Origin of the sequence: Embleya sp. NPDC059237 (genome assembly GCF_042754105.1) — a bacterium.
Classification (GTDB): Bacteria; Actinomycetota; Actinomycetes; order Streptomycetales; family Streptomycetaceae; genus Embleya.
This window is the reverse complement of record NZ_JBHZAE010000003.1, coordinates 115,343-173,013: the sequence shown is the minus strand read 5'-3', so window position 1 is coordinate 173,013 and position 57,671 is coordinate 115,343. Positions and strand designations below refer to the sequence as shown.

The following is a 57,671-nucleotide window of genomic DNA, read 5'->3' as shown; positions in this document are numbered from 1 at the left end:
CTGCACCTGCGCCGGCGTCGGCGCCTCCCCCGCGCCGTCCGCGCAGCCGATCGCGACGAACGCGTCGGCGCTGTTGTCGTAGTGCCCCTGCTCGTCCCGACCGTTGTAGTTGTCGGCGTAGAACAGCAGGGCGTCCGGCGATCCGCGCACGATCGCGTCGGCGAGCGCGTCGCGCAGGTACTTCCACTCGGTGTCCTTGTCGCCGTACAGCAGGCTGACCACGCCCGTCCAGCCCAGGCTGGAGGTCAACGTCCGGCCGCCCCGGGAGGCGGCCAGCGGGTGCTGCTGCAGGCCGTCCAGGAAGTCGGCGGCCTTGCGCGGCGCGGTCTTCGGGTCGGTGCCGAGCGCGCAGCCCGGGCGCCCCGCGCAGTCCTCGGCGAACCGGCGCAACGAACGGTCGAAGCCGACCTGCTGTTCGACCGCCCGGCTCAGGTTGTCCGCGGCCGGGTCGACCGCGCCGTCCAGGACCAGCCGGCCGGTGCGGGTCGGGAAACGTTCGGCGTAGGTGGCACCGAGGTAGGTGCCGTAGGAGAAGCCGATGTAGTTGAGCTTCTCGTCGCCCAGCGCCGCGCGCAGGACGTCCATGTCGCGAGCCGCGTTGTCGGTGCCCACGAAGGGCAGCAGTTCGCCGGATCGGCTCTGGCACTCGGCCGCGTAGGCCCGCTCCCGCTCCTTGGCCCGGGCCTCGGCGCGGACCGGGTCCTCGGGCAGGTCCTCGGCCACGTACGCGTCGCGCTCGGCGTCGGTCATGCACTTCACCGGCGCGCTGCGATCGACCCCGCGCGGATCGAAGCCGATCAGGTCGTAGACGTCCTGAACCGGCTTGCCGATGGTGCTCTCGGACATCCACCACGCCGCCGTCACCCCGGAACCGCCCGGGCCGCCCGGGTTGATCAGCAACGAGCCGAGCCGCTGCCCGGGCTTGGCCGCGCTCTTGCGGGTGACCGCGATGTCGATCGTGCGGCCGGTCGGCCGGCTGTAGTCCAGCGGCACGGTGAAGTTCGCGCAGCGAAACGCCTTGGCCTGGCTGCGCTCGTCGTCGTCCTCGCTCTCGCAGGACTTCCAGGTGGGCCGCTGGGTGTAGAAGCGGGCCAGCGCCGGGTTGGGGTCGCCGGGCGTGGCCGGTGCCTTGCCGGCGCCCGAGGCGGGGCTCGACGCACTGGTGCGACCACCGCCCGCGGCGTCGCCGAGGTCGGACGCGACGGAACAGCTCGCGACGGTCGCGACGGCGAGCACGACCGGGATCGCACGGCCGAGGAGCCCCACTCGGGGTATTCGTTTCACCCGTACTGCCTACCATCCGCCGCACCCCGACGCACGAACGGGACCCGCTGCACCGGGGCCGCGACTCTTTCGCCGCGCCCCGCGTACCGAGCCCCGCCGCGCGCCGTCACGCGGCCGGGTTCCGGGTGTTGCGGCCGAGGAAGGTGAGCGCGTCGGGCAACTGACGCGTGATGTCGGTGGAGGTGCCGCCCGCGCCCGCGACCGCCTTGACCGTGGTCGGGGCCTTCGCCTTCGCGGCGAACTCGCTGCCGGTGGTGCCCGAGTGGCCGGACAGCATGATCGTCACGTCGGGTCGCGCGTCGAGCAGGCGAACCGGGTCGTTCGCCGTCTTGGCCGCCGAATCACCGCCCCACAGCGCGGACTTGAGCGTGGTCCGGCCGGACAGGCTGACCGCGCTCGCGTAGTACTGCGGGTATTGCAGGGCGTACTTGACCGCGCACAGCCCACCCGAGCCGTCCCCGATCAGCGCCCAGGACGCGCGGTCGGCGCTCGCGCGGTAGGTCGTCAGCACCGCCTCGCGCACGTCCTCGTTGTGGAAGGTGGCCATCTTCGGCCCCTTCGGGATGTCGCTGCACTCGGTGTCCTTGGCCGTGGTCAGGCCGGCTTCCACGTCCTGCTTCGAGTAGGGCATCAGTTCGGGCGCGACGACGATGTACGGCGGGACGGTGCCGGATTCGATGCCCGCGGCGAGCTTGCTCAGGAACGCCGACGAGTCGTCCGTGAAGCTGTTCGACTCGACGCCCGGCAGCGACGACTGGGCGACCAGGACGGGGTAGTTGCGGCCCTGGTTGGTGGGCGTGTCGTAGCCCGGCGGCAGCCAGACCCACACGTCGGCGGTGACCGCGGACTGCCGGCCCGTGACGGTCATCCGGTTGAGCGTGCCACCGGACTTGGTGCCGACCTTGGTGAACTTCTGCGGCGCGGCCTTGGGTTGGCCCGCGGTCGCCACTGGTTCCGCCGACGGGTCGACCCCGGTGGCGGCGACGTTCTGCGCGTCGTCGTGGGACATGTTGCGGTAGGCGAAGGTACCGCCGACCCCGGCGGCGATCACCGCGAAGGCGAGCAGGCCCACACCCGCCGGCGAGCGCACCCCGCGCCGACGGCGCCGCGGCGCCGGGTCGGGTGGGGCGGCTTCGGTTTCGGCCGGTCGTACCGGCTCGTGCCGGGCCAACGCGGCGGGCGCCGAGGAGGCGAGCCCGACCGGCGCGAACGGCAGTGGCACATCGGCCCGTTGCGGCGTCGCCCCGGCCGCGCCGGCGTCCCGCCCGACAGAGGTCGAAGCGACCGCCGCCCCCGGAGCGATCGCCGACCCCGAGGCAACCGTCGCCCCCGACGGCGCCGAGCCGACTTCCCGAACAGAGTCCCGAACGGGCTCGATCTCGCGCGCCGGCGCCATCGCCCGCTCCCGCACCGACACGTGTGGCACGACCGGCGGCAACTCGGCGGGCCGGGGCCCGGGTTCGCCCTCCGGACCGGCGATCGAAACGGCATCACGGCTCTTGCGCGCCCTCAGCACGAGAACGACAACCGCCCCGAGGGTCACCGCGATCAGCAGACCTTTGAGCGTCCTGGTCACGGAACGCAACCCCGCACCGTCCTTCCGAGCCTCACCCGTCACAATGTTCCCGCAGTTCCCGCAGTTCCCGCATGTTCCCGGGAACTCTCCCACGATGACGTCCGGGTGGGGGTTTCGGGTTCCGTCCGGCGAACACCTCCGCTCCAAGGAGTGAAGCGGCGTTCATCCCGGGTCGGTACGGCCTCAGCCGGTCCGCAGCGTCAACACCATCGCCTCGACCGCGAGCAGCGGCGCGACGTTGGCGTCGATCGCCCGCCGGCAGGCCAGGATCGCCTCGATCCGCCGCAGCGTCGCCTCCGGCGTGGACGTTCGGGCCACCGTGTCCAGGTCCGCCCGCAACACGTCGTTGGCCAACGGGACCGCGGCCCGCAACTGCAGCGCCAGCACATCCCGATAGAAGCCGGTCAGGTCCACCAACGCGCGGTCCAGGCAGTCGCGTTGGGTACGGGTGGCGCGCTTCTTCTGCTTGTTCTCCAACTCCTTCATCACGCCCGCCGTACCGCTGGGCATACGACCGCCGCCGACCGCGCCGAGCGCGGCCCGCAGATCCTCGGTCTCGCGCCCGTCCAGATCCGCCGCGACCTGCTTCGCGTCCTCCGCCGCCGCGTCCACCAGACGTTGTGCGGCGGCCATCGCCAAGCCGATGTCGCCGACCACCATCGGGATCCGCAGCACATCGGCGCGCCGCCCCCGGGCCTGCTCGTCGAGCGCCAGCCGGCGAGCGCTCTTGATGTCGCCGGCGGACGCCGCCGCGGCGAACGCGGCCATCGCCGGGTCGATCCCGTCCCGGCGCATCAGCAGATCGGCCACCGCCCCGGCGGGCGGAGTACGCAGCGCCACATGGCGACACCGCGAGCGGATCGTGGGCAGCGCGTCCTCCAGGGACGGCGCGCACAGCAGCCACACGGTGCGGTCGGCGGGCTCCTCGATCGCCTTGAGCAGGACGTTGCCCGCGCCCTCGGTGAGCCGCCCCGCGTCCTCCAGGACAATCACCTGCCAGCGCCCGCCCGCCGGCGTCATCGCCGCGCGGCGCACCAGGTCGCGGGTCTCCTTGACGCCGATCGAGAGCAGTTCGGTGGCGACCACGTCGACGTCGGCGTGTGTGCCGGTGAGCGCGGTGTGGCAGCCGTCGCAGTGTCCGCAGCCCGGTTCGGCGCCGAGCGCCAGATCGGGACTGACGCACTGCAACGCCGCCGCGAACGCGCGCGCGGCGGTCGCCGTACCCACCCCGGGCGGGCCGGTGAACAACCACGCGTGGGTCATCCCGCCGACGCCCTCGCCCGCGAGCACCGCCCGGGCCGCGCCGGCCGCGGTGCGCAGCTGCTCGGCGACCCGATCCTGCCCGACGAGGTCGTCCCAGACGGTCACGCGCTCTTGTCTCCTCGTTCCGGTGTGCCCGATACGACCGTACCGGGGCGCCGTGACAATCGACGCCACGTCACCCCGGTACCGCTCGTCCGCGACACCCCGGCGGGACCCGGGGTCAGGACTTGTAGGTCGAACCTCTAGGTCGGACTTGTAGATCGAACCTGTAGGTCGGACCTACAGGTCCGACGCGTGGGTCGGGTCACCCGACCCACGCGTCGGACCGTGCGTCAGGACTTGTTCCGACGCCAACGTCGCTTGCGCCCCGCCTCCTGCGCCGAGTCCGCGGCGGACGAGCCCTCCGCGTCGCCACCCTCGGCCGCGTCCGCGTCCGCGTCGTCCTCGGCCTTCCAGGGCCCCAGCAGATCGTCCGCCAGCGACTGACTCCCGGCGGCCGGCGGCGTCAGCACCGGCAGCGCGTGCGTCTCGTCCAGGCTCACCTGCGGGATCTCCCGGGTGTCCTCGGCCGCCTCGCGCAACCGGATCTGCCGCAATTCGGTGGTGTCGGCGTCGTCCGGCGACACCTTCGGGATGCCGTGCACGGGGGTGTCCGCGAGGGCGGGGTCGGGGCGCCTGATGCCGTGCACCGGCGTCTCGACCATGTCCGTGTCCGGCACCGGGCCCGCCTCCGCCGCGAGCGCGGCGGCCTCCTGCGCGGCCCGCGCCCGCGCCGACGCGGCGGCCTCGGCGGCCCGGGACGCCTCCCGTTCGGCCCGCCGACGATCCGCCTCGGCGCGGCGCAGGGCGTCCTCCGCCCGGCGGCGCTCCTCGGCGTGCCGCCGCTCGTCGGCCACCCGCACGGCCTCCTCGGCGCGCATGCGCTCGACCTCGCGGGCCGCCTCGGCCTCCAGCCGCTCGCGCTCCTCCTCGGCCGACCGCTGCCGCTCCAGGGCGGCCTCGCGCTCCTCCTCGGCACTGGCCCGCGCCTGCTCGGCCTGCAGCGCCGACGCCTCCTCCAGCCGGCGGCGCTGCTCGTCCCGGCGCTCGGCCTCCTCCTCGGCGCGCACCCTGGCCTCCTCGGCCCGGGCCTTGGCCTCCTCGGCCAGCCGCTGCTGCTCCTCGGCCCGTCGTTCGGCCTCCAGCGCCAGCCGGCGTCGCTCCGACTCGGCGTGCAGCCGGGCCTCCTCCGCCGCCTCGGCCGCGGCGCGGGCCCGCTCGTCGGCCTCGGCCGCGATCCGACGGGCCTGCTCCTCGGCGTACCGCTGCTCCTCCTCGGCGAGCCGGGCCGACTCCTCGTCCAGCCGGGCCTGTTCGGCCTGCCGCTGGCGCTCCTCGCTCTCCGCCCGCAACCGGGCGATCAGCGCGGCCTTCTCCGCGTCCCGGGCGGCCTGCTCGGCCTTGCGCCGGGCGTCCTCCTCGCGCATCCGCTTGGCCAGCTCCAGCGCCTGGCGCTTCTCCTGCTCGGAGAGCGGGAGTTCGCGGTCGAGCCGGTGCCGGATCGGCGTGGTGACCGCGTCCGGCTCCTGGTCGGCGTCCACCACCAGGTAGCGGTCCGGGTCGTGCGCGGCCAAGTCCAGGAACGCGTGCCGCACCCGCAGGTGGAACTCGCTCGACTCGGACTCGATCCGGTCGGGCGCCTCGGTGAAGCGCGCGTGTCCGACCGCCGGGTCCAGGTCGAGCAGGATGGTCAGGTCGGGCAGCAGACCGTCGGTGGCCCAGCGCGAGACCCGGCCGATCTCGCGCGCGCCCAACGAACGCCCGGCGCCCTGGTAGGCGATCGAGGAGTCGATGTAGCGGTCGCTGATCACGATCGCGCCGCGCCGCAGGGCGGGCAGGATCACGGTCTGCACATGCTCGGCCCGGTCCGCCGCGTACAGCAGCGCCTCGGTGCGCGGGTCGACCGGCTCGCCGTCCAGGTCGAGCAACATCGCCCGCAGCCGCTTGCCGACCTCGGTCGCGCCGGGCTCGCGGGTGACCACCACCTCGTGGCCCTTGGCCCGTATCCAGGCCGCGATCGCGTTGGCCTGGGTCGACTTGCCCGCTCCCTCGCCGCCCTCCAGGGCGATGAAGAAGCCGGTGGCGCCGGCCGGTCGGCCGGTGATGTGGTCCTCGTTGCGGGTCGCCGCGGCCAGGTCGCGCAGGATCGGCACGCCGCGCCGATCGTCCACGCTCAGCAGCGCGATCCAGCCCAGGATCACCACGAGCACGCCGGTGCCGCCCAGGACCAACGCGGCGCCGCTGTAGTCGAAGGTGAACCGGTCCGCGACCACCCACGAACGCACGCCCACGTAGCCCGCGGCAATCGGCCCGGCCACCAGCGCCACGAACAGCACGACGCGCACGATGAGTTGGGCGAACGCGAAGGCCCGGGCCCGCATGTCCTCGCCGAAGTCGAGGCCGTACATGGTGTATCCGGTGACCCAGGCGACGCCCGCGAACACCCCGAGCACGGCGGCGAGCACCGCTGCCATGACCACGTTGGCGACCGCGCCCAGGATCAGCAGGGTCAGCCCGGCGCACATCACGGCCATGCCGTACAGCCGCCGCCGGCTGAACGCCGGCACCACCCTCGGGCCCCACAACATGCCCGCGCTGACACCCGCGATGAGCATCAGGAACACGGTGCCGTACGCCGCGTTGCCCGCGTGCAGCCCGACCACGAGCAGCGGCGCGGTGGACACCAGCGCGCCACCCGCCAGGAACAGCGCGACCATCCCGACGATCAGACCGCGCGCGGTCCGGCCGTGGCCGAACACCCGGCGTCCGTCGGCGAGCACCTTGAACGGATTGGGCCGCCGAGTGCTGACCGAGCGCCCGCGCGTGGGCATCCGGATCAGGAACGCGAAGACCGCGGCGAGCAGGAACACCGCGCCTGCGAGGTAGAACGCCAGGTTCGAGGGGTGCTCGACGAACATCGACACGTCGTGCGAGAACGCGGTGCCGACCAGCGCGCCGAGGATGAACAACAGCGCCGCCGCCGGGGCCGCGCCGTAGGAGGTCACGAGGTTGAACTGATTGGCGGTGCCCAGCCGTTGCCGGGGCACCAGGTTGGGCACGGTGGCGTCCCGCGCGGGCCCGGCGAGCGCGCCGATCACGGCGACCACCGCGGTCGCGCCCCAGATCCACCACATCCGGTCCACGAACGGCACGGACACGAGCACCAGGGCCCGGACCACGTCGCACGTGACCAGCGTCCAGCGCCGATCGAGATGGTCCACGATCGCGCCCGCCACCGAGGCGGTCAGCGCGGCCGGCACCATCCGCAGCGCGAACACCACTGCGACCGCCGTGGCGTGCTTGCGGTAGTCGCCCTCGACCGTCCACAGCGCGGCCGAGGTCAGCGCGAGGAGCGCGAGCCAGTCACCGAGCGCGGAGGCCGCGACCGCGAACCAAAAGCGCCGGAACGGGCGGATGCTCAGCACGCCCCCGACGCTCTCCGTCGGTTCGACCTGACGGGGCGGTATCGCCGAATCCGGCGCTTGCTGCTCCGCGTTCGTCATACGGAGAACCCTAACGTCGTCATCTGACGGGAAACGGCAACCTGGACCGGATCCCCGTGTTCCGGCGGCGGGACCGTAGCACAGGGCCCGCGGTCGTCGCCGCAACCGACCGGGGCGACGCCGGATCCCGCCGGCGCCGCCCGATCGATGCGTACCAGGAACGTCCCCACCGGGACATCCCTACCTCGGTCCTACCGCGTCACGCCTTGTCGGCGGCGTTGTTCGCGCCGGCGTTCGCGGTCGCCTTCGCGGCGGCGGCCTTGGTGGTCTTGCCGTCGGCCGCGGACTTCTTCGCGGCCGTCTTCTTCGCGGCGGTCTTCGTCGCCGTCGCCTTCTTCGCGGGCGCCTTCTTGGCCGCCGCCTTCTTCGCCGTCTTCTTCGCCGGACCCTTGGCCCGCTTCTCCGCGAGCAGCTCGTAGCCGCGCTCGGGGGTGATCGTGTCGACCGCGTCGCCCGCGCGCAGCGTGGCATTGGTCTCGCCGTCGGTCACGTACGGGCCGAACCGGCCGTCCTTGACCGTGACCGCCTTGCCGCTGACCGGGTCGGAGCCCAGTTCCTTGAGCGGCGGCTTGGCCGCGGCCCGACCACGCGCCTTGGGCTGGGCGTAGATCGCCAGCGCCTCCTCCAGGGTCACCGTGAACAACTGGTCCTCGGTCTCCAGGGAGCGCGAGTCGGTGTCCATCTTGAGGTACGGGCCGTAGCGGCCGTTCTGCGCGGTGATCTCGGTCCCGGTCTCCGGGTGCTTGCCGACCACCCGCGGCAGCGTGAACAGCCGCAGCGCGTCGTCGAGGGTCACCGTGTCCAACGACATCGACTTGAACAACGACGCGGTGCGCGGCTTGGGACCGTTCTTCGCGGCGGTCTTCTTGGCGGTCTTCTTCGCCGGCTTGGCGCCGTCCGCGGCCGGGGCGGGCGCGGCGGGGGCCTCGGGCTCGGGCAGCACCTCGGTCACGTACGGGCCGTAGCGCCCGTCCTTGGCCACGATCATGTGGCCGCTGACCGGGTCGATGCCCAGCTCGTGGTCGCCGCTGGGCTTGTCGAGCAGCTCCTCGGCCTTGGCCACGGTCAACTCGTCCGGCGGCAGGTCGTCGGGTACGTCGGCACGCCGGTCGCCGCGCTCGACGTAGGGGCCGTAGCGGCCCACCCGCAGCACGATGCCCTCGCCGACCGGGAACGAGTTGACCTCGCGGGCGTCGATCGAGCTGAGGTCGGTGACCAGGGCCTTGAGGCCGCCGAGGTGGTCCTCGTCGGGCCGGCTCTCGTCGCCGAAGTAGAACCTGCGCAGCCACGGCACGGCCTCGGTCTCGCCGCGCGCGATCCGGTCGAGGTCGTCCTCCATCTTCGCGGTGAAGTCGTAGTCGACCAGCGTGGCGAAGTGGCCCTCGAGCAGCCCGACCACCGCGAACGCCAGGAAGGACGGCACCAGCGCGGTGCCCTTCTTGAACGTGTAGCCGCGGTCGAGGATGGTGCCGACGATCGAGGCGAAGGTCGACGGGCGACCGATCTCCCGGTCCTCCAGCTCCTTGATCAGCGACGCCTCGGTGTAGCGGGCCGGCGGCTTGGTCGCGTGGCCCTCCGGGGTGAGCTGATCGGCGCTGAGCGCGTCGCCCTCGGTGACCATCGGCAACCGGCGCTCGCGGTCGTCCAGCTCCGCGTCCGGGTCGTCGGAGCCCTCGACGTAGGCCTTGAGGAAGCCGTGGAAGGTGATGATCTTGCCGCTCGCGGTGAACTCCGCGTCCCGCCCGGGCAGGTCCGCGCCCTGGGCGACGCCGCCGATGCGCACGGTGACCGACTGGCCGATCGCGTCCTTCATCTGCGACGCGACGGTGCGCATCCAGATCAGCTCGTACAGCCGGAACTCGTCGCCGGACAGACCGGTCTCGGCCGGGGTGCGGAAGCTCTCGCCCGAGGGACGGATCGCCTCGTGCGCCTCCTGCGCGTTCTTGACCTTGCCGGCGTACACCCGGGGCGCGTCCGGCAGGTATTCGGCGCCGTACAGGTCCCGCACCTGCGCCCGGGCGGCCGTGACGGCCGTGTCGGAGAGCGTGGTGGAGTCGGTACGCATGTACGTGATGTGGCCGTTCTCGTACAACTTCTGCGCGACCTGCATGGTCCGCTTCGCGCCGTAGCCGAGCTTGCGCGAGGCCTCCTGCTGGAGCGTGGTGGTGCGGAACGGCGCGTACGGGGAGCGGCGGTAAGGCTTGCGCTCGACGGCGCGCACCGAGAACGCGGCGGATTCGAGCGCGGCGCTCAGCGCCCGGGCGCCGGCCTCCTCCAGCTGGAGCACGCCGGCGTTCTTGAGCTTGCCGTCGGGGCCGAAGTCGCGGCCCGAGGCGACCCGCTTGCCGTCGAGCGAGACCAGGCGCGCGTTCATCGTGCTCGGGTCGGTCGGGTCGCCGGGGCGGCCGGTGCCGAACACACCGAGCAGGTCCCAGTAGGACGCCGAGGTGAACGCGCGGCGCTCCCGCTCGCGCTCGACCACCAGGCGGGTGGCCACCGACTGCACGCGGCCGGCCGACAGGCGCGGGCCGACCTTCTTCCACAGGACCGGCGAGACCTCGTAGCCGTAGAGGCGGTCCAGGATGCGCCGGGTCTCCTGCGCGTCGACCAGGCGCTGGTTGAGCTCGCGCGGGTTGCTCACCGCGGTGCGGATCGCGTCCTTGGTGATCTCGTGGAACACCATGCGGTGCACCGGCACCTTGGGCCGCAGGACCTCAAGCAGGTGCCAGGCGATGGCCTCGCCCTCGCGGTCCTCGTCGGTCGCGAGGAAGAGTTCGTCGGCGTCCTTGAGGAGCTTCTTGAGCTTGGCGACCTGAGCCTTCTTGTCCGCGTTGACCACGTAGATCGGCTCGAAGTCGGCGTCGACGTCGACACCCAGGCGGGCCCACGGCTTGCCGGCGTACTCGGCCGGCACCTCGGCGGCGCCGTTGGGCAGGTCGCGGATGTGTCCCACGCTCGCCTCGACCACGTAACCGGGGCCGAGATAGCCCTTGATCGTTTTCGCCTTGGCCGGGGACTCGACAATGACGAGTCTCAGGCCGTCGCGCGCGGTCTCGCTGCTCGGGGACACCTTCGCTTCTCTCTCCATCGTCGTCGGCTGCGGCCGAGCCCGATCGGGCACGGCCGTACTGCGGCTTCGTATTCACATTGCGGTCGACCTGTGGCGGAGCGTGACCGGTGGTCGGCCCCGCGTGTCAAACCGGTGCTGCTCGGCTTGCGTCGCAAAGTCGTCCCGGCGCGGCTGTCCGTCCGGACGGTCCCCCCGGATCCGGCGATTACTCCGACGGCCGGGTCCCACGCCCCTCGAACGGTAACGCGCGCATCGCGGTTCCCGCCTCCCGACCCCGTTGGTTCGCGGCCGAGCGTGGTTCGCGGCCGAGTCGGGAGCCGCCGCCTCCATACAACACATTTTCTTGGCAACGGCAAGGAGCATCCGGTGGGGACAACACCTGCGACTGTACAGGCGTGTCGGCCCGGATCACGGTGCACCGGGCCAAGCCGCGCTCAGTCGGCGGTGCGCGACTGCGCCGACGGAGCGTCGCCGGCCTCGGGAAAGAGCAGGAATCCGTCGGCCACCAGACCGCGCAGTTCGCCGGGCACCGCGTCGCGCAGCGCGGCCGGGTCCTCCTCCAGCAACTGGGCGATCGCGTCCACGATGACGCCGGCCGGAAGCCGCCCGTCGCTGGCCCCGGCCAGGGCCGCGCCGACCGTGTCCACCCGATCCGCCCGGCACATCCCGCGCCGCTGACGCAGCACCACGCTCTCCGGGTCCTCCGCGCCGGGCGCGCCGGTCTGCTCCTGGACCACGTGCTCCGCGAGCCGGAAGGCGACGTCGAGCAGCCCGTCGTCGTCCGTCCGGGCGAGCCGGTCCTGCCGGTCGAACCAGGCGTGCACCTCCGCGCCGAGCGGTTGTTCGATCGTGTGCGGCCAGTCCTCGATGTGCACCGTCGGCGTGTCGGCGCCCGACGCGCGCAGCGTGATCCAGCCGAATCCGATCCCCTCCACGCCGTCGCGCTCGAACGCCGCCAGCCACGCGTCGTAGCGCTGCGCGTACGCCTCGCCGCGGTGGTCGCCCGAGTCGCGCAACCACAACTCGGCGTACTGCGCCGGGTCCTGGACGTCGCGCTGGACCACCCACGCGTCGCACCCGGTCGGCGCCAGCCAGGCGGCCAGCCGATCCTGCCAGTCCTGTCCGCGCAGGTGCTGCCAGTTGGCCAGCAGCTGGCAGTAGCCGCCTTCGGCGAGGTGGCGGGGCGCCTGCGCGACCAGCAGCCGGCACACCTCGTCGCCGGGCAGACCCGCGTCGCGGTAGGTGTACCGCTCACCCACCGGGGTGATCACGAACGGTGGGTTGGACACGATCAGGTCGAACCGCTCGCCCTCGACCGGCTCGAACAGACTGCCCTCGGCGAGGCCGACGTTGCCCACCCCGGACAGCGCCATGGTCAGCCGGGTCAGGTCGAGCGCTCGCTTGTTCACGTCGGTGGCCAGCACCGATTCGGCGTGGCGCGACGCGTGCAGGGCCTGGACGCCGCACCCGGTGCCCAGGTCGAGCGCGCGGCCCACCGGCTCGCGCACGGTGATCCCGGCGAGCGTGGTGGAGGCGCCGCCGATGCCGAGCACGTGGTCGGCGCGCACCGGGCCGTTGACCCCGCCGATGCCCGCGCCGAGGTCCGACACGACCCACCAGTCGGTGTCCGCCTCGCCGTAGGGCCGGATGTCCACCAGCGGCCGCACCGCGTCGCCGTCGCGCGCCAGCAGGCCCCCGGCGAGCGCCTCCTCGAGCGGCAGGGCGCGCCGCACGTGCGCCTCGGGCGCCGAGGTCTGGAGCAGGAACATCCGGATCAGCACCGCGAGCGGGCTCGCCGCGTCGGCCCGCAGCGCGCGCAGCGCGGGCACGGTCTCACCGCGCGACAGCGCCGCGTACGCCTGCGGGCCGAGCGCGTCGAGGCAGCCGTCGACGGTGTAGTCGGCCGCGATCAGGGCCTCGCGGAGGCGGGCCACCTGTGAGGTGTCGTTCATCGTCACGCGCACCATCCTGCCCGCTACCGGTCGGCCGGAACGTCAGCCGGTCGCCGGCGGCGCGCTCGTGGTGCCGCTCGGGGGCGGCGACGAGGAGCCCGTGCCGGCGCTCGACGGCGGTGGGCTGCTCGGCGCGGTGGATCCGGACGGGGCGGTCGAACTCGGCGCCGTGGACCCCTTCGGCGTGCCGCTCGGGGACGCGCCGGTGGTGGGCGCGGAGGTCGCCGGCGCGGTCGGGATCACATCGGCCTTGCCCGCCGCACAGCCCGGCACCGACGCGAGCGCCTTGCCCGCCTCGCCGCGGTGCAGCTTGTTCAGCGCGGTGTTCGAGGACGCCCGCAGCGCGTCGATCTCCGGTCCCAGCGAGCGCAGCCCGTCGGCGAACGTGTTCTGCTGGTCGGTCGCCAAGCCCTCGATCCGGTGCTGGATCCCGGTCCAGCCCTTGGCCGCGTTGCGCAGTTCGTCGACTACGGACATCCGCAGTGTGGCGCCGTCGGGCACCGCCGGTATGGACGCCTTGTCGATCGCGTCGGCCAGCGCGTTGTCCGCGTCCGCGAGCCGGGACACGTCCACCGCGAGCCGGGTGCGCAGCGTCGTGGGCGGCTCGTTGGGGACCACCTTGTCCACGTCGGCGAGCGCCGCCCGGGCCTCGTCGATCCGCGCGGTGACCTCCGTCGCGCAGACCTTGGCGGCCCACGCCTTCAGGTCGGCCTGCTTCTTCTTGTCCTCGTCGCTCTTGCCGTCGCCGCCGCCGCACGCGGTCAGGGCCGACGCCAGGACCAGCGCGGAGACCACCAGGAACTTCCTCGACACGCTTCCACCTTCGTTCGGACTTCCCTCGGAGCCGGACGCAGACTCGCACAGCGTGAAGGTGTCCGGTCAAACCGCGGGCCCGAACGCGGCACGGGCGCGGTCCCGGTTTCTCCGGTTCCGCGCCCGTACGTACCTCGGATCGGGGGATCAGGCCGCCGCCTTGGTCGGCTGCCCCTCACGGTCGCCGTCGCTGTCGCCGACGACCACCGACTTGCGTTTGCTGTACCAGACCGCGCCCACGATCACCACGACCGAGAAGGCCGCCGCGAGGGCCCGCAGGGCGCCGTTCTCGTCCGCGCCGATGCTCAGTTTGACCACCGCCGGCGCGATCAGCAGCGACACCAGGTTCATCACCTTGAGCAGCGGGTTGATCGCCGGTCCGGCGGTGTCCTTGAACGGGTCGCCGACCGTGTCGCCGATGATCGTGGCCTCGTGCGCGGCCGAGCCCTTGCCGCCGTAGCTGCCGTCCTCGACCATCTTCTTGGCGTTGTCCCAGGCCCCGCCGGAGTTGGCCAGGAACACCGCCATCAGGGTGCCGGTGCCGATCGCCCCGGCGAGGAACGCGGCCAGCGGCCCGATGCCCAGGGTGAAGCCGACCGCGATCGGGGCCATCACCGCGAGCAGTCCGGGCGTGGCCAATTCGCGCAGCGAGTCGCGGGTGCAGATGTCGACCACCCGGCCGTACTCGGGCAACTCGCTGCCGTCCATGATCCCGGGTCGGGTGCGGAACTGGTTGCGCACCTCGAAGACCACCGCGCCCGCCGCGCGGGAGACCGCGTTGATCGCCAGGCCGCTGAACAGGAACACCACGGCCGCGCCCAGGATCAGCCCGACCAGGTTGTTCGGCTGGGTGATGTCGGTGGCGAACGAGAGCGAGGTGAGCTTGGACGCGTCCTTCAGCCCGCCCGCCTCGTCCACTGCCGTGCTCACCGCGTCCCGGTAGGACCCGTACAGCGCGGTCGCCGCGAGCACGGCGGTCGCGATGGCGATGCCCTTGGTGATCGCCTTGGTGGTGTTGCCGACCGCGTCGAGTTCGGTGAGCACCTGCGCGCCCTCGCCCTCGACGTCGCCGGACATCTCCGCGATGCCCTGGGCGTTGTCGGAGACCGGCCCGAAGGTGTCCATGGCCACGATCACCCCGACCGTGGTCAACAGACCGGTGCCCGCCAGCGCCACCGCGAACAGCGCGAGCATGACGATGCCGGCGCCGAGCAGATACGCGCCGAGCACCGCGACCGAGATCAGCACCGCCGCGTACACCGCCGACTCCAGGCCGAGCGCGATGCCGGAGAGGATCACCGTGGCCGGACCGGTCAGCGAGGTCTTGGTGACGTCGCGCACCGGTCGCCTGCTGGTCTCGGTGAAGTAGCCGGTCAACTGCTGGATGACCGCGGCGAGCACGATCCCGATCAGCACCGCCACCAGCGCGAACACGCGCGGGTCGGCGTCGTGCGCCAGGATCTCCTGGTCGGTCAGCCCGTCCAGGTCCGAGAACTTGCTCGGCAGGTACAGGAACGCGGCGCCCGCGACCAGGACCAGCGAGATGACCGCCGAGACGAAGAAGCCCCGGTTGATCGCGCTCATCCCGCTGCGGTCGCCCGCGCGGGGCGCGACCGTGTAGATGCCCACCACGGCGGTCAGCACCCCGATGGCGGGCACGATCAGCGGGAAGACCAGGCCCGCGTCGCCGAACGCCGCCTTGCCCAGGATCAGCGCGGCGACCAGGGTGACCGCGTACGACTCGAACAGGTCGGCGGCCATGCCCGCGCAGTCGCCCACGTTGTCCCCGACGTTGTCGGCGATCGTCGCGGCGTTGCGCGGGTCGTCCTCGGGAATGCCCTGTTCGACCTTGCCGACCAGGTCGGCGCCGACGTCGGCGGCCTTGGTGAAGATGCCGCCGCCGACCCGCATGAACATCGCGAGCAGCGCGGCGCCGAAGCCGAAGCCCTCCAGCACCTTGGGCGCGTTCTCCCGGTACAGGATGACCACGAGCGCGGCGCCGAACAGGCCCAGGCCGACGGTGAACATGCCGGCGACGCCGCCGGTGCGGAAGGCGATCCGCATCGCGGTGTCCCGGCCGCCGGTGCCGGCTCGGGCGGCGGCGGCCACGCGCACGTTGCTGCGCACCGCGAGCCACATGCCGACGTAGCCGGTGACCGCCGAGAAGACCGCGCCCACCAGGAAGAACAGCGAGCGGCCGATCCGCTGGTTCCAGTCGTCGGCCGGCAACAGCATGAGCAGGAAGAAGACACCCGCCGCGAACACGGCGAGGGTGCGGAACTGCCGGGTGAGGTAGGCCGCGGCGCCTTCCTGGATCGCGCCGGCGATCCGGCGCATGGAATCGGTGCCCTCGTCGGCGCCGAGCACTTGACGCACGAGTCCGGCGGCGACGCCCAGGGCACCGAGGGCGATCACCGCGACGATCACGACATAGGTGAGATTGCCGCCGGACACGGACACGTCCGAGGCGAGTTGGAGTTCGGAGGGGTGGATCCCGGACATTCGTCCTCCTTGGCTAGGAGCACTTTCAGATCGGGACTTCTCAATGCGAAAGGAGTGTATGCAAATGATCAAGATCAGACCATGGGAATCGCCATGATCGGATCAAATTACCGATGAAATCCGGGCGCGATTCCCAAAATCGGCGTATCGATCCGGAATCAGGTTTTACGACCCGGAAATCGGGATACACGGGAACGCCGAAAATCGCCCCCGGGTGTCCCGGAGGCGATGCGGTGGAGCGACGTGGCGTGGTGGAGCGGGGTGGGGCCGGACGGACCCCGGGTCAGCCCACGGTCTCGGCGGACTTGGCGCCGGAGGGCCACGACATGCGGATCACGCCGCCCTCGGCGCCGGCCCGCACGTCGAGATCGTCGACGAGGCCGAGGATGACGGCCAGGCCCATCTCGTTCTCGATCAGGTCGAGGCCGGAGCCGTTCGCGGCCAGGTCGGGCACCAGCCCGGCCCCCTCCGCGAGACCCGCCTCGGTCAACGCCGGCTGCGGTACGCCGTCGTTGACCTCGATACAGAAGCGGCCGTCGCCGTCGTCCAGGGTGACCGTGACCGGGCGGTCGTCGTCCGCCCGGCTCCGGTGCATCCCGACGGCGCGGGAACACGCCTCGCCGACGGCGAGGCGCACCTCGTCGAGCACCGTCTCAGCAACCCCCGCTCGCCGCGCCACGGCGGCGGCGACGAGCCGCGCCGTGCGGACGTGTTCGGGCAGCGCGCTGAAGCGCAGCTCGACGATGGCCATGGTTCGTTCCCCCAGCCGTGCGTGCACCCGCCCGGATCCGCGCGGGTGCGATGTGCGTCCGGTCAGGACGTACGGTCGGTCAGTCGGACGCCTCGATGGCCGTGGCCACCGACGGATGAATCGGGAAGACCTTGGTCAGGCCGGTGATGCGGAAGATCTTCAGGATGCGCTCCTGAGTGCACACCAGCTGCAGCGACCCTTCGTGGGCACGCACCCGCTTCAGGCCGCCCACCAGCACACCGAGCCCGGTCGAGTCCAGGAAGTCGACTGCTTCCATGTCGACGATCAGGTGGAACTGGCCTTCGTTGACGAGTTCCACCAGTTGCTCGCGCAGCTTGGGTGCGGTGTATACATCGATCTCGCCGCCCACCTCGACGATCGTACGACCGCCCTCGGTTCGGGTCGACAGGGACAAGTCCACGGATCCTCCAGCACCTTGCTCTTGAGCGGTCGCCCCCCATGGATCGGCAGCCGCCAAGGCATTCAACCACTTATGGGCACTAGGGGACGATGAATCCCGCGACATTGGATGTAACACTGGTGCCCGATGCAGCCCAGTACACGCCCCCCGGAAGGTCTTCTCGGCCGCCTTATGGCGGGTCGGGATCGACCCGAACGAGTGACGCACGTCCGGCGCATACCCGCTCGCGAAGGCGTCACCTCGGCCTGGCCCGACTGGGTTCGGCCGGAGGTGGGCGACGCGTTTCGCGGCGCGGGTATCGAACTGCCGTGGGAACATCAGGCCCGCGCCGCCTCTGTTGCGGCATCGGGCCGCTCGGTCGTGATCGCCACCGGCACCGCCTCGGGCAAGTCCCTCGCCTATCTGTTGCCGGTTCTCACGACCCTGGTCGAGGGCGCGGGCGCGCCCAGCGGGCGCGGTGCGACCGCACTCTACCTCTCTCCGACGAAGGCGCTGGCCTCGGATCAGGCGCGCGCCGTCGAGGAGTTGCGCGCGGCGAACCCCGCGCTCGGGTGTGTCCGCACCGCCACGTACGACGGAGACACCCCGGTGGAGATCCGCCAATGGGTGCGCGCGCACGCGTCGTACGTCCTGACGAATCCCGACATGGTGCACCGCGCGCTGTTGCCCGGGCACCGCTCGTGGGGGGCTTTCCTGCGCACGCTGCGCTACGTGGTGATCGACGAATGCCACACCTATCGCGGTGTTTTCGGCTCGCATGTGGCCCAATTGATCCGTCGTCTGCGTCGGGTGTGTCGCCGGTACGGATCGGACCCGGTGTTCATCCTGGCGTCGGCCACGGTGTCCGATCCGGCCGTCGCGGCCGAACGGTTGATCGGCGCGCCGGTGGTCGCGGTGACCGAGGACGGCTCGCCGCACGGCGAACTGGTGTTCGCCCTGTGGGAGCCGCCGCTGACCGGCCACGAGGGTGAACACGGCGCGCCCGTACGGCGTACCGCGACGGCCGAGACCGCCGATCTGCTCACCGACCTGGTGCTCGACGGGGTGCGCACGGTGGCGTTCGTGCGCTCGCGGCGCGGCGCGGAGGTGGTCCGGGTGATCGCCCGGGACCACCTGGCCCGGGTGGACGAGGGGTTGGCCGACCGGGTGGCCACCTATCGCGCGGGCTACCTGCCCCAGGAGCGGCGGGCGATCGAGCGGGCGCTGCACGACGGCAGCCTGCTGGGGGTGGCCGCGACCACCGCGCTCGAATTGGGCGTGGACATCTCCGGGCTGGACGCGGTGCTGATCGCGGGCTATCCCGGCACCCGGGCCTCCCTGTGGCAGCAGGCCGGACGCGCGGGACGGGCCGGCCAGGAGGCGCTGGCGGTGCTGGTGGCGCGGGACGATCCGCTGGACACGTTCCTGGTGCACCATCCCGAGGCGCTGTTCGATCGGCCGGTCGAGGCGACGGTGCTCGATCCGGACAACCCGTACGTGCTGGCCCCGCACCTGTGTGCCGCCGCGGCCGAGTTCGCGCTGACCGACGAGGACCTGGAGCTGTTCGGGCCGGTGGCCGCCGAGTTGTTGCCGGGTCTGGAACGGCGCGGGCTGCTGCGCAAGCGGTCGACGGGCTGGTACTGGACCAGCCGGGAGCGGGCCACCGACCTGACCGACATCCGCGGCGCGGGCGGACCGGCGGTGCGGGTGGTGGAGCAGGACACGGGCCGCATCCTGGGCACGGTCGACGCGCCCGCCGCGCACTCGGCGGTGCACCCCGGGGCGGTGCACCTGCACCAGGGCGACACGTACCTGGTCCGCGAGCTCGACCTCGGCGAGGGTGTGGCGCTGGTGCGGCCGGCGAATCCGGACTGGACCACCAGTGCGCGCGAGGTCACCGAGATCCGGATCCTGGAGACCGTACGCAGCCGGGAGTGGGGCGCGGCCCGCCTGCACTTCGGTTCGGTCGAGGTCACCGGCCGGGTGGTCTCCTTTCAGCGCAAGCGGATCGTCACCGGCGAGGTACTGGGCGAGCACAAGCTGGACCTGCCCGAACGCAGCCTGCGCACGCGCGCCGTGTGGTGGACGGTGACGCCCGAGCAGGTCGCCGAGGCGGGCATCGACCCGACCGACCTGCCCGGCGCCGCACACGCCGCCGAGCACGCCTCGATCGGCCTGCTGCCGCTGTTCGCCACCTGCGACCGCTGGGACATCGGCGGGGTCTCCACGTCGCTGCACCCGGACACCCGCCTGCCGACCGTCTTCGTCTACGACGGCCACCCGGGCGGCGCCGGCTTCGCGGAACGCGCCTACGTCACCGCCGACACCTGGCTCACCGCGACGAGGGAGGCCATCGCCTCCTGCGAATGCGACCACGGCTGCCCCAGCTGCATCCAGTCCCCCAAATGCGGCAACGGCAACCAGCCGTTGAACAAGCCGGCCTCAATCGCCCTGCTGGACGCGCTACTACGGGAGGCGGAGGGGACGAGCAACCCGAAGGGGTAGCAAAGCCCAGGCGGCAGGAGCACGCCGGCCGGGCTGCCCGCCCTGGTCGAGGGCGCGGGCGCGCCCAGCAGGCGCGGTGAAACCGCACCTCCGACGGGCCGATCAGGGCCGGGCGGACAGCACCGGCCGAACGGGCGGGCCGATCAGGGTCGGGCGGGCGCCGGGCCGGCCAGACGGGGGTGGGCGCGCCGGGCGGGACGGGCAGGTCCGGCGGGTGGGCCGGGCGGGCGGGGCGGACAGCGTCAGCCGAATGGGCAAGCCGGTCGGTCCGGACCGGGCGGGCGCCAGGCGGGGCGGGCAGAACGGGCCAACCGGGCGGTCAGGGTGGAGGGCGTCAGCCGAACAGACGGGCCAACCAGGGTCGGGCCGGCCAGACGGGTGGGCGCGCCGCGCGAGACGAGCAGGCCCCGGTGCGTGGGCCAGGCGGGCGGCCGGCCGGGCAGGGATGGGCGAACGGGTAAGCCGGTCCGGGCCGCGCGGACGCCAGGTGGGGGCGGAGCGGGGCGGGCAGACGGGTGGGCGGGGCCAGGCAGGGGCAGGCAGGTGGGGTCGGCTTGTGCCGTGTGGGGTGCGGCGGGGTGGGCCGGCCCCGTGGGGGGCGCTTGGGTTGGTGGGGGCTTCTCTGGGTGGGTGGGGTGGGTCAAGGGCTGCTTGGGGGGTCTGGTGGGGGTGTGGGGGTGGCTGGGCCGGCTCGGGCGGTGGCTTGGGCTGTGCCGATTCGGGTGGGGGCCGATACGCGGACCTCGGCGAAGCCGTTGGTGAGCCGGCAGCTCGTCAGGTCCGTGTGCTGGGCTCGGGCCACTCGGCGGGCCAGGGCGCAGGCCTCGTCGGGGCCGGACCCGGCGACGGATCGGGCCGCGGCAGCCAGCGCGGCCAGGTCGGCGGCGGCACCGGCGCGGTGTCGGGCCGCGACTGCTCCGGCGAAGGCAAAGACGAACGCCGCCGCGCACATCGGGATCAGCGCGAACGCAAGCACCCACAGGGTGGCCGAACCCTCCTGGCCCGACCGGCCTCCCCTCACGGCGGCGCCTCCGCCTCGACAGCCGCCACCGCCGTATGTTCCACGTGGAACGTGACCCCGGCCCAGGCCGCACCCGGCACACCGACCTCGGCGGTGACCCGGAAGCGCACCAGACCGTCCCCACCGGACACCCCCGTCCGCGCACCGGCCGGCCCGACGGCCGCGGCCCGCGCCACCGCGACCTCGGTCGGCTCGCCCCGCGCCAGCGCCCGAGCCCCGGCCTGCGCCGCGTCCACACAGCGGATCTGCGCGGTGGCGGCCCCGATCCCGGCCGTCAGCACGGCGGTCAACACCACCAGGACCGGCAACACCACGGCGGTCTCCGCGGTCACGAATCCGTCCGCCCCGCGAAGCCCCCACCCCGCACGAGCCTCAGAACGAGACATCGAGTGCCTTGGTGATCACCCGGGCGAGCGCCGCGGCGACCCCCGGGCTGGTCACGATCTTGAACAACACCGCGCCGAACGCCACCGCGGCGACCGTACCGACCGCGTATTCCGCGGTGGTCATCCCGGTGTCGACACGCAGCCACGACCACACCCGACGTGCGCTCGGAATCGACATGCGCATGAGTCCCCCCTCATCGATACGGACCTACATGAAACCTGCATGAAACGCCTATAAAAATGTGCACTTCGGACACACCCGCCGACTCACCCCGCCCGCAGCAGCGACGTGCCCAGCCCGATCACGATCGGGACCACCCCGACCAGCAGAAAGGCGGGCAGGAAGCACAATCCGAGTGGAACGGTGGCGCGCACCCCCACCCGGCGCGCGACCGCGGTCGCGGTCCGGCGCTGCTCGGCCCGGTGCTCGTCGGCCATCCCCGCCACCAGGACCGCCGCCGGCACACCACCGGTCGCAGCCCGGGCCAACACCCGCCCCAGCGGCGCGAGCACGGGATCGTCGGTCAGCCCCAACCAGCACCGCCCGGGGTCGCCGCCGAGCCGCAACGAGGCCACGATCGGCCGCAGTCGCCCCGCCAGCGGCCCGCCGACCGCGTGCGCAACCGCCTCGGCGGCGTCCGCCGGTGTGCTGCCCGCCACCAGGCACGCCGCGAACAGGTCGGCCGCGGGCGGCAGATCGGCCCGCAGCCGATCCCGCAGGGCCCGTCCCGACCGCGACTCCAGGCCGGTCAGTCGCCGATCCAGGACGACCGCCACCACGAGCCCGGCCACACCCCCGGGCCAGCCGCCGAACACCACGAACACCGCCACCCCGCCGAGCCCCGCCGCGGCCCGCCGACCGAGCGCCGGATCCCGCCCCCGCGCCGACGGCCGGCGGAACTCCGGACCCCGCCCGCGCACCGCGCCCGCCGCGCCACCCGCCGCCGCGACGACCGCCACCAACACCGCCACCGCGCTCATCCCGGCACCGGACCTGCTCGGGCCACCAGGCGATCGGTCCACTCCAGCCCGACCACCACGAGGGTCAGCCCCGCGCACAGGCACCCGATCCCGGCCGGCGTGCGCAACAACACCTCCACCGGCCGCGCCCCCAGGGCGCCGCCCAGGAACAGGCCGAACACCGGCAGCCCGGCCAGGACCTGCGCGGTCGAGCGGGCCCCGGCGAGTTCGGCGATCACCTCCTCGTGCGCGTCCTCCTCGGCCCGCAGACCCGCCGCAATGCGCTCCAAGGCCGGTGCGAACCCGGCGCCTCGCCCGGTCGCGATCCGCCAGCAGGCGGCGATCCGACGCAGCCCGGCCGCCCCGGGCACGGCCGCCGCGCGATCCAGCGCATCCGGCACGTCGCCACCCACCCGGGCGGTCCCGATCGCCTCGCCCACCACCGCCAGGATCGGCCCATCCACGGCATGCGCCGCGGCGGCCAACGCCTGCGCCGGCGTGCGCCCGGCCCGCGACTCCCCCGCCAGCGCCGCACACAGCCGCACCACGCCACAACGCACCGCCCCGGCATCGCGCTCGCGCCGGGCCCGATCCCGCCGCCGCCGCACCACCCAGGCCCCCGGCAAAGCCAGCAGCACAGGCACCACCGACCCCAACCCCAAAGCCGCCAAGCCCCCCGCAGCCATCACCGCCGCAACCACCCGATGGCGCCCCAGCACCCCCACCCAAGCCACCCACCGCCCACCCGACCCGCCGCCCGCGACCCCCAACACCCCAGCCAACCGCCCAGGCCCCACCCGAGCCATCGACCACCACACCAACCCACCAACCCCAACCGCCCCCACCACCACCAAAATCACCCACCCCACCCCCACCGAATCGCCACAAAACCCCGGCGCTTGAGGACACCCGCCGCAAGCCCCCGAAAACCACCACCCGAACCCGGCCCCCTCCAGCCCGTCCGGCGTTTGAGGACGCCGCAGGTGCCCGGCAACCGCAGCCCGGACCGGCGAACACAGCGCCCTCCAGCCCGTCCGGCGTTTGAGGACACCCGAGTCGGGCCGACCCTCCGTCCCCGAGGCCGCCAACCCACCGCGACCGTCGTCACCCGCGCCACCACCCGGCCAGCAGCGCGGCCAACCTGCCGTGGCCCGGTCCCGGGCGGCAGCCACCGGCGCGTTCGAAGCTCACCGCCGGGACCGGTCGCACCCAGCCCGCCGTGTCCCGTTCCAGGACATGGACCTCGGCCGCCCGCCGCAGCCCATCGCGCTCGCGCACCACATGCACGACCAGATCGAGCGCCGCCGCCACCTGGCTGTGCACCGCGTCCCGACCCAGCCCGGCCAACGCCCCCAACGCCTCCAACCGCGCAGGCACATCGGCCGCCGAGTTCGCGTGCACCGTGCCGCAGCCGCCCTCGTGCCCGGTGTTCAGGGCCGCGAGCAGCTCCACCACCTCGGCCCCCCGCACCTCGCCGACCACGAGCCGGTCCGGCCGCATCCGCAGGGCCTGGCGGACCAGATCGCGCAGGGTCACCTCGCCCGCGCCCTCGACGTTGGCCGGCCGCGACTCCAGCCGCACCACATGCGGGTGACGCGGCGTCAGTTCGGCCGAGTCCTCGGCGAGCAGCAGCCGTTCGGCCGGATGCGCACACCCAAGGAGCGCCCCGAGCAGCGTGGTCTTGCCCGAACCGGTGCCACCCGAGACCAGGAACGCGGCCCGCGCCGAGACCACCGCACACAGCAGTTCGGCCGCCGCCGGCGACAACGAACCGGCCCGCACCAGGTCGGCCACCCCGAGCGAGGTACGCCGAGGAACCCGCAACGACAGGCACGTCCCCCGCACCGCCACCGGCCGCAAAACCGCATGCAGCCGCACACCGTCGGCGAGCGTGGCGTCCACATACGGCGAGGCGTCGTCCAACCGCCGCCCGACCCCGCTCGCCAACCGCTGGGCCAACCGCCGCACCGCAGCGTCGTCGGCGAAGGTCACCGCCGTGCGCTGCGGGCCCGCGCCCCGATCGATCCACACCTCGTCGGGCGCGTTGACCAGCACATCGGTCACCTCGGGGTCGCGCAGCAGCACGTCCAACGGCCCGGCCCCGGCGATCTCCGACCGCAGCGCCCGAACCAGGTCCGGCAACGCCGCCTCGCCGAGCACCCGCCCCTCGGCCCGCAACGCCGCGGCCACCGCCGCGGGCGTCGGCTCGTGCCCACCGGCGGCCAACCGCGCCCGCACCGCCTCGACCAACTCCGGATCCGGCGCTGGAGCGATCACCGGCCCGGCCGCCGCGCCCGGCACCGCGACAGGTCGCGGCGGCGGCGCGGAGAAGACCCCGGTACCCCCGACCGGCGGCGCCGGCACCGGCCACGGCGGCGGCTGCGGCACCCGGCCCGACCGCACACCCCTCGGCGGCAGCGGCGGCGCGCCCGGCGGCGGAAACGGCGGCATCGGCGGCACCTCGCGCGCGCTCACGCCGCCTCCCGCGCCACGCCGGCCGGATTGCCCGCGAGGTAGTCCCGACAGAACCGGGCCAACGGCCCCCGCGTGCGCAACCCCGGCGGATCACCCCGCTCGGTGGCCGCCGCCAACCCCGCCTCCGGCCGCAACTCCCCCGCGAGCGGCAACCCCAGGCCCCGCGCGACCGCCTCGGAGGTCAGCCCCGACGAACTCGGCTGCCGCACCACCGCCCGCAGATCGCGCACCATCGAGCCCACCCGGCCCGCCACCTGCGCCGACGCGGCCAGCGCCCGCACCTCGGCCGGCACCACCAAAAGCCCCGTGTCGCACAACCGCAGCGCCTCCGCCGCCCCCGGGTCGGTATGCCGGGGCACGTCGAGCACCGCCACGTCGTGTCGTCTGCGCACCGCCCGCACCACCGAGCGGACCGTCTCCGGCGGGATCGCGGGCGGCCTGTCCCGGTCCCAGGACAGCACGGTCAACCCGTGCAGGTGCGGCAGCGCATCGGAAAGCGCGCCCCCGTCGATCCGCCCGCGCGCGCTCGCCAGATCGGACCAGCGCAGCCCGCTCTCGTCCTCGCCGCCGAGCAGCACGTCGAGGCCGCCGCCCAGCGGGTCCACGTCCACCAGCGCGGTGGCCAGTCCGGTCCGCACCGCCGCCACCCCGAGCGCACAGGCCAGCGTGCTGGCCCCGCTGCCGCCGCACCCACCCAGCACCGCGATGGTGTGCGCGTCGGGCCCGGTGCCCTCCGCGACATCGCCCAAGCGATCGACGATCCAGTGCTCCGCGTCGGGCAGGAACACCACATGATCCGCGCCGACGTCCACCGCCCGCCGCCACACGTCGCCGTCGTCCAGGTCGTCGCCGATCAGCACCACGTCCTCGCGGCGTGGCAGCCCGCACCGGGCCAATCCCGGCGTCACGTCGTCGCCGACGATCACCAACGGCGCCCCCGGCCAGGCGGCCCGCGCCGCGCCCGCGTCCGGTTGCACCTCCGGCTCGATCCCGGCCACCGCGCACAGCCGCAGGAGTTCGTCGAGCAGGGCCGGATCGCCGGTCACCAGGAGCGGACGAGCCGGCCGAGGTGGGGAAAGCGCTGCCACGGAACCTCCAGGGGTCGGGGAGGTCCGGCCGCACCGGCCCTCCCGGGAACTGACCCCAACCGTCGCGGCGATCGCGCGCTCCGCCGAGCGGGTGGTTCCCACCTGTGGACAAGCCCGCGACTGTGGATTACGGATTCACTCGTGTGAGGGACACCCGAGCCGTTCCGGCGCCACCCCCGACCCAGGCCCCGACCACAAGGCCCGCACCCCCACCCACCCCACGGCACGACCCAGGCCCCGGTCCCGGGCCCCAGTCCTAGGCCCCGGTCCCCGGTCCCACTCCGAAAGCCCCACCCGATTCCCCACAACGAAGCGCAACGCCAAGCAACCGCCGACAATCACGAGAGAACCGACCGGCATCGGGGATTACCACCCCGGCGACCACCCGAGCACAACCCCGCACCCACCCGCATCGGGACGCAAAAAAGCCCCCGGACAAGCGACGACCCCCGCCGGGGGGGAGAGCGGGGGTCGTCTCCGCGGCCGACTCGGGGGGGGAGGAGTCGGACCGGGTTAGCACGGTCGCGAACGATCCGTGACTTCCAGGATGTACCCGAGGGGGTTCTCTAGCAAACCCACGACGCGGAGTTTACGCCGAATGGCTGCCCTTATCCTCGTGAACTGTGGAAACCCAGGCGCCGAAGCGGACAGCAGCCTTCTTCGACCTCGACAAGACCATCATCGCCAGGTCCAGTGCGCTGGCGTTCAGTAGATCCTTCTACCACGGCGGACTCATCAATCGCCGCTCCGTCCTCAAGAGTGCCTACGCCCAGTTCGTCTTCCTCGTCGGCGGCGCGGATCACGACCAAATGGAGCGCATGCGCGAATACCTGTCCGCGCTGTGTCGCGGCTGGGACGTGCAGCAGGTGCGCGAGATCGTCGCGGAGACCCTGCACGACATGATCGACCCGATCATCTACGACGAGGCCGCGTCGCTGATCGAGGAACACCACGCGGCCGGCCGCGACGTGGTGATCGTCAGCTCCTCCGGGGCCGAAGTGGTCGAGCCGATCGGCGACATGCTCGGCGCGGACCGCGTGGTGGCCACCCGGATGGTGGTCGAGGACGGCCACTACTCCGGCGAGATCGACTTCTACGCGTACGGGCCCAACAAGGCCGCGGCGGTCAAGGAGTTGGCCCGCACCGAGGGCTACGACCTCACCTCCTGCTACGCGTACAGCGATTCGATCACCGACCTGCCGATGCTCTTGGAGGTCGGCCACCCGTACGCGGTCAACCCGGATCGCGGCCTGCGTCGCGAGGCGACCGCCCGCGGGTGGCCCGTACTGGTCTTCAGCCGCCCCGTGGCGCTGCGCCAGCGGGTGCCCGGCCTCTCGGTACCCTCGCGCCCCGTGCTCGCCGCGACCGCGATCGGCGCGGGCGCCACTGCCGCCGGCTTCGTCTGGTACCTCGCCAGGAAGCGCCGCTGACCGGAAGGTCAAGGCCGCGGCGGCGCCCGACGATCATCGACAGCGGAGCAAATCCGACAAAGGCCGAAAGTAAAGATCTTGGGTCAGGGGTTCCCCTCCTCTCGGCAACCCACTAGAAAAGGGACCAACGGCCCGTACGGCCCCCGCTCACCCGGGTGGCCGGGACGGATCGAGCACGACCGCCGGGAACCCACGTGCGACCGACCCTCGTAGGGGCCGAACGCGTCGGACAACCTGCATGTTCTTCCCCCCGTGGATGCGCATGCCGGGGCCGATCGTCATAACGGGTACACGCCTGATACCTCGGCGGGAGTGACAAAGCGGCGGCGTCCTCACGGGCGCCGCCGTCTCGTACGTCCGAACCCGAAACGCCCGCGACGAACCGCACCGAGCCGGGCCGCGCCCACCCGAGCCGCCCCGCCCCGAGCCGCCCCCGGCCGAAGCAACCCCGCCGGCCGTCAGATCCCGCGCATCACCGCTTCGCACACCGCGACGCTCTCGCGCGCACCCAACGTCATCGCCTCCGCGCAGTGCCGGATCCAGGTCGCCACACCCTCGGCCGTACCGCTCTCGTACGCCCGCAGCGCCTCGGCGTAGGCATCCACGCCCAGTTCCAGGTGGCCGACCTCCGGCACCGCCGCGCCCTTCGGGTCCAGGCCCCGGGTGATCAGCACGATCCGCTGCGCGGCGCGGGCGATCAGCCCGTTGCCCCAGCCGAACGGGGCCAGGCTCAGAATCTCCCCGTGGGTGACCGCGGCGACCACGATCGCGGGCGCGGCGGACGGCGCGAGCAGCAGTCGGGACAACCCGTCGAGGCGGGCCGCAACCTCGTCCGCCGGAAGTTGCCCGGCCGAGGACTCGTCGTCCCGGCGCGGCCGGCCCAGCGCCTCGGCGGGCACCGCATCGGCCGCGGCAACCACGTGCAGCCGGGCCAGCACCTGGAGCGGACTGTGCCCCCAAGTACCGAGGAGCGTGCCGATCTCGGCGGACAGCCGCAACGCACCCGCGACCACCGCACCGCCGTCGTCGAGCGAGGACGAGTAGTCGGTCCGGCGGCGAATCTCCTCCAGCGACCAGTCGACGCCCTCCAGGGCGGCACTGGCCCGCGCACCCCGGAGCGCGGATTCGGCGCTGATGTCCATGCTGCGGCGGCGCATCGTGCGGTGGCCGAGCAGCCGGTCCACCGCCGTGCGGGTGTCCTCGACGGACTCCGGCACGCCGGGCAGGAGCGCGAGGGCGGCGAGGGGATCGGTTGCGGTGCTCACCCGAGCGACCCTACGCCGGGCCGGGAATCACCCGCGACACGGGCCCGCACCGACCCCGGCCGCGCCCGCACGCGGTCGACGGCCCCCCGGCCGACACTTCGACTACTTTCCGACTTGACCTGATCACGGTCCGCGACGGATGATCCTATCGAAAACGATTGTCAAACTCATATATCAAGGGAGAGGCCGTGAAAATCGCCTTCGTCGGCAAGGGCGGCAGCGGCAAGACCACGCTCTCGTCGTTGTTCATCCGGCATCTGGTGGCCGCCGGCCGCCCGGTGGTCGCCGTGGACGCGGACATCAACCAGCACCTCGGCGCCGCGCTCGGCCTCGACGAGCAGGCCGCGGCGGCGATGCCCGCGATGGGCGCCCGACTGCCCACGATCAAGGACTGGTTGCGCGGCGACAACCCGCGGATCGGCTCGACCGAGCAGATGGTCAAGACCACCCCGCCGGGCCGGGGTTCGCGGCTGATCCGACTCACCGAGGACAACCCGATCCACGCGGCGTGCGCGCGCGAGGTGCCCGGCCTGCCCGGACTGCGGTTGATGGCGACGGGGCCGTTCGCCGAGTCCGACCTCGGCGTCGCGTGCTACCACTCGAAGGTCGGCGCGGTGGAGCTGTACCTCAACCACCTCGTCGACGGCGCGGGCGAATATCTCGTGGTCGACATGACCGCCGGTTCGGACTCGTTCGCCTCCGGGTTGTTCACCCGGTTCGACCTGACCTTCCTGGTCGCCGAGCCGACCCGCAAGGGTGTCGGCGTCTACCGGCAATACCGCGACTACGCCCGCGACTGGGGCGTAGCGCTCGCGGTGGTCGGCAACAAGGTCCAGGGCCCCGACGACGTCGAGTTCCTGCGCGAGCACGTCGGCGACGACCTGCTCACCTGGACCGTGCAGTCCGACTACGTACGGGCCCTGGAGAAGGGCCACTCCCCCGACTTCGACAGCCTGGAACCGGCCAACCGGGCCGCGCTGGACGAGTTGGTGCGCGCCGCCGACGCCGGTTTCGAGCGCCGCGACTGGGCGCAATACACCGCGCAGATGGTCGAGTTCCACCTGCGCAACGCACGCGGCTGGGCCAACGCGAAGACCGGTGTCGACCTGGCCGAGCAGGTCGACCCGGCGTTCGTACTCGGCCCGCAGGCCATCTCCGCGCCGGTCTGAACCGCCCACCCGAAGCCCCGATCCCGACGACGCGGGGCGGCCCGCCCACCAACGACGGACCGCCCCGCATCCACTCCGTCCCGCTCAGTCCTCCGTCGGGGCCGACGGCAGCTGCGACGAGATCAGGTCCATCACCGACGAGTCGGTCAGCGTGGTGACGTCGCCGAGCGTGCGGTTCTCCGCCACGTCGCGCAGCAGGCGGCGCATGATCTTGCCGGAGCGGGTCTTGGGCAGCTCCGCCACCGGCAGGATCCGCTTGGGCTTGGCGATCGGGCCGAGCACCTTGCCGACGTGCTCGCGCAGTTCGGCGACCAGTTCGGCCGACTCCGAGGCGCTGCCGCGCAGGATCACGAACGCCACGATCGCCTGACCGGTGGTCGCGTCGGTCGCGCCGACCACCGCCGACTCGGCGACCTTGGGGTGCGACACCAGGGCCGACTCGACCTCGGTGGTGGAGATGTTGTGGCCCGACACGAGCATCACGTCGTCGACCCGGCCGAGCAGCCAGATGTCGCCGTCGTCGTCCTTCTTCGCACCGTCGCCGGCGAAGTACAGGTCCTCGAAGCGCGACCAGTAGGTGTCCTTGAACCGCTGGTCGTCGCCCCAGATGGTGCGCAGCATCGACGGCCACGGCTGGTCCAGGACCAGGTAGCCGCCGCCACCGTTGCCGACCTCGGTCGCGGTGTCGTCGACGACCTTGGCCGAGATGCCCGGCAGCGCGCGCTGCGCGGAGCCCGGCTTGGTGGAGGTGACGCCCGGCAGCGGGCTGATCATGATCGCGCCGGTCTCGGTCTGCCACCAGGTGTCCACGATCGGGGTCTTCCCGGCGCCGATGTGCTCGCGGTACCAGATCCACGCCTCGGGGTTGATCGGCTCGCCGACACTGCCCAGGATGCGCAGCGAGGAGAGGTCGAACTTGGCGGGGATGTCGTCGCCCCACTTCATGCAGGTGCGGATCGCGGTGGGCGCGGTGTACAGGATGGTGACCCCGTACTTCGCCACGATCTCCCACCAGCGGCCCTGGTGCGGGGTGTCGGGCGTGCCCTCGTACATGACCTGGGTGGCGCCGTTGGAGAGCGGGCCGTAGGTGATGTAGGAGTGCCCGGTGACCCAGCCGATGTCGGCGGTGCACCAGTACACGTCGGTCTCGGGCTTGAGGTCGAAGACCGCGTGGTGGGTGTAGCTCGCCTGGGTCAGGTAGCCGCCGGAGGTGTGCAGGATGCCCTTGGGCTTACCGGTGGTGCCCGACGTGTACAGAATGAACAGCGGGTGCTCGGCGTCGAACGGCTGCGGCTCGTGCTCCTCCGGCTGCGCGTCGACCAGGTCGTGCCACCAGATGTCGCGGCCCTCGGTCCACGCGACGTCGCCGCCGGTGCGCCGCACGACCAGCACGTTGCGCACGTCCGGGCAGGACGTCAGCGCCTCGTCGATGGCGGGCTTGAGCGCCGACGGCTTGCCGCGCCGGTAGCCGCCGTCGGCGGTGATCACGATCCGCGCGTCGTTGTCGGTGACACGTGAGGAGACCGCGTCCGCGGAGAAGCCGCCGAAGACCACCGAGTGCGGGGCGCCGATGCGCGCGCACGCGAGCATCGAGATCACCGCCTCCGGGATCATCGGCAGGTAGATCGCCACCCGGTCGCCCGCCTCGACGCCCAGCGAGGTCAGCGCGTTGGCCGCCTTGGAGACCTCGCGCTTGAGGTCGGCGTAGGTGAGCGTGCGGGTGTCGCCCGGCTCGCCCTCGAAGTGGATCGCGACCCGGTCGCCGTGGCCCGCCTCGACGTGCCGGTCGACGCAGTTGTAGGCCACGTTCAGCTTGCCGTCGGCGAACCACTTCGCGAACGGGGGCGTCGACCAGTCCAGCGTCTCCTGCGGCTCGACCGCCCAGTCGAGCCGCCGGGCCTGCGCGGCCCAGAAGCCGAGCCGATCGGCCTCCGCCCGTTCGTACGCGTCGGCCTTGACGTTGGCGTCGGCCGCGAGCGCGGGCGGAGGTGCGAAGCGGCGCTCCTCGCGCAGCAGGTTCGACAGTGCCTCGCCGGCCTTGTCTCCCGTGTTCCGGTCTGCGTTGCTCACGCGTACTCCTCCGTGCGGCTGCGGTCTCTTCTCTGCCGTAGCTCATCAGGGACCGGCCCGAGCCGGCAAGAGGAGCACGGAGATTGGTTTAGACCACTCCGATGCGCAGCACACATCGTGGCCGACCGCGCGAGGGTACGGGCCGGCTATCCGGGATTGAGCGCCGGAAAAGTGTGATCTTCGGCGCTCGCCGGGACGACCTGCGGGAGTGCCCCGGACTCCGCCCGTTCCGCATCCACGGGACCGAAGTCGCCGCGCACCGCGTCGTAGAGGTACATCTGTGCGGACGCAAGGTCGAAGTAGAGCCCGAACAACCGCAGTCGGCCCGCCGCCACCGCCTGCGCAACCACCGTGTGCTCGCGCAGGTTGTCCAGCTGCTGGACCACGTTGGTCAGGCACAACTGCTCCACCGGCGGCACGGTATGACCGGTCACGGTCGGCGCGGGCTCGGCGGTGAAACGGGCCAGTGACGCGTCGCCGTGGCGCAGCCAGCGGTCCAGGTGCGGCGTAGCACCGGGCCTCGATCCGGCGTCGGGCACCGAGCCGACCTTGTCGAGCAGCGCCTTCATCGCCCCGCACCCGGAGTGCCCGCACACGGTGATGCTGCGCACCCCGAGCACCGATACCGCGTACTCGATCGCCGCGCCCACCGACGCGTCGCCCGTGCCCGGCTCGACCCGGGCGGTGTCACCGGGCGGCACCAGGTTGCCGACGTTGCGCACGGTGAACAGGTCGCCGGGACCGCTCGCGGTGATCAGGTTCGGCACGATCCGCGAGTCGGCGCAGGTGATGAACAGTTGCGCGGGCTTTTGCCCCTCCAGCGCGAGGCGTTCCAGGAACGGCTGGACCAGGGGCGCGGTGCGCCGACGGAACTCGCGGGCACCGGCCACCAGGGCCTGGGACGCGGTGCCGTCCTCGCGCGGACACGCGCGCTGCCAATGCCACCACGGCGCGAACCAGCGCGGCGACGGAGTCAATCGGGACCGCCGGGGCCCCGGGGTGCCGCCCGCGGCCCGCTCGTAACAACCGTCGTGGATCTCCTCGATGTCCACCCGGCCCCCACGCGCGAGGTAGCCGGCGCGCCACGAGTGCACGGTCTCGAATGCGGCCTGGTCGAGGTAGTCCACGGTCATGTCCATCACCACGTGCTCCCCGGGCGGCAACTTGGCGAGCACGCGCGACAGTCGCGGCACCGACAGGAAGGTGAGCGAGCCGTGCACCTCCACGTGCAGCACCCCGTCGCCGGGGTGGACCCGCACGGTGCTGCGGCTGAGCCGGTACAGCGCGGTGCACACCGCGACCACCACGCCGAGCAGCACACCCTGGAGCACCCCGGCCAGGATCACCCCCGCGATCGTCGCGGCGTACGCCGGGAATTCGCGGTGACGGTGGACGTGCCGGATGTGCGCGAGGCTGACCATCTGGAGGCCGACCGCCATCACCAGGGCGGCCAGCACCGCGAGCGGGATGCGCTCGACGAGCGCGCCGAGCAGGGCCACGAACACCATCACCCACACCCCGTGCAGGATCGTCGCGGCCCGGGTGACCGCGCCGGCCCGCACGTTGGTCACCGAGCGGATCGCCACACCGGTGACGGGGTAGCCGCCGATCGCGCCGGAGACCACGTTTCCCACGCCCTGGCCGATCAGTTCGCGATCGAGTCGGGCGCGCGGCCCGTCGTGCAGCCGGTCGGCCGCCGCGGCCGAGAGCAGCGACTCCATCCCGGAGACCAGCGCCACGCTGACCACGCCGACCACGATCGCGCCCCACGCGCCCGACGGGGGCAGCACCGGGGTGGTGAACACGACCGAGGACAGGTCCACCCGCGCCACGTCCAGGTGCAGCACGCTCGCGCACGCGGTGGCCAGGGAGACCGCGACCAGCGGCGCCGGCACCCGGCGGAGCGCCGCCCCGCGACCGGGCAGTCGGCCGAGCAGCGGCCAACCGAGCAGCAGGGCCAGGGTGATCACCCCGACGGCGACCGCAGGGGTGTGCAGGTCGGCGATCTGATGGGGCAGTTCGCGCAGGTTCTCCCAGGCCGACCGTTGCGGCGCGCCGCCCAGGACCACGTGCAACTGGGCCAGCGCGATCACCACGCCGATGCCGGCCACGACGCCGTGTACGACGGCCGGCGACAGGGCGAGGGTGGCCCGGGCCACCCTGGCCACGCCGAGCAGGATCTGCAGCAGGCCGGCGCCGACGGTGACCAGGCAGGTCACCCGCCAGCCGTAGTTCTGTACGAGACCGGCCACGATCACCGTCAGGCCCGCGGTGGGGCCGCTCACCTGGAGCGGCGCGCCGCCGAGCAGGCCGACCACGATGCCGCCGACCACGGCCGAGATGATGCCGGCGCCGAGCGGGGCGCCGGCCGCGAGCGCGATGCCGAGGGAGAGCGGCACGGCGACCAGGAAAACCACCAGCGAGGCGCCGAGATCGGCCCGCGCGGACGCGACCCTGGAAACCGGCGCGGGCGTGGTGACAGGGGCAACGGGCATGTCCGTGTCCTCCGGGGTCAGTCATGTCAGTCATGTCATGGCGGGCATGGCTGCCGCAGGGGTGGCGGCGCGCGGGTCGAAAGCAGAGTGTTCGGGCCGGATAGGCCAACTTAACTCTAAGTGTTTACCTCGTCACAGTAAGGCTATCCTTTTCAGAACGTAAAATGTGCACCCATATGGGTGAAACAGATGTTTCACACCGAGCACCTTCCACACTGTGTGTGATGGCCCGTAATCTCCCCGGAGTGGGGGTGGTGCCGTGCAGGTGCTCACGCTGTTCGCGACCGGGCTCGGCGCGGGGTTCGCCGCGGGCGGCGCGTCCTGTGCAGCGGTCCAGGGCGGCCTTCTGGTCGGCGCGGTCCGCCCGTGCGGGCCGATCGCGGCCACCGGGGGGACCGATCGCGCCGATCGCAAGGGACCCGCCGGACCCGCCGAATCCGTCGAGGCCGCCCGGGCCGCCGACTGCGCCGCCTCCCCCATGCGCCGCCCGCTCCCCCGCGCGCTGGCCGCCTTCCTGGGCGCGAAGCTCGTCGCCCACGCCGTCCTGGGCGCACTGCTCGGCCTGCTCGGCGGCGCGATCCAACCGGCGCCGAGCACCCGGGCGATCCTGATGCTCCTCGCCGCCGCGCTGATGGTGCTGTTCGGATTGGCCATGCTCGGCGTGCCCGGCGTGGGTCGGCTGTTGCCGCGCGGCGCGGCCCGCGGCGCCGGGCACGGCCCGCTGCTCCTGGGCGCGGCCACCGTGTTCGTCCCGTGTGGGGTGACGCTGGGCGCCGAACTGGTCGCCGTCACCTCGCAGAACGCGCTCGGCGGCGCCGCGGTGCTGACCGGTTTCGTACTCGGCACCATCCCGCTGTTCACCGTCCTGGGTCTGCTCGTCGGCGCGTCGGGGCGGGTGCTGCGCGGGCGACTGACCGCCGCCCTGGGCGTGTTGGTGCTCGTGGTGGCCGCGTGGACGGTCGGCTCCGGACTGCGTCTGGCCGGCTGGTGGAGCCCGGCGGCCCGCGGCGCGGTCGACCACGCGGCGGCGAGGACGGGGCCCGACGGTGTTCAGCGGGTCACCGTCCGGGTGGCGAACGAGGGTTACCACCCGGCCCGCGCGCTGGCCCGGGCCGGCGTACCCACCGTCCTGGTGTTGCGCACCGACCACACCACCGGCTGTACCCGGGGCTTCGTGCTGCCCGCGCGCGACCGGCAGCAGGTCCTGCCGGTGACCGGCGAGACCACGATCGACCTGGGCATACCGCGCCCCGGAACGGTCGACTGGACCTGTGCGATGGGCATGTACGGCGGGCGGATCGAGTTCCGCGCCGACCCGTGACCGGAGGGTGACGCCGGATCGCTTCCGGGGCCCGACGCCCCGTACGGTGATGTGTCCGCGCTCACGCGTTCCGGACGATCCGATGGATCCCGGCCCGGGTACGCGGGGAAGCGGACCGGGGACGCACGCAACCGGGTGACCCCGGCGTGCGTATGTATCGATAGGGAATACAGCCCGGTCCGGCATGTCCATGGGAAGAGGTGAACTGTGCGAACTGTCCGCGGCGCTGCGGTGCTCGTCGTTGTCGCAGTCCTGGCCGCTATCGGTTTCGTGGTTTTCGCAAAGGACGGGAAAGATTCCGGTAACTCCTCTGCAAAGAACCCTGGCAGCGGAAATCCGAGCGATCCGGGTAAGGAATCGGACAAACCGAGGGGTCCGGTCAAACCGATCGGTGACGGCTCGACCGCCGACACCGGTCCCCAGCCGAACCAGCCCAAGGTGGAGAAGCTCAAGCCGGGGGAGAAACCGCCGCAGTTCGTCGTGTTCTCGTGGGATGGCGCGGCCGAGGACGGCAACAAGCTGGTTTCGCAATTCCTGAAGGTGTCCGAGGCGAACAAGGCCCAGATGACGTACTTCCTGAGCGGTATCTACACGCTCCCGAAGACGAAGAAGGCCATGTACACCGGGCCGAAGCACACCGCGGGTCAGTCGGACATCAACTTCATGTCCGACGAAACCGTGCGCAACACGATCATCCAGATGCGCGAGGTCTGGCTCAAGGGCAACGAAGTCGGTACGCACTTCAACGGCCACTTCTGCAACAGCGCCACGAGCGGCAAGAGTTGGAGCCCGGCCGACTGGAAGAACGAAACCGAGCAGGCGGTGAAATTCGTCCAGAACTGGAAGACCAACACCGGCTACGCCGACCTTCCGCCGCTGCCGTTCGACTACGCACCGGGCAAGGAACTCATCGGTGGCCGCGCGCCGTGCCTGGAGGGCCAGCCGAACCTGATGCGGGCGGCCAAGGAGATGGGTTTCCGCTACGACGCGAGTTCGCCCGGCGGTCTTCAGGTGTGGCCCAAGCGCGGCAAGGAGACCGGAATCTGGGACTTCCCGCTGCAGTCGCTGCCGTGGCCGGGTGACGCGAACAAGTCGCAGCTCTCCATGGACTACAACATCATGTACGAGCAGGAGCAGCGACACGGTAAATACGACCCGTCCAAGAAGGACGCGTGGGAGAAAGAGGCCCACGAGTTCTACATGAACGGATTCCAGCGCGCCTATACCACCAACCGCGCTCCACTGTTCATCGGGAATCACTTCGAGGACTGGAGCGGCGGCATCTACATGAACGCCGTCCGGGACACGGTGACCTCGATCTGCACCAAGGCCGACGTGCGCTGCGTGACCTTCCGTCAGCTGACCGACTGGCTCGAGGGGCAGGACCCCGCGGTGATCACCAAGCTCCAGGGACTGGGCGTGGGCCAGACTCCCGCCGACTGGAACTCGATCGTCACCGCCGCGCAGGGCCCGAACAAGCCCGCCGCGAACCGGGCGCTCTCTGTCGAGGAGAACGCGCTGCCGACGCGTCGACAGGACTGACCGACCGGCGACCCACTGCTCCACGAGGGCCCCGTACCGAGCGCAACCTCGGTGCGGGGCCCTCGTGTTGCCGCCTGCGGCGGGTCATGGTGCGCGCCGTGGCCCGGATCGGTTCGGCAGAATCGAAAATCTTGTCGATACACTGACGGGGACCGGGTTCGGGTCGGACCGCTCCCGCGTCACGGGTCTCCTCCGTCGGGAGACATGCCGGGAAGTCTGGTCGGCGCTGTTTTGTCGTTTTCGCAGGGCGGTATACGCCCGCGAGCCGCAGCCGACCTGGAGGTCCCGTGGGTGCCGAGTCCGCACCACGCAACAAGTTCTTTCGGCGTCCGTCCACACTGGCCGAGCGGAATTTCATCGCCGACGCGCTGCGCACCGAAACGGTCGGCGGCGCGCTGTTGCTGATCGCGGCGGTGGTCGCGGTGGTCTGGGCGAACACCGCGTGGAGCGACGCCTACCAGGACCTGCGCGACTTCCGGTTCGGCCCGTCGGCACTGCATCTCGACCTGTCGCTGAGCACCTGGGCCGCCGACGGACTGCTCGCCATCTTCTTCTTCGTGGCCGGCATCGAACTCAAGCGCGAGTTGGTGGTCGGCGACCTGCGCAATCCGGCCCAGGCGATCCTGCCGGTGGTCGCCGCCGGATGCGGGATGCTCACCCCCGCGCTGTTCTACTTCGCGGTCAACGCCGGCGGCGGCTCGCCGGACGGCTGGGCCATCCCCACCGCGACCGACATCGCCTTCGCGCTGGCCGTACTCGCCGTGATCGGCACCAGCCTGCCGTCCGCGCTGCGCTCGTTCCTGCTCACCCTGGCCGTGGTGGACGACCTGGGCGCGATCTTGATCATCGCGATCTTCTTCACCGATTCGGTGAACTTCCTCGCCCTGGCCGGAGCGTTCGCACTGCTCGTGGTCTTCTGGCTGCTCCAGCGCCGGCGGGTGCGCGGCTGGTGGTTCTACGTACCGCTCGCGCTGGTGATCTGGGCGCTGATGCACGAGAGCGGGGTGCACGCGACGGTCGCCGGCGTGGCGATGGGCCTGCTGATGCGGGTGGTTCCGGACCGGGACGAGCGCACCTCGCCGGCCGAGCACGTCGAGCACCTGGTCCGGCCGGTCTCCGCCGGTCTGGCGGTGCCGCTCTTCGCGCTGTTGTCCGCGGGTGTCGCGGTCTCGGGGCCGGTGCTCGGCGACGTGTTCACCCACCGGCCCACGCTCGGTGTCCTGATCGGCCTGATCGCGGGCAAGGTGGTCGGCATCTTCGTCGGCACCTGGCTGGTCGCCCGGTTCACCCGGGCCCAACTCAGCGACGACCTGGCCTGGCCCGACGTGTTCGGCATGTCCATGCTGGCCGGCATCGGCTTCACCGTGTCGCTGCTGATCAGCGAACTCGCCTTCACCGACGACCCGATGCTGACCGAACAGGCGAAGGCCGCGGTCCTGGTCGGCTCGGTGCTCTCCGCCGTGGCGGCCACGGTCGTACTGCGGATACGGAACAACACCTACGCCCGGCTGTGCGCCGAGGAGAACCGCGACGACGACGGCGACGGCATCCCCGACGTGTATCGAACGGACGCCGACGGGCTGCGCCGGGACAAGCTCGCGTAGTCCGGATTGTTTCGTTTCCCATCCGAAACACTCGTACGACGTGCCCCGGTGGATACGTATCACCGCAGCAGGGCATGATCGGGGTTCGGCTTATCCATACCGGTACGAGGAGTGACCATGGCAGGCACCGACAGGTCCCCGGCCCAGGACGTGCCCGTCGACGCACAACGATCCCTCGGCGAGCTGTTCTCGTCCGCCAGCAAGGACATGTCCACCCTGGTCCGCAGCGAGATCGCGCTCGCCAAGAGCGAGGTCAAGGTCAGCGTGGTCAACGTGGCGAAGGGCGGCGGCGCGTTCGGCGCGGCGGCCTTCGTCGGCGTGTTCGCGTTCGTCTTCCTGAGCTTCGCGGTCGTGTACGGAATCCACGCCCTGGGTCTGGGTGTGGCGTGGAGCTTCCTGATCGTCGGCGGCTTCTACCTGCTGCTCGCGGGCGGGCTCGGGTACTACGGGATCGTGTCGTTCAAGAAGGTGCGGCCGCCGGAGCGCACGATCACCACCACCCAGGACACGATCACCACGCTCAAGAACGTCGGCTGACCTCGCGGCGCGCCCGGGCCGGGGAAACCGGGCGCGGAAACAGGAGTGGGATCGCGAGTGTGCAACGCTGCTCGGCATGACGGTTCCCGAGAGCACCGTGGTCAACGTGGCCGGGCCCTGGACGCACCGCGACATCGCCGCCAACGGCGCGCGGTTCCACATCGCCGAGACGGGCGAGGGACCGGTCGTGCTGCTGCTGCACGGATTCCCGCAGTTCTGGTGGACCTGGCGGTACCAGATGCAGGCGTTGGCCCGGGCCGGCTATCGCGCGGTCGCGATGGACCTGCGCGGCTACGGCGGCAGCGACCGCACCCCGCGCGGCTACGACCCGATCACCCTGGCCTTGGACGTGACCGGGGTGATCCGCTCGCTCGGCGAGCCGGACGCGATCGTGGTCGGCCACGACCTGGGCGCCTATCTGGGGTGGACCGCCGCGGTGTTGCGGCCCAAGGTGGTCCGCCGACTGGTCGCGGTGTCGATGCCGCACCCCCGGCAACTGCGCGGCGCGCTGCTGACGGACCGTCACCAGATGGCGGCGAGTTCGCACATCTTCGGCTTCCAGCGGCCGTGGGTGCCCGAGCGGCAACTGATCCGCGACGACGCGGCGATGGTGGGCGACATGCTGCGCGCGTGGTCGGCGCCGGGCCGGCCGGTCGACGAATCGTTCACCCGCTATCGCCAGGCGATGCTGGTGCCGGGCACCGCGCACTGCGCGGCCGAGCACTATCGGTGGCTGATCCGCTCCATCCCGCGCCCGGACGGCATCCAGTACTCGACCCGGATGAAGGCTCCCGTCGAGGTGCCCACGCTGCATCTGCACGGCGCCCTCGACCCGGTGATCCTGCCGCGCACCGCGGCCGGTTCCGGGCGCTACGTGGAGGCGCCGTACCGCTGGCGACTGCTGGACGGCGTCGGGCACTTCCCGCACGAGGAGCAACCCGCGATGTTCACGGAGGAACTGCTGGGCTGGTTGAAGGATCCGGAACCCGAACGTTGAAGTTCCGACAGCGCTTTCGGGCCTTCGTTGTGTGATTTCGATGGGCATATCCGACACTTCCGTATAGATCACCCCGGATGGGCTCGGGAATCGTTTCCGGCCCGATGGGCGGCGCGATTACGCCGTCGGTGGCCCGGGTAGGCGCCCCCGTATGAGCCGGACGTACAACGCTCCGAGCATGGCGGCGGGGGCCGGGGACACCCGGTCGGAGACGGCAGAGACCCTCATGGTTGAGATCCACACCACCGGTACCCAAGGGTTCGAGCACGAGCGAGGGGCGCCGGTCGGCGCGGTTGCCGACCGGGGGGATCATTTCCCGGGGCTGATGGGGATATTGCGCCGGCGAGCGCGCTGGTTGACGTTGCGCCTGCGCTTCCCCCGCTGACCCGGTACGGGCCGCCGCGCCCCGGCGGCCCGTCGGTTCGACGTCACATCGCGCAACTCTGGGTGTCCACGGGGCGGTCGGCGACCGCCCCGGCCTCGGCGTCCGCGCGGACCTCCTCGACGGTGAGCGCGTATCCGGTGGACTCGTCGTCGAGCGACTTGGCGAAGATCACCCCGGCGACCTTGCCGTTCGGCGAGATCAGCGGCCCGCCGGAGTTGCCCTGGCGGACCTTCGCGTAGAGCGAGTAGACGTCGCGACTGACCGTGCCGCGCTTGTAGATGTCCGGACCGCCGGCCTGGATCCGGGCCCGCACGCGGGCGGCCTCGACGTGGAAGGCGCCGTTCTCCGGGAAGCCCGCCACGATCGCGTCCGCGCCGCTCTCCACCTTGGGCTCGAACAGCAGTGGGGTGGCCTTGAGTCCGGGCACCTTGAGCACCGCGATGTCGCGCTTCCAGTCGTAGAGCACGACCTCCGCCGGGTACTCCCGGCCCTCGCCGCCGATCTGCACGTTCGGCTTGCGCACCCCGCCGACCACGTGGGCGTTGGTCATCACGCGCTGCGGCGCGTAGACGAAGCCGGAACCCTCGATCACCTTGCCGCAACTCTTCGCGGTGCCGACGATCTTGACGATCTTGTCCTGGCTCTCCCGGACCGCGGGCATCGACAACAACTTGGGGTCCGGCGGCGGCACCTGCGGAATGTCCTCGCGCACGAACGGACTGAACACCTGCGGGAAGCCGTTGCGGTCGAGCAGATTGCCGAACGAGGAGAACCACGTGTCCGCGCCCCGGGGCAACACCTTCTGCACGCCGCCGAGCACCTGGGACGAGCGCACCTCGCGCGAGACGGTGGGCATCGACGCGCCCGCGACGGAGGAGCCGATCAGCCACACCACGATCAACAGCGCGCACACGCTCACGATCGCGCCGCCCGCCGCGTCCACCAGGCGCGCCGGTCGCCAGGTGAGTCGGCGACGCAACCGGTTGCCGGCCGCGGTGGTCAACGCCTGGAGCGCGGTGGCCAGCACGAGCACGACGCAGATCGCCGCGATCGAGGGCCCGAGCCCCGGCTCGAACCGGTTCAGCAGCGAGGGCACCAGCCACATGCCGAACACGCCGCCGCCGATGAAGCCCAGGAACGAGAGCACGCCGACGATGAAGCCCTGCCGGTATCCGGAGATGGCGAAGGCCACCGCGGCGGCGAGCAGCAACAGGTCCAGGACATTCACGCGCTCACGTTCTCACGTGCGAGCCCGCGCTGTCCGCAGCCGTGCCGGTTCGTCGAACACCGGTGACACAGCCGTACACAGCCCCTGTCGACGCACCGCCGGCGCGCTCTTGCGCCCGGGCCGGCGGGGCGTCGCATCGGTGTCGCCGAGGCCGCGCCGGAATCCGTCGGACAGGGCCTGGGCGCCGATCAGTCCCGGGCCTCGGGTTCGGAGGCGGTCTCCTCGTAGGGGTCGAAGCCGCGCCGGGCCAGTCGGTCCTCGGCGTCGGACAGGGTGATCTCGCGCCGGGGATCCCACGGCCGCTCCCACCCGGTGTGGTGCAGCACCCGGTCGATCAGCCCCGCGGTGAAGCCCCAGACCACCAGGTCCTGCACCTCGAACGCCGGTCCCAGGTGGCCGCCGGGATGCCGCAGCCGGACCCGATTGGCCGGGTCGGCGAGTTCGGCGATGGACACCCGCAACACCCGCGCGACCTCCTCCGGCGCGCCCGGGGCCACCTCGCTCTCTTGATGCCACCAGGCGAGCACGGGCGTGACCACGAAGTTGCTCACCGGGATGTACAGGTCGGGCAGTCGGCCGAAGACCCGCACCCCGGCGGGGTCGAGCCCCACCTCCTCCTGCGCCTCGCGCAGCGCGGTGCCCTCGGGCCCGTCGTCGCCCGGATCCACCGAGCCGCCGGGGAAGGCGGCCTGGCCCGCGTGCGAGCGCAGCGTCGCGGCACGCTGGAGCAGCAGCAGGTCGGGTCCCTCGGGGCCCTCGCCGAACAGGATCAGTACGGCGGAGCGCCGGCCGCCCTCGGCGGGCGGCAGGAAGCGGCTGAGCTGTTCGGGGCTGACCGACCGGGCGGCGCGCGCCACCGGGCGCAGCCACTCCGGCAGGTCGGCCTCGGCCCACGTCTGGATCCCGGTCCCGGTCTGCGTCACCCGGCGTCCCCCTCGTCTTTCGGTGCTTTCGGTGCGTCCTGCGTCGGCTCGGCCTGCTCGGTCGGCTGGGCCAGTACCGGTTTGGCCGGCGGCTTGAGCCGTTGGCCGGGTTGTCCGGCCATCTCGTACTTGAGCAGGGCCCGGGCCTTGATCGGGTCCGTCTCGCCCTCGCCGTAGGCCGGACACAACGGCGCGATCGGGCACGCCCCGCAGGCGGGCCGGCGGGCGTGGCACACCCGGCGGCCGTGGAAGATCACCCGGTGCGAGAGCAGGGTCAGGTCGCGGCGCGGGAAGAGCGCGCCGACCTCCTTCTCGATCCGGACCGGATCGTCGTCGGTGGTCCACCCGAAGCGGCGGGCCAGTCGCCCGAAGTGGGTGTCGACGGTGATCCCGGGGACGTCGAAGACCTCGCCGAGCACCACGTTGGCGGTCTTGCGGCCGACCCCCGGCAGGGTGACGAGGTCGGCGAGCCGCCCCGGCACCTCGCCGGCGTAGCGGTCCAGGAGCGCCTGGGCCAGGCCCTGCACCGAGCGGGTCTTGGCCCGGAAGAACCCGGTCGGCTGAATGATCGACTCCAGCTCCGCCGGTTCCGCCGCGGCGATCGCGGCGGCGTCGGGGAAGCGGGCGAACAGCGCCGGGGTGACCGTGTTGACCCGGCGGTCGGTGGTCTGCGCGGACAACACCACGGCGACCAGCAACTGGAACGCGTCGCCGTAGTCGAGTTCGCAGTGCGCGCCCGGGTATATCTCGCCCAGTTCGCGGTTGATCCGGCGCGCACGGCGCACCAGCGCCAGGCGGGACTCGCCCTTCCCGGCTTTTGTGGCTTTCACGACCTTCGCGGTGCTCCGCGACCCGCGCGGCGCGGGCTCCGTCACGTTGCTCGACACCCGGCCAGAGTACGCAGATGCGCGGGCACTACGGTCGAGCAGTCCGCACACGCTCGATCACAGGAGCGACATGTCCGGTTACTGTGGATCCGCCCGTTCGTGATCCAGGCCACCCCGCGTGATGATTGCGGGTACCGGTGCGTCAGACTGTGACCGATCGCACTGTTTGACCGTCCGGCTTCATTGGTGTCGACCAGGCCGGCCTAGGAGGAACCTCGTGGACGACGTTTTGCAGCGGGCTCCGCTGTTCGCGGCGCTCGAAGATGAGGACGCCGCCGAGCTGCGGGCCTCCATGACGGAGGTCGGGCTCGAGCGCGGGGACTCGCTCTTCCACGAAGGTGACCCGGGCGACCGGCTTTACGTGGTGATCGAGGGCAAGATCAAGCTGCACCGCAGCTCCAACGACGGCCGGGAGAACATGCTCGCGGTGCTCGGCCCGGGCGAGATGTTCGGCGAGTTGTCGCTGTTCGACCCCGGACCGCGTACGGCGACCGCGACCGCGCTGACCGACGTGCGGCTGCTCGGCCTGGGCCACTCCGACCTGCAGCCGTGGCTGACCGGTCGGCCCAAGGTCGCCGCGGCACTGCTGCGGGCGATAGCCCGTCGGCTCCGGCGGACCAACGAGAGCCTGGGCGACCTGGTCTTCTCCGACGTGCCGGGCCGCGTGGCCAAGGCGCTGCTCGACCTGTCCCGCCGGTTCGGCGTGCCGGCCGACGAGGGCATCCACGTGGCGCACGACCTCACCCAGGAGGAGCTGGCCCAGCTGGTCGGCGCCTCGCGGGAGACGGTCAACAAGGCGCTGGCCGACTTCGCGAGCCGGGGTTGGCTGCGGCTGGAGGCGCGTGCGGTGGTCCTGATGGACGTCGAACGGTTGTCGCGCCGCTCGCGCTAGCACTTCGTACACATCGAACCGTGGGCCCGCCGGCGGCGGGCCCACGGTCGTGTTCGGGCGGCGGTGCGCTCAGGCGTCGGCGCGCTCGGCCAGATACTCCAGCTGGGCGCGGACCGACAGCTCTGCGGCCCACCACACGTCCCGGTCCACGTCGGCGTAGACCCGCCGGACGACCTCCTCGGCGGTGGTGTCGCCCGCGGCGACCGCGGCCTCCACCTGGGCCAGCCGGGCCGCACGGTGCGCCAGGTAGAAGTCGAGCACGCCGGCCGCGTCGTCCAGGATCGGGCCGTGCGCGGGCAGCACGGCGGTGATCTCGCCGGATCCGGCCAGCGCGCGCAGCCGGCGCAGCGAGTCCAGGTAGTCGCCCAGGCGGCCGTCGGGATGCGCGACCACCGTGGTGCCGCGGCCGAGCACGGTGTCGCCGGTGATCACGAACCGGTCCGCGGCCACCACGAAGCACACCGAGTCACCCGAATGGCCGGGTGTGGCCAGCACGCGCAGATCGAGTCCGCCGTCGTCGATCACCTGCCCGTCGGTCAGGCCCTCGCCGCCGTAGCGCCACTGCGGGTCGACCGCGTGCACCACCGCGTTGGTGAGCGCCTTCAGGCCCGCCACGCCCGCCGAGTGGTCGGGGTGGCCGTGGGTGAGCAGGATCCGGCCCACCCGGCGGCCCTCGGCCTCGACCGCGGCGACGATCGCGCGCAGATGGCCCTCGTCGTCGGGGCCCGGATCGATCACCACGGCGGTGTCCGCGCCGGGCTCGGCCACGATCCAGGTGTTGGTGCCGTCGAGCGACATCACGCTCGGGTTGGGCGCGAGCAGACAGGTCACCCGCGCGCTCGCGGGTCCGCCGATGCTCACGCGAGGGTTGCCGGGCAGGGGCTGTGCGTTCATGGTCGCCATCCTGTACCTCGGGTGCCCGGGACCGAACGGTGGATCGTTGCGTATCGGCCCCCGGGGCGCCGACGCGGGGTCAGCGCAGACCGAACGGGTCCGCGATGCCGGGCCATTCGAGCACGAGGCGGTCTCCGTCGAAGCGGCCTTGCGCCATGATCGGGCTGATCTCGCGGTCCGCGGCGGCGGCCAGCGCGGCGGCGGGGTCGGCGAGTTCGGCCAGGTGGCGCAGCATGTCGATGGTGGGGGGCAACATCGCCATCTCCTGCGCGCGGTGTTGGGCCAGCGCGTCGGCGGGGCGGGCCCAGGTGACCCGGTCCGCCTCGCCCGAGACGTCGCGGGTGCGTTGGCCGGCGGGCAGCGCGGCGACGAAGAACCACGTGTCGTAGCGCCGGTCCTCGAATTCCGGGGTGATCCAGCGCGCCCACGCGCCGAGCAGGTCGGAGCGCAGCACCAAGTCGCGGCCGGCCAGGAACTCGGTGAAGGTGCGCTCGCGGGCCACCAGCGCGGCGCGGTCGGCCTCCCAGTCGGCACCGGTGGTGTCCGAGACGACGGTGGTCGGGTCGGGCCCGGCGAGCAGCACGCCGGATTCCTCGAAGGTCTCCCGCACTGCCGCGCACACGATCGCGCGGGCCTCGGCGACCGTGGTGCCCAGCCGTTCGGCCCACTCGGCGGGTTCGGGTCCGGCCCAGGCGGGCGAGTGGTCCGCGTCGCGGGGGTCGACCCCGCCGCCGGGGAAGGCGTACATCCCGGCCGCGAACTTCATCGTGGTGTGCCGGCGCAGCAGGTACGCCTCGGCCCCTCGGGGACGGTCGCGCAGCAGCACCACGGTCGCCGCGCGGCGCGGGGGCACCGGTTCGGCCTCGCCGGCGATGATCGCGCGGGCCCGTTCGGTCCAGGACGCGGGCATGCCCGGCTGGGCGTTCCCGGCTTGCGTACTCCCCGTTTCGGCCATGCGCCGGATCGTACGCCTGACCGAGTCAAGTTCCATCCCTGACCCCCCGAAACCGAGCGGACCCGCCCCTTTCGGGTGCGGGTCCGCTCCGCGCGTACCCGAACGGACGCGCGCCGTTCGGGTCAGACCACCTCGACGAGGATCTCCACCTCGACCGGGGCGTCGAGCGGCAGCACCGCCACGCCGACCGCGCTGCGCGCATGCTGGCCGGCCTCGCCGAAGACCTCGCCGAGCAGTTCGCTGGCGCCGTTGATCACGCCGGGCTGCCCGGTGAAGTCGGGGGCGCTGGCCACGAAGCCGACCACCTTGACCACCCGGCGCACCAGCGCGAGGTCGCCGAGTTCGGCCTTGACCGCCGCGAGCGCGTTGAGCGCGCACTGCCGCGCGAGGTCCTTCGCCTCCTCGGCGGTGACCTCGGCGCCGACCTTGCCGGTCGCGGGCAACTTGCCCTCGATCATCGGCAGCTGGCCGGAGGTGTGGATGTAATTGCCGGTGCGGACCGCGGGCACGTAGGCCGCGACCGGAGGCACCACGCCGGGCAGCGTCAGGCCCAGGTCGGTGATGCGCTGTTCGGGGTGTACCTCGCTCACGCCGCCACCTGCTTCGCCCGCTTCATGTAGGCCACCAGGCTCTCCGGGTTCGGACCCGGCACCACCTGGACGAGTTCCCAGCCGTCGTCGCCCCAGTTGTCCAGAATCTGCTTGGTCGCGTGCACCAGCAGGGGGACGGTCACGTATTCCCACTTCGTCATGGGTCCAGACTTTAGACCGACACGTCCGGCGGTTCGACGGGGCGCCACGCCACCGGCGAGGACAACACCATCGTGCTGGAGGGTTTGCCGTGCTCGGCGAGCCGGTCGATGAGCACCTGGAAGTCGACCATGGTGGCGACCGCGACCATCAGCAGGCAACACGCGTCGCCGGTGACCCGGTGCACCTGGAGCACCTCGGGCCATTCGCGCACCGTGTCCGCGTCGCGGCGCAGCAGACAGCCCGGGCCGTAGCAGTTCATCCGGACCAGGGCGACCACGCCGCGGCCGGCCGCGGCCGGGTCCACGTGCGCGTGGTAGCCGGTGATCACGCCGCTGTGTTCGAGCCGGCGCACCCGGGTGGCCACCGCCGGCGCGGAGAGGTTGATCCGCCGGGACAGTTCGTTGAGCGAGGTCCGGGCGTCGCGTTGCAGTTCGGCGAGCAGTCTGCGGTCGATCGCGTCCATGTTCGCCCTCCGTTCACGATCGTGAGGGTATGTCGTCCGACACGTTGCGAGCGTAAACCGAATCGGCCGTTCCGAGGTTCGACGCCCATTCCCAACCGAGCCGTCGCACGATTGCATGTGGGCACTCCCCGACCGGCCCCCGGCGGGCCCGGCGCGAGAGGTGGACGTATGGCGGTCGGCGCACCTACGCCCCGAAGCGAACCGGCGCACGGCGTCCACCCGCCGGATGCGTGTGAGCCCGGCGCGGTCCCCTACGGGGACTATGTGCGGCTCGACACCCTGCTGTCCCTCCAGCGCACCCGCACCGACGTGCCCGCCGAGATGTCGTTCCTGATCGCGTCCCAGGTGATGGAGTTGTTGTTCGCGCTGCTCCGACATGAGTGGACGATCGCGGGCGAGCGGCTCGACGCCGACGACGTGGCGGGCGCGACCGACACGCTGCGGCGCAGCGGGCGCGAGTTGGACGTGCTGGTGTCCACGTGGGACCTGCTCGCCACGCTCACCCCCGGCGAGTTCGGCGCGTTCCGCGAGGAGCTGGGCGAGGCATCCGGCTTCCAGTCTTACCTGTACCGGCACCTGGAGTTCCTGCTCGGGATCAAGCGCGCGGGAGTGCTACGGGGCTACGTGGGCGCCCCGGACGTGCACGCGGAGCTGGATCGGGCGTTGCGGGCGCCGAGCCTGTACGACCACGCACTCGACCTGCTCGCCCGGCGGGGCCTGTGCGAGGCCGCGAGCGGGCGGCCCGACCCGAGCCGGCCCTACGAGCCGACGGAGGACGTCGAACGCGCGTGGGCGGGCGCCTACACCGACGGGGTGCGCGATCTGGTCGCTCTCGGCGAGGTGTTGACCGACATCTCCGAGCGCTGGACCCGCTGGCGCGAGCGACACCTGGCCGCCACACTGCGAGCGCTGGGGAACCGACCGGGAACGGGCGGTTCGGCCGGTGCTTCTTGGTTGGAACAGACCGTTCGCGTGCGCGTTTTTCCCGAGTTGTGGACCATGCGCACCTTGGTCGAACCATCGAAGTCCTGATTCATCGAAAGACTGGTGGAGCATGTCGGATTCCTCGTTGAACACGGTCGCCGACGATTCGTCGGACCAACGCTCGACCGCCGGCCTCGCGGCCGGGCGGAGCACCACCGCGGCCGCGCTCGACGCCGCCGATCCGCTGGCGCACGTGCGCGAGCGGTTCCTGCTGCCGGAGGGTGTGATCTACCTCGACGGCAACTCGCTCGGCGCGCTGCCCGCCGGCGTGCCCGAGGCGCTGCGGGACGCGGTGCACCGGCAGTGGGGCACGGACTTGATCCGTTCCTGGAACGCCAACGACTGGTGGGGCGCGCCCGCGCGGATCGGCGACCGGATCGGCGCGCTGATCGGCGCGGCGCCCGGCCGGGTGGTCTGCGGCGACTCGACGTCGGTACAGATCTTCAACGCGATCGCGGGCGCGCTGCGACTGCGCCCGGGGCGCACCGTGGTGCTGGCCGACCCGGACAGCTTCCCGACCGACCTCTACCTGGCCGACTCGATCGCCGGCCTGCTCGGTGCCCAGGTGCGCCGGGTACCGGTCGGCGAGGCGGCCGAGGTGTTGCGCGCGGACAGCGACACGATCGCGGTGATCGCGTACAACCACGTCGACTACCGCAGCGGCGAGCTGCGCGACCTGCCCGGCCTGACCGCCGCCGCGCACACCGCCGGCGCGTTGGCCCTGTGGGACCTGTGCCACTCCGCGGGCGCGTTCCCCATCGACCTGGACGCGCACGAGGTGGACCTCGCGGTGGGCTGCGGCTACAAGTACCTGTCCGGCGGGCCCGGCGCGCCGGCGTTCGTCTACGTCGCCGAGCGGCACATCGCCGCGTTCGAGCCGGCGCTGACCGGCTGGCACGGGCACGCGAACCCGTTCGGCATGGAGGCCGGCTACGCCCCGGCGCCCGGCATCGAACGGGCCCGGATCGGCACGCCCCCGCTGCTGTCCATGCTCGCCCTGGAGGCCGCCCTCGACGCCTACGACGGGGTGTCCATGGCAGAGGTGCGAGCCAAGGGCCTGGCACTGACCGACCTGTTCATCGCGTGTGTGCACGACCTGGGCCTGGAGACGCTGACCCCGACCGAGCACGCGCGGCGCGGCAGCCAGGTCGCGGTGCGCCACTCCGAGGCGCACGCGGTGATGGCGGCGCTGATCGACCGGGGGGTGATCGGCGACGTGCGACCGCCGGACGTGCTGCGCTTCGGCTTCAACCCGCTCTACATCGGACACGCCGACGTGGTCGAGGCCGCGCGGGTGCTCGGGGACATCCTGGAGACGGGGGCGTACAAGGAAGCGCGCTACGCCGTTCGGTCGACGGTGACGTGACGCGAGTCACCCCGGGGGGATCACCTCCGACCCGGCAGGGAGCGGGTGGTTAGGCTCGACTCGTGAGTTTGGGTGCGAGGTCACACGGGTCCGGTGGTTGCACGCGTGCGGCCGAATGGCGCAAGCCTTCGAGGGCAGGGATCCGGGCATGCCGCCGCCCCGAGCCGAGCGCGCCGCCCCGTTCCGCCGGGCGGCTGCCGTGACCACGTGGCCGGCGGGCGCACGCACGACCGACGGCGACGCCGATTGGGAGGGCGTGCGCCTGCACGTGGTCAGCGGCAAGGGCGGCACCGGCAAGACCACGGTGGCCGCCGCCCTCGCCCTGGCGCTGGCCACCGGCGGGCGGCGCACGCTGCTGGTCGAGGTCGAGGGTCGGCAGGGCATCGCGCAGCTCTTCGACTGTCCGCATCTGCCCTACGAGGACCGCAGGATCGCGGTCGCCCCGGGTGGTGGCGAGGTGTACGCGCTCGCGATCGACCCGGAGGAGGCGTTGCTCGAATACCTCGACATGTTCTACCACCTGGGCCGGGCCGGTAAGGGCCTGAAGAAGCTGGGCGCGATCGACTTCGCCACCACCATCGCGCCGGGTCTGCGCGACGTGCTGCTGACCGGGAAGGCGTGCGAGTCGGCCCGGCGGCGGGTGCAGGGGGCGTTCGCCTACGACGCGGTGGTGATGGACGCGCCGCCGACCGGGCGCATCGCGCGGTTCCTCAACGTCAACACCGAGGTGGCCGGGCTGGCCCGGTTCGGCCCGATCCACACCCAGGCCGAGGCGGTGATGGGGGTGATCCGCTCGGCGCAGACCGCGGTGCACCTGGTCACCCTGCTCGAGGAGATGCCGGTCCAGGAGACCGTGGACGGTGTCGCCGAACTGCGCGCGTCGGGCCTGCCCACCGGCGGTGTGGTGATCAACATGGCCCGCCCGCCGCTCCAGGCCGAGGACGAGAGCGACACCGGCCGGCGGCTGACGCCCGAGCTGCTCGAGGCCGGGCTGCTCGCGGGCGGGATCAAGCCCACCCGGCTGCTGGTCGCCTCGCTGCTCGGCGAGGCCGACGAGCACGCGAGTCGGATCGAGTTGGAGAGCACCGGCCGGGCCCTGGTCCGCGGCCTGGATCTGCCGGTCTACGAACTGCCGCTGCTGGCCGACGGGATGGATCTGGGCGGTTTGTACCGCCTCGCCGAAGCGCTGCGCGAGCAGGGGATGGCATGAACAGGCTGGAGATCGACGCGCTGCTCGACGACCCGGGCACCCGCATCCTGGTGTGTTGCGGCTCCGGCGGCGTGGGCAAGACCACCACGGCCGCGGCGCTCGGGCTGCGCGCGGCCGAGCGTGGTCGCGACGTGGTGGTGCTGACCATCGACCCGGCACGCCGACTGGCCCAGTCGATGGGGCTGACCGAGTTGGACAACACGCCCCGCCGGGTCCTCGACGTCGACGAGACCAAGGGCGGCAGCCTGCACGCGATGATGCTCGACATGAAGCGCACGTTCGACGAGATCGTCGAACAACACGCCGACCCCGAGCGCGCGCAGCAGATCCTCGACAACCCCTTCTACCAGTCGTTGTCCTCCAGCTTCGCCGGCACGCAGGAATACATGGCGATGGAGAAGCTGGGCCAGTTGCACGCGACCGGCGAGTGGGACCTGATCGTGGTGGACACCCCGCCGAGTCGCTCCGCCCTCGACTTCCTGGACGCCCCCCAGCGTCTCGGCTCGTTCCTGGACGGCCGGCTGATCCGGATACTGTCCGCCCCCGCCAAGGTCGGCGGACGCGGCGCGCTCAAGTTCCTGTCGGCGGGCATGGGCATGATGACCGGCGCGCTGAGCAAGGTGGTCGGCACCCACCTGCTGACCGACATCCAGACCTTCGTGGCCGCGCTCGACACCACCTTCGGCGGCTTCCGCAAGCGGGCCGACGCGACCTACAAGCTGCTCCAGGCCCGGGGCACCTCGTTCCTGGTGGTCGCCGCGCCGGAGAAGGACGCGCTGCGCGAGGCCGCGTACTTCGTCGACCGGCTCGGCACCGAGCGCATGCCGCTGGCCGGCCTGGTACTCAACCGGGTGCACGCCACGAGCGCGGGGCGGCTGTCCGCGGAGCGGAGCCTGGCGGCGGCCGAGTCGCTGACCGAGCGGGCCGAAGACCTCGACGACCCCGGTGCCGGGGAATCGGCCGACGACGCGCCGCAGCCCGCCGATCTGCGGCTGGTCGCGGGGCTGCTCACGCTGCACGCCGAGCGGCTGCGGGTGATCGACCGCGAGGAGCGCATGCGGACCCGCTTCACGTCGATCCACCCCGAGGTACGGGTGACCGAGGTCCCGGCGCTGCCCGGAGACGTGCACGACCTGGCGGGTCTGCGTGTCATCGGCGAGAGCCTGGGCTCCGGCTGACCCCGCGGCCGGGCCGACCCGTGGGCCCGGGTGATCCGGACCGCGGTGACCCACCGCCCGACGTCTCGTCACCACCCCGCCGGGACCCGGGCCTGACTCCCGGCCCCGGCGGGCGGTGACGTGCGCGCGCGATGGCGTTGCGGATGCGGCGGTGTTCGAAGGTGCCGACCTCGGGTCGTCCACACGTGTTGCGCCACGTGTGCCGACACGTGTTCAGCCGGCGACCCGGAACTCCTCGTCTCCGTGGATGTCGCGCTCGTACTCCTCGCGCGCGGTCTCGAGGAGCCGACGCCACGAGGTGATCATCGGCCGGCGGCGCAGCAGCGCGCGCCGCTCCCGCTCGGTCATGCCGCCCCAGACGCCGAACTCCACCCGGTTGTCCAGCGCGTCGGCCAGGCACTCGGTGCGGACCGGGCATCCGGTGCACACTGCCTTGGCGCGGTTCTGCGCCGCCCCCTGCACGAACAGCTCATCCGGATCGGTACTCCGGCAGGCGGCCTGCGTGCTCCAGTCGGTAACCCAGCTCATGCTGGTGCCGTCCTCTCCCGATTTTCGAGGCTCCCCCAACGGCGGCGCCGGGAATTCCCGATGCCAAGCAGGACGGTACGAAACCCTGGGCACGCGCAACAGCCCCTGCGCGGGCAGTCATCGATGGCCCGGAAGGACTATGCGCAAATATGGACCCACCCGTCCGGGTGAATGCTCTTGCGCTTTGGGTCCGGGCTTCACTCAGAAGAGGGCACGTCGGAGGCACGAGAGACGGCAGCAGGACCCGACATCCGGCCACTTTCACTCCAAAGAGTGAAATGCGTGATGACACGAATCCCCCGGCTGCTCCGCCAGCTTAGGCGAAGTGCCTTCGCCGCGTAGGGTGTTTCGGCACGTAGGCTGTCGCCCATGGCCCGAACTTCCTCCGGCTCGGCCCGCCCGAAACGCGGTTCGTACCGTCCACGATCCCCGCTGGGCTTCGTGGGACGGTTCGCCGCGTTCGTGGGTGCGAGCATCCTCGCCGGCGCCCTGGTCGCGGGAGTCGCGCTGCCGTTCGTGGGCGGCCTCGGCCTGTCCGCGAAGGCGGCGTCGGAAAACTTCGACGACCTGCCCGGTGATCTGGATCAACCGTTCCTCTCGCAGCCGTCGTACATCCTCGACTCCGAGGGCAACCAGCTCGCGATGGTCTACGACCGCTATCGCATCCTGAGGAACTTCGACCAGATCGCGCCGATCATGCGTCAGGCGATCGTGGCGATCGAGGACTCGCGCTACTACGAGCACGGTCCGATCGACCTCAAGGGCACCCTGCGTGCCCTGTTGCGCAACCAGCAGTCGGGTGGCACCGGATCCAAGCAGGGCGGATCCAGTCTCACCCAGCAGTACGTGAAGAACATCTTCGTGGAGGAGGCCGGCAACGACCCGGCCAAGGTGGCCAAGGCCCAGGCCCAGGAGGTCTCCCGCAAGATCAAGGAGCTGAAGTACGCGATCGGCCTGGAGCAACGGCTGTCGAAGGACGAGATCCTCACCCGGTATCTCAACATCACCTTCTTCGGCCGCCAGGCGTACGGCGTCGAGGCCGCGTCGCAGCGCTACTTCAGCAAGCACGCCGCCGATCTGACCCTGCCCGAGGCGGCCACCCTGGCCGGCGTGGTGCAGGCGCCGTCGGCGTACGACCCGATCGGCTATCCGAACGCCGCGCGGGATCGACGCAACGTCGTGTTGCAGCGCATGGCCGAGGTGAAGGTCATCACCCAGGCCGAGGCCGACACCGCCAAGGCGACCGAACTCAACCTGAAGACCCAGCCGCTGCCCAACGGCTGCATCACCGCCGATCAGATCGACGGTGCCGCGTTCTTCTGCGACTACGTCGAACGGGTGGTCAAGAACGACCCGGCGTTCGGCGCGAACAAGGACGAACGCGACAAGATGTGGCGCGAGGGCGGCCTGAGGATCACCACCACGTTGGACCGAAAGGCCCAGAAGGCGGCCTACACCGCCGCAACCAAGGGCGTACTGCAAAAGGACCCGGTCGCCGACGCGGTCGTCATGGTCGAACCGGGCACCGGGAAGATCAAGGCGATGGCGCAGAGTCGGCCGTACGGGTTCGGCGACTACGAGACCACGCTCAACTACTCGGTCGACCACAACATGGGCGGCTCGACGTACGGCTTCCAGACCGGGTCCACGTTCAAGCCCATCACCGCCGCGGCGGCGCTGGAGAACGGGATGAAGGTCGACCAAGAATACTCCACCGGCTACGACATCGACATGCGGAAGGAGAAGTTCCGCACCTGCGGCGAATCGACTCGCGACCCCAAGTACCAGCCGCAGAACGAGAGCCGCAGCGAGACCGGCACCTGGAACATGCAGACCGCGCTGGAGAAGTCGATCAACACCTACTTCGTCCTGCTGTCCAAGGACGTGGGGCTGTGTCCGATCGCGACGCTGGCCGATCAGATGGGTGTGCACCAGGGCAACGGCGAGGCACTGAAGCAGGTGCCCAGCATGACGCTCGGCGCCAACACCATCGCGCCGATGAACATGGCGGCGGCGTACGCGACGTTCGCCAGCCGCGGGGTGTACTGCACGCCGATCGCGGTCACCGAGGTGGCCAAGCTCGACGGCACCAAGTTGTCCGTCCCCCAGGCGGGCTGCAAGCAGGTGATGAAGCAGTCCACCGCGGACACCATCAACACCCTGCTCAAGGGTGTGGTCGAGGACGGCACCGGCACCCAGGCCGGCCTCAAGGACCGCGACAACGCGGGCAAGACCGGCACCACCAACGAGCGCAAGGCGGCCTGGTTCGTCGGCTACACGCCGAACCTGTCCACCGCGGTGTGGATCGGTGGCGCCAAGAACGATGTCGAGATGGTCGACATCAAGATCGCCGGGACCACGTACGAGAAGGTCTACGGCGGACAGGTCCCCGGACCGATCTGGAAGAGCGCGATGTCGGGTGCGCTCAAGGGTGTGGACGCGCCGGACTTCGCCGCCCCGCCCCCGGGCGCGATCCCGCCGAAGCCCGATCCCAACAAGAAGCCGGACGACGGCAAGCCCAACCCGCGCGACCAGAACCGGCCGCCGGGGGGCGGGAGCACTCGGCCGCCGTGGCCGCCGTGGACTCCGCCGGTGACGCCGCCGACCACGCCGACCACGGGTGGGGGCGGTGCCACCAAGCCTCCGGAGACGCCGCGACCGCCGGGGCACACTCGGCCGCCGAGCACGGGGGATATCGGGGGTGGGGACTTCGGGGGGTTTTGAGTGGGGGTGATCGCGGGAGGCGCTCGCGATCGCCCGTAGTCGCTCGTGATCGCTCGTGATCGCTCGTGATCGCTCGTGGAAATGTCGATGGTGGTGCTCCCGATGTGTTCGGGGGCACCACCATCGGCGTGTGGAGCGGAGGTCGGGCGGGTGTACCCGGGGTCGGGCGCGGGACCGGCCCTGTGTGGTCGGGCCCGTGCGCTCCGCCCGGTGTGGTCGGGCCCGTGCGCTCCGCCCGGTGTGGTCGGGCCTGTGCGGTCGGCTCTGTGTGGTCAGCCGGCCAGCTGGCTTTTGATCTCGGCGGCGATCCGGCCGCCCTCGGCGCGGTCGCCGATCTTGGGGCGGACCACCTTCATGACCTGACCCATCGCCTGCGGGCCGGCGGCGCCGCTCTGCGCGATGGCGTCGGCGACGATCGCGCGGAGGTCGTCGTCCGACAACTGCGCCGGCAGGTAGGCCGCCAGGACCTCGCCCTCGGCGCGCTCGCGGGCGGCGGACTCGGCCCGGCCGCCGTTCGCGAAGGCCTCGGCGGCCTCGCGACGCTTCTTGGCCTCGCGCACGATGACCTTCAGCACCTCGTCGTCGGACAGCTCGCGGGCGATCTTGCCCGCGACCTCCTCGTTGGTGATCGCGGTCAGGGTGAGGCGCAGCGTCGAGGAGACCAGTTCGTCACGGGACCGGATGGCCGCGGTCAGGTCGCTCTGCAAACGGCTCTTGAGGGTGCTCATGGGGTCAAGTGTCGCAGCCGTGACCGGTGTGGCCGTACCGAATTACCGCGCTCGGAGTGCGTCCCGACCACTCCCGCCCGGGCCCGGCCGCCGTCCCGCGACGTCGGGTGCGCCGCCGAGACTGCCGAGCATCGGCCGGCTCTGCCAGCATGGAGGGATGCGACCGCGTTCAGCCTTTCCCCTAGCCGTAGCCGCCACCGGGGCCGCCTGCCTCACCTACGCGGCGGCCTACGAGGCCCGTTCGTTCCGTCTGCGCCGGGTCGAGGTGCCGGTATTGCCGCGCGGCGCCCGGCCGGTTCGGATCCTGCAGGTGTCCGACATCCACATGGTGTCCGGTCAGCGCCGCAAGCAGGAGTGGCTGCGCCGGCTCGACGCGCTGCACCCCGACATGGTGCTGAACACCGGCGACAACCTGTCCGACCCGGAGGCGGTGCCGGAGACGCTGGACGCGCTGGGCCCGCTGCTCGGTCGGCCCGGGGCGTACGTGTTCGGGTCCAACGACTACTTCGGCCCGCGCCCCAAGGACCCCACGGGCTACCTGCGTCGCGACGACGGCACCCGACGACTCGGCCGGGAGAACCCGTGGACCGACCTGCGCGACGGCTTCGACGCGGCGGGCTGGGCAAACCTCAACAACGCGCGCGGCCGGCTCAAGGTGGACGGCCTGGACATCGAGCTGGTCGGCCTGGACGACCCGCACATCGACCGGGACCGCTACGAGCAGGTGGCCGGCGGCCCCGACCGGAGCGCCGACATCTCGCTGGCCGTGGTGCACGCGCCGTACCTGCGCGCCCTCGACGCCTTCACCGCGGAGGGCTACCCGCTGGTGATCGCCGGCCACACCCACGGCGGCCAGGTCTGCGTCCCCTTCTACGGCGCCCTGACCACCAACTGCGACCTCGACCGCAAACGCGCCAAGGGCCTCTCGAAGCACCTGTCCGCCGACCGCGAGGCCTACCTCCACGTCTCCGCCGGCTGCGGCACCTCCCGCTACGCCCGCTTCCGCTTCGCCTGCCCCCCGGAGGCCACGCTCCTCACCCTGACCCCCCGTCAGTCCACCGCCGGCACCCCCTCCGCGCCCCCGCGCTAAACCGGATTTCGCCTCAGCCCCCCGACCCGCTAAGCTGAACGCGCAACATCGGGGTGTGGCGCAGCTTGGTAGCGCGCTTCGTTCGGGACGAAGAGGCCGTGGGTTCAAATCCCGCCACCCCGACCCAGGTCAGAGGCCCTATCGGATGATTCCGGTAGGGCCTCTGGCACGTTGCCAGCACGAAAGTACAGCAACCACTCCGGCTGCAAGCAGCCCTTGCTGACCGCTGGGCGACCGCGTCCGAAGACAAACGCGCCGAGCCTGCCAGCAAGTTGACGGTCCAAATCGCGCGTGGGGACAGTGCCAGTCTCGCGGCCGACGATGCTCAGGTCGCGGCGGCTGCCCCGCAGGTCGCAGGCTTGGGGTCCACAGCTCAAGACATTGGCGGCACGCACCGCAGTGCCGGAGATTGTTTTTGGAGCGGTCGGCTCAATGGCCCGGTCCAAATGAACCCACGGGCTATGGA

Annotated in this window: 45 protein-coding genes and 1 tRNA gene (1 of these 46 cut by a window edge); 16 read left to right on the top strand and 30 right to left on the bottom strand. The window is 72.0% G+C overall.

Annotated elements, in window-relative coordinates; all coding sequences use genetic code 11:
- The 10 genes from ACFXKZ_RS11360 to ACFXKZ_RS11315 all read right to left on the bottom strand — a co-directional run.
- A protein-coding gene (locus ACFXKZ_RS11360; protein ID WP_379998946.1) for an alpha/beta hydrolase crosses the window boundary here: on the bottom strand, nt 1–1,284 show its 5' portion. 351 nt of this gene lie to the left of the window's left edge; only the first 1,284 of its 1,635 coding nucleotides appear in the window; the start codon lies at nt 1,282–1,284; the stop codon falls past the left edge of the window.
- Nucleotides 1,285–1,390: 106 nt separating this feature from the next.
- Nucleotides 1,391–2,860, bottom strand: a complete 1,470-nt coding sequence (locus tag ACFXKZ_RS11355; protein WP_379998944.1) for an alpha/beta hydrolase-fold protein — start codon at nt 2,858–2,860, stop codon at nt 1,391–1,393.
- A gap of 183 nt (nt 2,861–3,043) precedes the next feature.
- Nucleotides 3,044–4,228 carry a DNA polymerase III subunit delta' gene (locus ACFXKZ_RS11350; RefSeq protein WP_379998942.1) on the bottom strand — a complete coding sequence of 395 codons (1,185 nt, stop codon included), beginning with the start codon at nt 4,226–4,228 and terminating at the stop codon, nt 3,044–3,046.
- A 227-nt stretch (nt 4,229–4,455) separates the two neighbouring features.
- Entirely contained in the window at nt 4,456–7,665 is a 3,210-nt protein-coding gene (gene tmk, locus ACFXKZ_RS11345) for a dTMP kinase (protein ID WP_379998940.1), read from the bottom strand.
- 199 nt (nt 7,666–7,864) lie between these two features.
- Nucleotides 7,865–10,735 (bottom strand): type I DNA topoisomerase, encoded by a 2,871-nt coding sequence (topA, locus tag ACFXKZ_RS11340; RefSeq protein WP_379998938.1) that lies wholly within the window; start codon nt 10,733–10,735, stop codon nt 7,865–7,867.
- 434 nt (nt 10,736–11,169) lie between these two features.
- The gene (locus ACFXKZ_RS11335; protein WP_379998936.1) at nt 11,170–12,702 is read right to left on the bottom strand and encodes a methyltransferase; all 1,533 of its coding nucleotides are present in this window, start codon (nt 12,700–12,702) and stop codon (nt 11,170–11,172) included.
- Between the two features lie 27 nt (nt 12,703–12,729).
- Complete coding sequence (locus ACFXKZ_RS11330; protein ID WP_379998934.1) at nt 12,730–13,500, bottom strand: hypothetical protein; 771 nt, start codon at nt 13,498–13,500, stop codon at nt 12,730–12,732.
- 147 nt (nt 13,501–13,647) lie between these two features.
- Nucleotides 13,648–16,002 (bottom strand): sodium-translocating pyrophosphatase, encoded by a 2,355-nt coding sequence (locus tag ACFXKZ_RS11325; protein WP_379998932.1) that lies wholly within the window; start codon nt 16,000–16,002, stop codon nt 13,648–13,650.
- A 283-nt stretch (nt 16,003–16,285) separates the two neighbouring features.
- Nucleotides 16,286–16,753, bottom strand: a complete 468-nt coding sequence (locus ACFXKZ_RS11320; RefSeq protein WP_379998930.1) for an ATP-binding protein — start codon at nt 16,751–16,753, stop codon at nt 16,286–16,288.
- A gap of 79 nt (nt 16,754–16,832) precedes the next feature.
- Entirely contained in the window at nt 16,833–17,174 is a 342-nt protein-coding gene (locus tag ACFXKZ_RS11315) for an STAS domain-containing protein (RefSeq protein WP_078976516.1), read from the bottom strand.
- Nucleotides 17,175–17,372: 198 nt separating this feature from the next.
- Here ACFXKZ_RS11315 and ACFXKZ_RS11310 point away from each other — a divergent pair, with 198 nt between their 5' ends.
- A complete protein-coding gene (locus ACFXKZ_RS11310; RefSeq protein ID WP_379998928.1) occupies nt 17,373–19,658 on the top strand; it encodes a DEAD/DEAH box helicase in 2,286 nt (761 codons plus the stop codon).
- A 640-nt stretch (nt 19,659–20,298) separates the two neighbouring features.
- Here the strand turns inward: ACFXKZ_RS11310 and ACFXKZ_RS11305 are convergent.
- From ACFXKZ_RS11305 to ssd, 7 genes are all read right to left on the bottom strand, one after another.
- Nucleotides 20,299–20,679 carry an Rv3654c family TadE-like protein gene (locus tag ACFXKZ_RS11305; protein WP_379998926.1) on the bottom strand — a complete coding sequence of 127 codons (381 nt, stop codon included), beginning with the start codon at nt 20,677–20,679 and terminating at the stop codon, nt 20,299–20,301.
- Nucleotides 20,676–21,011, bottom strand: coding sequence for a TadE family type IV pilus minor pilin (locus ACFXKZ_RS11300; protein ID WP_379998924.1), 336 nt, complete (start codon nt 21,009–21,011; stop codon nt 20,676–20,678). The genes ACFXKZ_RS11305 and ACFXKZ_RS11300 overlap by 4 nt, the downstream gene beginning before the upstream one ends.
- A 40-nt stretch (nt 21,012–21,051) precedes the next feature.
- Nucleotides 21,052–21,249 carry a DUF4244 domain-containing protein gene (locus tag ACFXKZ_RS11295; RefSeq protein WP_379998922.1) on the bottom strand — a complete coding sequence of 66 codons (198 nt, stop codon included), beginning with the start codon at nt 21,247–21,249 and terminating at the stop codon, nt 21,052–21,054.
- An 83-nt stretch (nt 21,250–21,332) separates the two neighbouring features.
- Nucleotides 21,333–22,046, bottom strand: coding sequence for a type II secretion system F family protein (locus ACFXKZ_RS11290; protein WP_379998920.1), 714 nt, complete (start codon nt 22,044–22,046; stop codon nt 21,333–21,335).
- Entirely contained in the window at nt 22,043–22,672 is a 630-nt protein-coding gene (locus ACFXKZ_RS11285) for a type II secretion system F family protein (protein WP_379998918.1), read from the bottom strand. The genes ACFXKZ_RS11290 and ACFXKZ_RS11285 overlap by 4 nt, the downstream gene beginning before the upstream one ends.
- A gap of 457 nt (nt 22,673–23,129) precedes the next feature.
- Nucleotides 23,130–24,500 carry a TadA family conjugal transfer-associated ATPase gene (locus tag ACFXKZ_RS11280; protein ID WP_379998916.1) on the bottom strand — a complete coding sequence of 457 codons (1,371 nt, stop codon included), beginning with the start codon at nt 24,498–24,500 and terminating at the stop codon, nt 23,130–23,132.
- On the bottom strand, nt 24,497–25,588 hold the full coding sequence (gene ssd, locus ACFXKZ_RS11275) for a septum site-determining protein Ssd (protein WP_379998914.1): 1,092 nt from the start codon (nt 25,586–25,588) through the stop codon (nt 24,497–24,499). The genes ACFXKZ_RS11280 and ssd overlap by 4 nt, the downstream gene beginning before the upstream one ends.
- A gap of 623 nt (nt 25,589–26,211) precedes the next feature.
- Between ssd and ACFXKZ_RS11270 the strand changes: the two genes are divergently transcribed.
- Nucleotides 26,212–27,018, top strand: coding sequence for an HAD family hydrolase (locus tag ACFXKZ_RS11270; protein ID WP_379998912.1), 807 nt, complete (start codon nt 26,212–26,214; stop codon nt 27,016–27,018).
- Nucleotides 27,019–27,476: 458 nt separating this feature from the next.
- Here the strand turns inward: ACFXKZ_RS11270 and ACFXKZ_RS11265 are convergent, their stop codons facing one another.
- The gene (locus ACFXKZ_RS11265; protein WP_126639193.1) at nt 27,477–28,283 is read right to left on the bottom strand and encodes an oxidoreductase; all 807 of its coding nucleotides are present in this window, start codon (nt 28,281–28,283) and stop codon (nt 27,477–27,479) included.
- A gap of 188 nt (nt 28,284–28,471) precedes the next feature.
- Here ACFXKZ_RS11265 and ACFXKZ_RS11260 point away from each other — a divergent pair, with 188 nt between their 5' ends.
- Nucleotides 28,472–29,452, top strand: coding sequence for an ATP-binding protein (locus tag ACFXKZ_RS11260; RefSeq protein ID WP_379998910.1), 981 nt, complete (start codon nt 28,472–28,474; stop codon nt 29,450–29,452).
- Nucleotides 29,453–29,536: 84 nt separating this feature from the next.
- On the opposite strand, the gene acs is transcribed toward ACFXKZ_RS11260, so the two are convergent.
- Together acs and ACFXKZ_RS11250 are read right to left on the bottom strand one after the other, a co-directional pair.
- Nucleotides 29,537–31,522, bottom strand: coding sequence for an acetate--CoA ligase (gene acs, locus ACFXKZ_RS11255; protein WP_379998908.1), 1,986 nt, complete (start codon nt 31,520–31,522; stop codon nt 29,537–29,539).
- A gap of 146 nt (nt 31,523–31,668) precedes the next feature.
- Nucleotides 31,669–34,017, bottom strand: a complete 2,349-nt coding sequence (locus ACFXKZ_RS11250; protein ID WP_379998906.1) for a SulP family inorganic anion transporter — start codon at nt 34,015–34,017, stop codon at nt 31,669–31,671.
- A 259-nt stretch (nt 34,018–34,276) separates the two neighbouring features.
- Here ACFXKZ_RS11250 and ACFXKZ_RS11245 point away from each other — a divergent pair, with 259 nt between their 5' ends.
- The 5 genes from ACFXKZ_RS11245 (at nt 34,277) to ACFXKZ_RS11225 (ending at nt 40,018) form a co-directional block, all read left to right on the top strand.
- Nucleotides 34,277–35,338, top strand: coding sequence for a sulfite exporter TauE/SafE family protein (locus tag ACFXKZ_RS11245; RefSeq protein WP_379998904.1), 1,062 nt, complete (start codon nt 34,277–34,279; stop codon nt 35,336–35,338).
- A gap of 207 nt (nt 35,339–35,545) precedes the next feature.
- A complete protein-coding gene (locus tag ACFXKZ_RS11240) occupies nt 35,546–36,880 on the top strand; it encodes a hypothetical protein (protein WP_379998902.1) in 1,335 nt (444 codons plus the stop codon).
- A gap of 287 nt (nt 36,881–37,167) precedes the next feature.
- Nucleotides 37,168–38,484 (top strand): Na+/H+ antiporter NhaA, encoded by a 1,317-nt coding sequence (nhaA, locus tag ACFXKZ_RS11235; protein WP_379998900.1) that lies wholly within the window; start codon nt 37,168–37,170, stop codon nt 38,482–38,484.
- Nucleotides 38,485–38,601: 117 nt separating this feature from the next.
- Entirely contained in the window at nt 38,602–39,021 is a 420-nt protein-coding gene (locus ACFXKZ_RS11230) for a phage holin family protein (protein WP_379998898.1), read from the top strand.
- A gap of 76 nt (nt 39,022–39,097) precedes the next feature.
- Nucleotides 39,098–40,018 carry an alpha/beta fold hydrolase gene (locus ACFXKZ_RS11225; RefSeq protein WP_379998896.1) on the top strand — a complete coding sequence of 307 codons (921 nt, stop codon included), beginning with the start codon at nt 39,098–39,100 and terminating at the stop codon, nt 40,016–40,018.
- Between the two features lie 428 nt (nt 40,019–40,446).
- On the opposite strand, the gene ACFXKZ_RS11220 is transcribed toward ACFXKZ_RS11225, so the two are convergent.
- The 3 genes from ACFXKZ_RS11220 to nth all read right to left on the bottom strand — a co-directional run bounded on the left by ACFXKZ_RS11220 (nt 40,447) and on the right by nth (nt 43,441).
- Complete coding sequence (locus ACFXKZ_RS11220; RefSeq protein ID WP_379998894.1) at nt 40,447–41,631, bottom strand: MarP family serine protease; 1,185 nt, start codon at nt 41,629–41,631, stop codon at nt 40,447–40,449.
- 188 nt (nt 41,632–41,819) lie between these two features.
- Nucleotides 41,820–42,554, bottom strand: a complete 735-nt coding sequence (locus ACFXKZ_RS11215) for an NUDIX hydrolase (protein WP_379998892.1) — start codon at nt 42,552–42,554, stop codon at nt 41,820–41,822.
- Nucleotides 42,551–43,441 carry an endonuclease III gene (gene nth / locus ACFXKZ_RS11210; protein WP_379998890.1) on the bottom strand — a complete coding sequence of 297 codons (891 nt, stop codon included), beginning with the start codon at nt 43,439–43,441 and terminating at the stop codon, nt 42,551–42,553. The genes ACFXKZ_RS11215 and nth overlap by 4 nt, the downstream gene beginning before the upstream one ends.
- 217 nt (nt 43,442–43,658) lie before the next feature.
- Here nth and ACFXKZ_RS11205 point away from each other — a divergent pair, with 217 nt between their 5' ends.
- A complete protein-coding gene (locus ACFXKZ_RS11205; RefSeq protein ID WP_078976497.1) occupies nt 43,659–44,333 on the top strand; it encodes a Crp/Fnr family transcriptional regulator in 675 nt (224 codons plus the stop codon).
- A gap of 69 nt (nt 44,334–44,402) precedes the next feature.
- Here ACFXKZ_RS11205 and ACFXKZ_RS11200 read toward each other — a convergent pair whose 3' ends face one another.
- From ACFXKZ_RS11200 to ACFXKZ_RS11180, 5 genes are all read right to left on the bottom strand, one after another.
- Nucleotides 44,403–45,227 (bottom strand): MBL fold metallo-hydrolase, encoded by an 825-nt coding sequence (locus ACFXKZ_RS11200; protein WP_379998888.1) that lies wholly within the window; start codon nt 45,225–45,227, stop codon nt 44,403–44,405.
- A gap of 79 nt (nt 45,228–45,306) precedes the next feature.
- Nucleotides 45,307–46,182, bottom strand: a complete 876-nt coding sequence (locus ACFXKZ_RS11195) for an NUDIX hydrolase (protein WP_379998886.1) — start codon at nt 46,180–46,182, stop codon at nt 45,307–45,309.
- Between the two features lie 122 nt (nt 46,183–46,304).
- On the bottom strand, nt 46,305–46,772 hold the full coding sequence (locus ACFXKZ_RS11190) for a RidA family protein (RefSeq protein WP_379998884.1): 468 nt from the start codon (nt 46,770–46,772) through the stop codon (nt 46,305–46,307).
- Entirely contained in the window at nt 46,769–46,933 is a 165-nt protein-coding gene (locus ACFXKZ_RS11185; protein WP_170222226.1) for a DUF4177 domain-containing protein, read from the bottom strand. The genes ACFXKZ_RS11190 and ACFXKZ_RS11185 overlap by 4 nt, the downstream gene beginning before the upstream one ends.
- A gap of 11 nt (nt 46,934–46,944) precedes the next feature.
- Entirely contained in the window at nt 46,945–47,397 is a 453-nt protein-coding gene (locus ACFXKZ_RS11180) for an Lrp/AsnC family transcriptional regulator (protein ID WP_379998882.1), read from the bottom strand.
- A 168-nt stretch (nt 47,398–47,565) separates the two neighbouring features.
- Between ACFXKZ_RS11180 and ACFXKZ_RS11175 the strand changes: the two genes are divergently transcribed.
- The 4 genes from ACFXKZ_RS11175 (at nt 47,566) to ACFXKZ_RS11160 (ending at nt 52,135) form a co-directional block, all read left to right on the top strand.
- A complete protein-coding gene (locus tag ACFXKZ_RS11175; RefSeq protein ID WP_379998880.1) occupies nt 47,566–48,429 on the top strand; it encodes a tryptophan 2,3-dioxygenase in 864 nt (287 codons plus the stop codon).
- A gap of 22 nt (nt 48,430–48,451) precedes the next feature.
- Nucleotides 48,452–49,747 (top strand): kynureninase, encoded by a 1,296-nt coding sequence (kynU, locus tag ACFXKZ_RS11170; protein WP_379998878.1) that lies wholly within the window; start codon nt 48,452–48,454, stop codon nt 49,745–49,747.
- A gap of 148 nt (nt 49,748–49,895) precedes the next feature.
- Entirely contained in the window at nt 49,896–50,957 is a 1,062-nt protein-coding gene (locus ACFXKZ_RS11165; protein WP_379998876.1) for an ArsA-related P-loop ATPase, read from the top strand.
- Nucleotides 50,954–52,135, top strand: a complete 1,182-nt coding sequence (locus tag ACFXKZ_RS11160; RefSeq protein ID WP_379998874.1) for an ArsA family ATPase — start codon at nt 50,954–50,956, stop codon at nt 52,133–52,135. The genes ACFXKZ_RS11165 and ACFXKZ_RS11160 overlap by 4 nt, the downstream gene beginning before the upstream one ends.
- 213 nt (nt 52,136–52,348) lie before the next feature.
- Here ACFXKZ_RS11160 and ACFXKZ_RS11155 read toward each other — a convergent pair whose 3' ends face one another.
- Nucleotides 52,349–52,663 carry a WhiB family transcriptional regulator gene (locus ACFXKZ_RS11155; RefSeq protein WP_020554910.1) on the bottom strand — a complete coding sequence of 105 codons (315 nt, stop codon included), beginning with the start codon at nt 52,661–52,663 and terminating at the stop codon, nt 52,349–52,351.
- Nucleotides 52,664–53,032: 369 nt separating this feature from the next.
- Between ACFXKZ_RS11155 and ACFXKZ_RS11150 the strand changes: the two genes are divergently transcribed.
- Nucleotides 53,033–55,387 carry a transglycosylase domain-containing protein gene (locus ACFXKZ_RS11150; protein ID WP_379998872.1) on the top strand — a complete coding sequence of 785 codons (2,355 nt, stop codon included), beginning with the start codon at nt 53,033–53,035 and terminating at the stop codon, nt 55,385–55,387.
- 272 nt (nt 55,388–55,659) lie between these two features.
- Here ACFXKZ_RS11150 and ACFXKZ_RS11145 read toward each other — a convergent pair whose 3' ends face one another.
- Nucleotides 55,660–56,115 carry a GatB/YqeY domain-containing protein gene (locus ACFXKZ_RS11145; protein ID WP_379998870.1) on the bottom strand — a complete coding sequence of 152 codons (456 nt, stop codon included), beginning with the start codon at nt 56,113–56,115 and terminating at the stop codon, nt 55,660–55,662.
- A gap of 157 nt (nt 56,116–56,272) precedes the next feature.
- Between ACFXKZ_RS11145 and ACFXKZ_RS11140 the strand changes: the two genes are divergently transcribed.
- Nucleotides 56,273–57,205 carry a metallophosphoesterase gene (locus ACFXKZ_RS11140; protein WP_379998868.1) on the top strand — a complete coding sequence of 311 codons (933 nt, stop codon included), beginning with the start codon at nt 56,273–56,275 and terminating at the stop codon, nt 57,203–57,205.
- 49 nt (nt 57,206–57,254) lie between these two features.
- Nucleotides 57,255–57,328: transfer RNA gene (locus ACFXKZ_RS11135), tRNA-Pro, on the top strand.
- Nucleotides 57,329–57,671 lie beyond the last annotated feature (343 nt).

What these genes read in the sequence shown, in the direction of transcription:
- tmk (WP_379998940.1), bottom strand. Translation starts at nt 7,665, where the DNA reads ATGACGAACGCGGAGCAGCAAGCGCCGGATTCGGCGATACCGCCCCGT.
- ACFXKZ_RS11335 (WP_379998936.1), bottom strand. Translation starts at nt 12,702, where the DNA reads ATGGTGCGCGTGACGATGAACGACACCTCACAGGTGGCCCGCCTCCGC.
- ACFXKZ_RS11325 (WP_379998932.1), bottom strand. Translation starts at nt 16,002, where the DNA reads ATGTCCGGGATCCACCCCTCCGAACTCCAACTCGCCTCGGACGTGTCC.
- ACFXKZ_RS11320 (WP_379998930.1), bottom strand. Translation starts at nt 16,753, where the DNA reads ATGGCCATCGTCGAGCTGCGCTTCAGCGCGCTGCCCGAACACGTCCGC.
- ACFXKZ_RS11295 (WP_379998922.1), bottom strand. Translation starts at nt 21,249, where the DNA reads ATGCGCATGTCGATTCCGAGCGCACGTCGGGTGTGGTCGTGGCTGCGT.
- ACFXKZ_RS11290 (WP_379998920.1), bottom strand. Translation starts at nt 22,046, where the DNA reads ATGAGCGCGGTGGCGGTGTTGGTGGCGGTCGTCGCGGCGGCGGGTGGC.
- ACFXKZ_RS11250 (WP_379998906.1), bottom strand. Translation starts at nt 34,017, where the DNA reads ATGCCCGTTGCCCCTGTCACCACGCCCGCGCCGGTTTCCAGGGTCGCG.
- ACFXKZ_RS11230 (WP_379998898.1), top strand. Translation starts at nt 38,602, where the DNA reads ATGGCAGGCACCGACAGGTCCCCGGCCCAGGACGTGCCCGTCGACGCA.
- ACFXKZ_RS11225 (WP_379998896.1), top strand. Translation starts at nt 39,098, where the DNA reads ATGACGGTTCCCGAGAGCACCGTGGTCAACGTGGCCGGGCCCTGGACG.
- ACFXKZ_RS11200 (WP_379998888.1), bottom strand. Translation starts at nt 45,227, where the DNA reads ATGAACGCACAGCCCCTGCCCGGCAACCCTCGCGTGAGCATCGGCGGA.
- ACFXKZ_RS11195 (WP_379998886.1), bottom strand. Translation starts at nt 46,182, where the DNA reads ATGGCCGAAACGGGGAGTACGCAAGCCGGGAACGCCCAGCCGGGCATG.
- ACFXKZ_RS11185 (WP_170222226.1), bottom strand. Translation starts at nt 46,933, where the DNA reads ATGACGAAGTGGGAATACGTGACCGTCCCCCTGCTGGTGCACGCGACC.
- ACFXKZ_RS11180 (WP_379998882.1), bottom strand. Translation starts at nt 47,397, where the DNA reads ATGGACGCGATCGACCGCAGACTGCTCGCCGAACTGCAACGCGACGCC.
- ACFXKZ_RS11175 (WP_379998880.1), top strand. Translation starts at nt 47,566, where the DNA reads ATGGCGGTCGGCGCACCTACGCCCCGAAGCGAACCGGCGCACGGCGTC.
- kynU (WP_379998878.1), top strand. Translation starts at nt 48,452, where the DNA reads ATGTCGGATTCCTCGTTGAACACGGTCGCCGACGATTCGTCGGACCAA.
- ACFXKZ_RS11165 (WP_379998876.1), top strand. Translation starts at nt 49,896, where the DNA reads ATGCCGCCGCCCCGAGCCGAGCGCGCCGCCCCGTTCCGCCGGGCGGCT.
- ACFXKZ_RS11160 (WP_379998874.1), top strand. Translation starts at nt 50,954, where the DNA reads ATGAACAGGCTGGAGATCGACGCGCTGCTCGACGACCCGGGCACCCGC.
- ACFXKZ_RS11155 (WP_020554910.1), bottom strand. Translation starts at nt 52,663, where the DNA reads ATGAGCTGGGTTACCGACTGGAGCACGCAGGCCGCCTGCCGGAGTACC.
- ACFXKZ_RS11150 (WP_379998872.1), top strand. Translation starts at nt 53,033, where the DNA reads ATGGCCCGAACTTCCTCCGGCTCGGCCCGCCCGAAACGCGGTTCGTAC.
- ACFXKZ_RS11145 (WP_379998870.1), bottom strand. Translation starts at nt 56,115, where the DNA reads ATGAGCACCCTCAAGAGCCGTTTGCAGAGCGACCTGACCGCGGCCATC.
- ACFXKZ_RS11140 (WP_379998868.1), top strand. Translation starts at nt 56,273, where the DNA reads ATGCGACCGCGTTCAGCCTTTCCCCTAGCCGTAGCCGCCACCGGGGCC.